Annotated in this window: 61 protein-coding genes and 1 tRNA gene (1 of these 62 cut by a window edge); 22 read left to right on the plus strand and 40 right to left on the minus strand. The window is 57.8% G+C overall.

Annotated elements, in window-relative coordinates; translation table 11 throughout:
• A partial coding sequence (locus tag LKO31_RS02425) for a hypothetical protein (RefSeq protein WP_227688491.1) occupies window positions 1-483 on the plus strand: 483 nt, incomplete at its 5' end.
• Between the two features lie 151 nt (window positions 484-634).
• Complete coding sequence (locus LKO31_RS02430) at window positions 635-1,828, plus strand: benzoate/H(+) symporter BenE family transporter (protein ID WP_227688492.1); 1,194 nt, start codon at window positions 635-637, stop codon at window positions 1,826-1,828.
• 52 nt (window positions 1,829-1,880) lie between these two features.
• Here the strand turns inward: LKO31_RS02430 and LKO31_RS02435 are convergent.
• Window positions 1,881-1,957 (minus strand) — tRNA-Arg (locus tag LKO31_RS02435).
• A 107-nt stretch (window positions 1,958-2,064) separates the two neighbouring features.
• A complete protein-coding gene (locus tag LKO31_RS02440; RefSeq protein WP_227688493.1) occupies window positions 2,065-3,060 on the minus strand; it encodes a zinc-ribbon domain-containing protein in 996 nt (331 codons plus the stop codon).
• Between the two features lie 249 nt (window positions 3,061-3,309).
• On the opposite strand from LKO31_RS02440, the gene ftsE reads away from it, so the two are divergent.
• The 4 genes from ftsE to LKO31_RS02460 are packed head-to-tail and all read left to right on the plus strand — an operon-like array spanning window position 3,310 to window position 6,241.
• A complete protein-coding gene (ftsE, locus tag LKO31_RS02445) occupies window positions 3,310-4,038 on the plus strand; it encodes a cell division ATP-binding protein FtsE (protein WP_227688494.1) in 729 nt (242 codons plus the stop codon).
• Window positions 4,039-4,054: 16 nt separating this feature from the next.
• The gene (locus LKO31_RS02450; protein WP_227688495.1) at window positions 4,055-4,966 is read left to right on the plus strand and encodes a cell division protein FtsX; all 912 of its coding nucleotides are present in this window, start codon (window positions 4,055-4,057) and stop codon (window positions 4,964-4,966) included.
• The gene (locus LKO31_RS02455; protein ID WP_227688496.1) at window positions 4,963-5,493 is read left to right on the plus strand and encodes a YdcF family protein; all 531 of its coding nucleotides are present in this window, start codon (window positions 4,963-4,965) and stop codon (window positions 5,491-5,493) included. Before LKO31_RS02450 ends, LKO31_RS02455 begins: the two co-directional genes overlap by 4 nt.
• A gap of 10 nt (window positions 5,494-5,503) precedes the next feature.
• Window positions 5,504-6,241, plus strand: a complete 738-nt coding sequence (locus LKO31_RS02460; protein ID WP_227688497.1) for a lysophospholipid acyltransferase family protein — start codon at window positions 5,504-5,506, stop codon at window positions 6,239-6,241.
• Window positions 6,242-6,298: 57 nt separating this feature from the next.
• On the opposite strand, the gene LKO31_RS02465 is transcribed toward LKO31_RS02460, so the two are convergent.
• Both LKO31_RS02465 and hisC read right to left on the minus strand, forming a co-directional pair.
• The gene (locus LKO31_RS02465) at window positions 6,299-7,210 is read right to left on the minus strand and encodes a prephenate/arogenate dehydrogenase family protein (protein ID WP_227688498.1); all 912 of its coding nucleotides are present in this window, start codon (window positions 7,208-7,210) and stop codon (window positions 6,299-6,301) included.
• 6 nt (window positions 7,211-7,216) lie between these two features.
• Window positions 7,217-8,323, minus strand: coding sequence for a histidinol-phosphate transaminase (gene hisC / locus LKO31_RS02470; RefSeq protein WP_227688499.1), 1,107 nt, complete (start codon window positions 8,321-8,323; stop codon window positions 7,217-7,219).
• A 78-nt stretch (window positions 8,324-8,401) separates the two neighbouring features.
• Here hisC and metX point away from each other — a divergent pair, with 78 nt between their 5' ends.
• A complete protein-coding gene (gene metX / locus LKO31_RS02475) occupies window positions 8,402-9,523 on the plus strand; it encodes a homoserine O-acetyltransferase MetX (RefSeq protein ID WP_227688500.1) in 1,122 nt (373 codons plus the stop codon).
• A gap of 2 nt (window positions 9,524-9,525) precedes the next feature.
• Window positions 9,526-10,116, plus strand: a complete 591-nt coding sequence (metW, locus tag LKO31_RS02480; protein ID WP_227689545.1) for a methionine biosynthesis protein MetW — start codon at window positions 9,526-9,528, stop codon at window positions 10,114-10,116.
• Between the two features lie 251 nt (window positions 10,117-10,367).
• On the opposite strand, the gene ykgO is transcribed toward metW, so the two are convergent.
• The 5 genes from ykgO to LKO31_RS02505 form a co-directional block, all read right to left on the minus strand.
• The gene (gene ykgO / locus LKO31_RS02485) at window positions 10,368-10,493 is read right to left on the minus strand and encodes a type B 50S ribosomal protein L36 (protein ID WP_003046794.1); all 126 of its coding nucleotides are present in this window, start codon (window positions 10,491-10,493) and stop codon (window positions 10,368-10,370) included.
• Between the two features lie 151 nt (window positions 10,494-10,644).
• On the minus strand, window positions 10,645-12,210 hold the full coding sequence (gene rpoN / locus LKO31_RS02490; RefSeq protein ID WP_227688501.1) for an RNA polymerase factor sigma-54: 1,566 nt from the start codon (window positions 12,208-12,210) through the stop codon (window positions 10,645-10,647).
• Between the two features lie 14 nt (window positions 12,211-12,224).
• Window positions 12,225-13,013 carry an LPS export ABC transporter ATP-binding protein gene (gene lptB / locus LKO31_RS02495; RefSeq protein WP_227688502.1) on the minus strand — a complete coding sequence of 263 codons (789 nt, stop codon included), beginning with the start codon at window positions 13,011-13,013 and terminating at the stop codon, window positions 12,225-12,227.
• A 185-nt stretch (window positions 13,014-13,198) separates the two neighbouring features.
• Window positions 13,199-14,596, minus strand: a complete 1,398-nt coding sequence (gene pgmG, locus LKO31_RS02500) for a phosphoglucomutase/phosphomannomutase PgmG (protein ID WP_227688503.1) — start codon at window positions 14,594-14,596, stop codon at window positions 13,199-13,201.
• 43 nt (window positions 14,597-14,639) lie between these two features.
• The gene (locus LKO31_RS02505; protein WP_227688504.1) at window positions 14,640-15,449 is read right to left on the minus strand and encodes a division plane positioning ATPase MipZ; all 810 of its coding nucleotides are present in this window, start codon (window positions 15,447-15,449) and stop codon (window positions 14,640-14,642) included.
• Window positions 15,450-15,532: 83 nt separating this feature from the next.
• Between LKO31_RS02505 and panC the strand changes: the two genes are divergently transcribed.
• A complete protein-coding gene (gene panC / locus LKO31_RS02510) occupies window positions 15,533-16,372 on the plus strand; it encodes a pantoate--beta-alanine ligase (RefSeq protein ID WP_227688505.1) in 840 nt (279 codons plus the stop codon).
• Window positions 16,373-16,593: 221 nt separating this feature from the next.
• Window positions 16,594-16,920 (plus strand): SEL1-like repeat protein, encoded by a 327-nt coding sequence (locus LKO31_RS02515; RefSeq protein ID WP_227688506.1) that lies wholly within the window; start codon window positions 16,594-16,596, stop codon window positions 16,918-16,920.
• A 54-nt stretch (window positions 16,921-16,974) separates the two neighbouring features.
• On the opposite strand, the gene LKO31_RS02520 is transcribed toward LKO31_RS02515, so the two are convergent.
• Genes LKO31_RS02520 through LKO31_RS02535 form a run of 4 tightly spaced genes read right to left on the minus strand, consistent with a single transcriptional unit; the run spans window position 16,975 to window position 19,541 of the window.
• A complete protein-coding gene (locus tag LKO31_RS02520; protein WP_227688507.1) occupies window positions 16,975-18,111 on the minus strand; it encodes a GNAT family N-acetyltransferase in 1,137 nt (378 codons plus the stop codon).
• Window positions 18,111-18,575, minus strand: coding sequence for a RidA family protein (locus tag LKO31_RS02525; protein WP_227688508.1), 465 nt, complete (start codon window positions 18,573-18,575; stop codon window positions 18,111-18,113). The genes LKO31_RS02520 and LKO31_RS02525 overlap by 1 nt, the downstream gene beginning before the upstream one ends.
• A gap of 10 nt (window positions 18,576-18,585) precedes the next feature.
• Window positions 18,586-19,272 carry an HAD family hydrolase gene (locus tag LKO31_RS02530; RefSeq protein ID WP_227688509.1) on the minus strand — a complete coding sequence of 229 codons (687 nt, stop codon included), beginning with the start codon at window positions 19,270-19,272 and terminating at the stop codon, window positions 18,586-18,588.
• Entirely contained in the window at window positions 19,269-19,541 is a 273-nt protein-coding gene (locus LKO31_RS02535) for a DUF3572 domain-containing protein (RefSeq protein WP_227688510.1), read from the minus strand. The genes LKO31_RS02530 and LKO31_RS02535 overlap by 4 nt, the downstream gene beginning before the upstream one ends.
• Before the next feature lie 89 nt (window positions 19,542-19,630).
• On the opposite strand from LKO31_RS02535, the gene LKO31_RS02540 reads away from it, so the two are divergent.
• Complete coding sequence (locus tag LKO31_RS02540) at window positions 19,631-19,993, plus strand: response regulator (protein WP_227688511.1); 363 nt, start codon at window positions 19,631-19,633, stop codon at window positions 19,991-19,993.
• A 184-nt stretch (window positions 19,994-20,177) separates the two neighbouring features.
• On the opposite strand, the gene rpmG is transcribed toward LKO31_RS02540, so the two are convergent.
• Together rpmG and LKO31_RS02550 are read right to left on the minus strand one after the other, a co-directional pair.
• A complete protein-coding gene (rpmG, locus tag LKO31_RS02545; protein ID WP_227688512.1) occupies window positions 20,178-20,345 on the minus strand; it encodes a 50S ribosomal protein L33 in 168 nt (55 codons plus the stop codon).
• Window positions 20,346-20,629: 284 nt separating this feature from the next.
• Entirely contained in the window at window positions 20,630-21,940 is a 1,311-nt protein-coding gene (locus LKO31_RS02550; RefSeq protein ID WP_227688513.1) for a glutamate--tRNA ligase, read from the minus strand.
• A 225-nt stretch (window positions 21,941-22,165) separates the two neighbouring features.
• On the opposite strand from LKO31_RS02550, the gene LKO31_RS02555 reads away from it, so the two are divergent.
• Window positions 22,166-24,712, plus strand: coding sequence for a TonB-dependent receptor (locus tag LKO31_RS02555; protein ID WP_227688514.1), 2,547 nt, complete (start codon window positions 22,166-22,168; stop codon window positions 24,710-24,712).
• Window positions 24,709-26,358, plus strand: coding sequence for an alkaline phosphatase D family protein (locus tag LKO31_RS02560; RefSeq protein ID WP_227688515.1), 1,650 nt, complete (start codon window positions 24,709-24,711; stop codon window positions 26,356-26,358). The genes LKO31_RS02555 and LKO31_RS02560 overlap by 4 nt, the downstream gene beginning before the upstream one ends.
• 62 nt (window positions 26,359-26,420) lie before the next feature.
• On the opposite strand, the gene LKO31_RS02565 is transcribed toward LKO31_RS02560, so the two are convergent.
• Window positions 26,421-28,088 (minus strand): NAD+ synthase, encoded by a 1,668-nt coding sequence (locus LKO31_RS02565; RefSeq protein WP_227688516.1) that lies wholly within the window; start codon window positions 28,086-28,088, stop codon window positions 26,421-26,423.
• A 217-nt stretch (window positions 28,089-28,305) separates the two neighbouring features.
• Between LKO31_RS02565 and LKO31_RS02570 the strand changes: the two genes are divergently transcribed.
• The 6 genes from LKO31_RS02570 to pheT all read left to right on the plus strand — a co-directional run bounded on the left by LKO31_RS02570 (window position 28,306) and on the right by pheT (window position 34,630).
• Window positions 28,306-29,241 carry a ribose-phosphate pyrophosphokinase gene (locus tag LKO31_RS02570; RefSeq protein WP_227688517.1) on the plus strand — a complete coding sequence of 312 codons (936 nt, stop codon included), beginning with the start codon at window positions 28,306-28,308 and terminating at the stop codon, window positions 29,239-29,241.
• A gap of 151 nt (window positions 29,242-29,392) precedes the next feature.
• Complete coding sequence (locus LKO31_RS02575) at window positions 29,393-30,175, plus strand: inositol monophosphatase family protein (protein ID WP_227688518.1); 783 nt, start codon at window positions 29,393-29,395, stop codon at window positions 30,173-30,175.
• A gap of 161 nt (window positions 30,176-30,336) precedes the next feature.
• A complete protein-coding gene (gene rpmI / locus LKO31_RS02580) occupies window positions 30,337-30,540 on the plus strand; it encodes a 50S ribosomal protein L35 (RefSeq protein ID WP_227688519.1) in 204 nt (67 codons plus the stop codon).
• Between the two features lie 13 nt (window positions 30,541-30,553).
• Complete coding sequence (gene rplT / locus LKO31_RS02585) at window positions 30,554-30,919, plus strand: 50S ribosomal protein L20 (RefSeq protein ID WP_227688520.1); 366 nt, start codon at window positions 30,554-30,556, stop codon at window positions 30,917-30,919.
• 226 nt (window positions 30,920-31,145) lie between these two features.
• Window positions 31,146-32,246 carry a phenylalanine--tRNA ligase subunit alpha gene (gene pheS / locus LKO31_RS02590; protein ID WP_227688521.1) on the plus strand — a complete coding sequence of 367 codons (1,101 nt, stop codon included), beginning with the start codon at window positions 31,146-31,148 and terminating at the stop codon, window positions 32,244-32,246.
• Window positions 32,243-34,630 carry a phenylalanine--tRNA ligase subunit beta gene (gene pheT, locus LKO31_RS02595; RefSeq protein ID WP_227688522.1) on the plus strand — a complete coding sequence of 796 codons (2,388 nt, stop codon included), beginning with the start codon at window positions 32,243-32,245 and terminating at the stop codon, window positions 34,628-34,630. Before pheS ends, pheT begins: the two co-directional genes overlap by 4 nt.
• Window positions 34,631-34,711: 81 nt before the next feature.
• Here the strand turns inward: pheT and LKO31_RS02600 are convergent, their stop codons facing one another.
• Together LKO31_RS02600 and mutS are read right to left on the minus strand one after the other, a co-directional pair.
• Entirely contained in the window at window positions 34,712-37,471 is a 2,760-nt protein-coding gene (locus LKO31_RS02600) for a [protein-PII] uridylyltransferase (RefSeq protein ID WP_227688523.1), read from the minus strand.
• Window positions 37,471-40,128 (minus strand): DNA mismatch repair protein MutS, encoded by a 2,658-nt coding sequence (gene mutS / locus LKO31_RS02605; RefSeq protein ID WP_227688524.1) that lies wholly within the window; start codon window positions 40,126-40,128, stop codon window positions 37,471-37,473. The genes LKO31_RS02600 and mutS overlap by 1 nt, the downstream gene beginning before the upstream one ends.
• Before the next feature lie 201 nt (window positions 40,129-40,329).
• Here mutS and LKO31_RS02610 point away from each other — a divergent pair, with 201 nt between their 5' ends.
• The gene (locus LKO31_RS02610; protein ID WP_227688525.1) at window positions 40,330-42,606 is read left to right on the plus strand and encodes an NADP-dependent malic enzyme; all 2,277 of its coding nucleotides are present in this window, start codon (window positions 40,330-40,332) and stop codon (window positions 42,604-42,606) included.
• Window positions 42,607-42,719: 113 nt separating this feature from the next.
• Here the strand turns inward: LKO31_RS02610 and LKO31_RS02615 are convergent, their stop codons facing one another.
• Window positions 42,720-43,196 (minus strand): outer membrane protein assembly factor BamE, encoded by a 477-nt coding sequence (locus tag LKO31_RS02615; protein ID WP_227689546.1) that lies wholly within the window; start codon window positions 43,194-43,196, stop codon window positions 42,720-42,722.
• 192 nt (window positions 43,197-43,388) lie between these two features.
• Between LKO31_RS02615 and LKO31_RS02620 the strand changes: the two genes are divergently transcribed.
• Entirely contained in the window at window positions 43,389-43,922 is a 534-nt protein-coding gene (locus LKO31_RS02620; protein ID WP_227688526.1) for a ubiquinol-cytochrome C chaperone family protein, read from the plus strand.
• Complete coding sequence (locus tag LKO31_RS02625; RefSeq protein WP_227688527.1) at window positions 43,919-44,443, plus strand: YceD family protein; 525 nt, start codon at window positions 43,919-43,921, stop codon at window positions 44,441-44,443. The genes LKO31_RS02620 and LKO31_RS02625 overlap by 4 nt, the downstream gene beginning before the upstream one ends.
• A 71-nt stretch (window positions 44,444-44,514) precedes the next feature.
• Here LKO31_RS02625 and LKO31_RS02630 read toward each other — a convergent pair whose 3' ends face one another.
• The 21 genes from LKO31_RS02630 to LKO31_RS02730 form a co-directional block, all read right to left on the minus strand.
• Window positions 44,515-45,165 carry an adenylate kinase gene (locus LKO31_RS02630; RefSeq protein ID WP_227688528.1) on the minus strand — a complete coding sequence of 217 codons (651 nt, stop codon included), beginning with the start codon at window positions 45,163-45,165 and terminating at the stop codon, window positions 44,515-44,517.
• A 43-nt stretch (window positions 45,166-45,208) separates the two neighbouring features.
• Window positions 45,209-46,582, minus strand: a complete 1,374-nt coding sequence (gene secY / locus LKO31_RS02635) for a preprotein translocase subunit SecY (RefSeq protein WP_227688529.1) — start codon at window positions 46,580-46,582, stop codon at window positions 45,209-45,211.
• A gap of 264 nt (window positions 46,583-46,846) precedes the next feature.
• Window positions 46,847-47,326 carry a 50S ribosomal protein L15 gene (rplO, locus tag LKO31_RS02640; RefSeq protein ID WP_227688530.1) on the minus strand — a complete coding sequence of 160 codons (480 nt, stop codon included), beginning with the start codon at window positions 47,324-47,326 and terminating at the stop codon, window positions 46,847-46,849.
• Window positions 47,327-47,368: 42 nt separating this feature from the next.
• Complete coding sequence (locus LKO31_RS02645; RefSeq protein WP_227688531.1) at window positions 47,369-47,575, minus strand: DUF1737 domain-containing protein; 207 nt, start codon at window positions 47,573-47,575, stop codon at window positions 47,369-47,371.
• A gap of 28 nt (window positions 47,576-47,603) precedes the next feature.
• Window positions 47,604-47,789 carry a 50S ribosomal protein L30 gene (rpmD, locus tag LKO31_RS02650; protein WP_227688532.1) on the minus strand — a complete coding sequence of 62 codons (186 nt, stop codon included), beginning with the start codon at window positions 47,787-47,789 and terminating at the stop codon, window positions 47,604-47,606.
• 4 nt (window positions 47,790-47,793) lie between these two features.
• On the minus strand, window positions 47,794-48,492 hold the full coding sequence (gene rpsE, locus LKO31_RS02655) for a 30S ribosomal protein S5 (RefSeq protein ID WP_227689547.1): 699 nt from the start codon (window positions 48,490-48,492) through the stop codon (window positions 47,794-47,796).
• Window positions 48,493-48,494: 2 nt separating this feature from the next.
• Window positions 48,495-48,848, minus strand: a complete 354-nt coding sequence (rplR, locus tag LKO31_RS02660; protein ID WP_227688533.1) for a 50S ribosomal protein L18 — start codon at window positions 48,846-48,848, stop codon at window positions 48,495-48,497.
• A gap of 3 nt (window positions 48,849-48,851) precedes the next feature.
• Window positions 48,852-49,385 carry a 50S ribosomal protein L6 gene (gene rplF / locus LKO31_RS02665; protein ID WP_227688534.1) on the minus strand — a complete coding sequence of 178 codons (534 nt, stop codon included), beginning with the start codon at window positions 49,383-49,385 and terminating at the stop codon, window positions 48,852-48,854.
• Window position 49,386: 1 nt separating this feature from the next.
• Window positions 49,387-49,791, minus strand: a complete 405-nt coding sequence (rpsH, locus tag LKO31_RS02670; RefSeq protein WP_227688535.1) for a 30S ribosomal protein S8 — start codon at window positions 49,789-49,791, stop codon at window positions 49,387-49,389.
• Between the two features lie 12 nt (window positions 49,792-49,803).
• A complete protein-coding gene (gene rpsN / locus LKO31_RS02675) occupies window positions 49,804-50,109 on the minus strand; it encodes a 30S ribosomal protein S14 (RefSeq protein WP_227688536.1) in 306 nt (101 codons plus the stop codon).
• Between the two features lie 50 nt (window positions 50,110-50,159).
• Complete coding sequence (gene rplE / locus LKO31_RS02680; protein ID WP_227688537.1) at window positions 50,160-50,738, minus strand: 50S ribosomal protein L5; 579 nt, start codon at window positions 50,736-50,738, stop codon at window positions 50,160-50,162.
• Entirely contained in the window at window positions 50,738-51,052 is a 315-nt protein-coding gene (rplX, locus tag LKO31_RS02685; RefSeq protein ID WP_227688538.1) for a 50S ribosomal protein L24, read from the minus strand. Before rplX ends, rplE begins: the two co-directional genes overlap by 1 nt.
• A 2-nt stretch (window positions 51,053-51,054) precedes the next feature.
• Entirely contained in the window at window positions 51,055-51,423 is a 369-nt protein-coding gene (gene rplN / locus LKO31_RS02690; protein ID WP_227688539.1) for a 50S ribosomal protein L14, read from the minus strand.
• Between the two features lie 69 nt (window positions 51,424-51,492).
• Window positions 51,493-51,759 (minus strand): 30S ribosomal protein S17, encoded by a 267-nt coding sequence (gene rpsQ, locus LKO31_RS02695; RefSeq protein WP_227688540.1) that lies wholly within the window; start codon window positions 51,757-51,759, stop codon window positions 51,493-51,495.
• A gap of 10 nt (window positions 51,760-51,769) precedes the next feature.
• Window positions 51,770-51,976 (minus strand): 50S ribosomal protein L29, encoded by a 207-nt coding sequence (gene rpmC / locus LKO31_RS02700; protein WP_227688541.1) that lies wholly within the window; start codon window positions 51,974-51,976, stop codon window positions 51,770-51,772.
• Window positions 51,977-51,981: 5 nt separating this feature from the next.
• Window positions 51,982-52,413, minus strand: coding sequence for a 50S ribosomal protein L16 (gene rplP, locus LKO31_RS02705; RefSeq protein WP_227688542.1), 432 nt, complete (start codon window positions 52,411-52,413; stop codon window positions 51,982-51,984).
• 14 nt (window positions 52,414-52,427) lie between these two features.
• Window positions 52,428-53,123 (minus strand): 30S ribosomal protein S3, encoded by a 696-nt coding sequence (rpsC, locus tag LKO31_RS02710; protein ID WP_227688543.1) that lies wholly within the window; start codon window positions 53,121-53,123, stop codon window positions 52,428-52,430.
• Between the two features lies 1 nt (window position 53,124).
• Entirely contained in the window at window positions 53,125-53,505 is a 381-nt protein-coding gene (rplV, locus tag LKO31_RS02715) for a 50S ribosomal protein L22 (RefSeq protein WP_227688544.1), read from the minus strand.
• Window positions 53,505-53,780, minus strand: coding sequence for a 30S ribosomal protein S19 (gene rpsS, locus LKO31_RS02720; RefSeq protein WP_227688545.1), 276 nt, complete (start codon window positions 53,778-53,780; stop codon window positions 53,505-53,507). The genes rplV and rpsS overlap by 1 nt, the downstream gene beginning before the upstream one ends.
• Window positions 53,781-53,783: 3 nt before the next feature.
• Window positions 53,784-54,620, minus strand: a complete 837-nt coding sequence (gene rplB / locus LKO31_RS02725) for a 50S ribosomal protein L2 (RefSeq protein WP_227688546.1) — start codon at window positions 54,618-54,620, stop codon at window positions 53,784-53,786.
• A 21-nt stretch (window positions 54,621-54,641) separates the two neighbouring features.
• A protein-coding gene (locus tag LKO31_RS02730) for a 50S ribosomal protein L23 (protein ID WP_227688547.1) crosses the window boundary here: on the minus strand, window positions 54,642-54,925 show its 3' portion. Its footprint extends 25 nt past the window's final position; only the last 284 of its 309 coding nucleotides appear in the window; its start codon lies beyond the right edge, outside the window — the gene reads right to left on this strand; its stop codon occupies window positions 54,642-54,644.

Genomic DNA, 54,925 nt, shown 5'->3' on the forward strand with positions numbered 1-54,925 from the left:
CGTGTAAGACATGTAGGTCAGGCTTGGCTTTTTAACCTGATTTGCTTGCACCTTAAAGCTGCAAGAACCAGGGCCGCCGCCCACATGTCCCTTCATCGACAATCACAATTTCAAAGATCCAACCAGACAATAAACCGGACAGCCTTCCATCCCTCGAAATTCTCATTCGAGAAACCATGCTATCCGTCTATGTTGGCGACCGGTCAGTGCAGCGTTGCCGCCGCGCCCCGTCCGGTGAAAACGCCTCTAAGCGGATCAGTCCGAACCGTCAACCGATTCTTTTCACTTTTGTTGCGATTGTCACAAAAAATCCCTCCGCTACAAAAACATAACATCCTCACATCCCGCCAATTACAGCGCTTTCAACACCATTTTCCCGAGCAACCGACGGTGCTGATGATTTTCGATTATCTTCGCGGATCAACGCGACCACTTTCGTTAAACGGAACCGAATATGTTCGCTTGCAGCCAAAAACACCATGAGCGGACGAATCCTCAGACGCTTTTCGCGGATTTTCCAAACAGGATTCGGAAGCGGCGTCCATCCAAGTCGTTTCTGGATAGTCGAAATATCCTTTGCTAGCCGAAGGTGCCCGCGCCATGACGCAAAGCTATTGAGAGTTGGAGACGATCTTTGATCCGCGCACTGCCCCCATTGACGGCTTGGTCGTCGGCGATCACCGCAGCCATTATCGGATTTGGCGGCACGGTGGCCCTCGTCGTACAAGCCATGAAACTGCTGGGGGCCAATGTTGCGCAAAGCGGCTCAGCCGTTACCGCCCTTTGTATCGGTATTGCCCTAGGCAGCGCTACCCTGTCATGGCGGCTGAAGATGCCTGTGGTGTTGGCGTGGTCCACGCCTGGGGCCGCTTTATTGGCGGCTAGCGCCATATCCGTATCCTGGCCCACTTTGATCGGCATATTTTTCGCGGCATCCGTCATGATGATATTGCTGGGCCTTATCCCTGCGCTGGGCCGTCTGGCCGAACATATTCCACCCGCCATTGCTTCCGCGATGCTGGCGGGTGTGCTGCTGCCCTTCTGCCTCACCCTATTCTCTATGGGAGCGTCTGACCCCTTATTGGTCGCACTGTTGCTGGTCTGCTTTGTAGCAGCACGGCAATATCTGCCATTATATGCCCTGCTCATCGTGTTGGTCACCGGCTTGCTTTTGGTATTGATTCGCGGCGAGGTGACCCTGCCCTCCCATGGCCCGCTGCTGGGGCAATTGCTTCCCGTGCTCCCATCCTTCGATATTCGCGCCGTCATCAGCTTAGCGGTACCGCTTTTCCTCGTAACTTTGGTTTCACAAAATTTACCGGGCTTGGTGGTGTTGCGCACCGCAGGATATCAGCCGCCTGCTGGTTCTTTGCTGGTCGCGACAGGCACGACATCGTTAATCATGGCACCCTTTGGGGCCTTTGCCCTGAACCTCGCCGCGATTACGGCGGCTATCTGCACCAATGAAGAAGCCCATGCCGACCCCGCCAAACGCTGGACCGTGGGGCTGATCTATGGGGGATGCTATGGTGTGCTCGCCTTATTCTCGCCCGCACTGGTGCAAATCTTTCTAGGCTTGCCGGAAACTGTCATCGCCGTTCTGACTGGTATTGCGCTGATACCGGCCCTGATCGGTGCCATGCAGGTGATGCTGGCAAGCGGCACAGAGCGCGACCCCGCCATTTTAACCTTTTTGGCCACAGGGTCCGGACTGGCTTTATGGGGACTGGGCTCGGCCTTTTGGGGCTTGGTGGTCGGATTTGGGGCGATGGGTATAGGCCATCTCATCGCTCAACATCGGGCAAAGAAAGGCGGCAACGCTGTCTAGGCAGCGGCAAATCGCTACGCGGCGATCCTAGCGCGAAAGCATATAGAGGATGTGGCGCACCCGACAGGATTCGAACCTGTGACCTTTGCCTTCGGAGGGCAACACTCTATCCAGCTGAGCTACGGGTGCGGGCCGAGGCTGGCTCTAGCAAGCAAAGCCTTGCGCAGCAATGCTCTTATCGCACCGCGCCGCAATTAGATGCAATTCGCCCACTGACGCAGAAAGCCACTGGCAAATCAGCGCGATGGCAGTTCCCAATCCACCGACAATTCGGTGGCACGGCGCGGAATGTCCAGCTTCGCTTCGCTGAAATTCACCTTGGCGTTGGGCGCAAGGGTCGCGACAGGCGGCTTGATAGTCCAACTATAGACAATCGTCCCTTGGGCATCCAACAATTGGGCCAAGATCGGCGGCACACGCTGTTCGCGATCCGTAGGGTTGATAATCACGCCCGACACCGCAAATAAAATCGTACCATCGGGCAATTCGCGATGATCTTGGTTGGGCGGCAATTCGATCACCAAATCGGTATTCTCGCTAGCCCCCATCACGCCCAAGCCCTGCGCCCAATTGGGCAGGCCAAAGATTTTCAAGCTAGCGGCCGCGGCGATGACCAACAGCAAGGCAATCACCGCCATCACGGTCCAGCGGCGCCCCACCCCATTGGACGCGCGGCGGAAAGGCAAAGGTTGATCGGCCACCAGATTTTCATCCGGCAATATGTCACCCGCCGCTGGACCAACTGCTGCGATACCGACAGGGACATCAGCCGCATTGTCCGGCTTGGTGGTCGGCGTAGCTGCTTTATCCGTCCCTGCCGCTTCGCCTGAAGCAGGCGGTGGTGGAGCCGGAACATCCGAGACAGGCACCGCCGATATCGTGGGTTCTGCGGGTGTGGGCGCAGCTTCTTCTGCCGCAGCGGCCACATCATCCGCAGAGTCACGCTTTGCCATGGATTGCTGGGGCGCCGAGGGCGCAGCCATGGACGGCACAGGCGCAGCCACGCCCTGGGGATCTGGCGCGGGCGGCGCAGTGGGCGCAGTGGGCGCAGCATCCGTGATCGCTGCACTTGCATTATCAACGCCTTGACCCGCCCCATCTTCGTCGGGCGACATGGGCGGTTGAAACCAGCTATGTTGGCAACTGGCACAGCGAACCGTGCGTCCTGATGCCGGAATGGCCGTGTTCGGCACAGCATAGCGCATATTACAAGACGGACAGGCTAGGATCATGCCCCACTCTAAACACGCTGAGTCGCGCTGTTGCAAGGGGCCTTTGTGTTTGATCGGCTGCTTATTGCCTCGCCATACTATTTGTTCACGCCCCGACACGCGTGCTGCCCCAGCCGACCCATGACCCCGCGCCCTATGCGTCATATCGCTTGTTCTTGGCCGCCAGCCGTGCAAATGCAGGGGCATGGGCGGCGAACTTAGCGCATATAAAATCCGGTGGCCTGCATCAGCCCGCAAAGCTTTTGCAGCATGACCGCGCCGCGTTCAGTCCGCGCGGGCAGCGCCATGGTGGAATTTGACGGTGTGGGCCTGCGCTATACCCCCGAAGCAGAGGTGCTGAGCGACGTCAGCTTTGCCCTGCAACCTGGCAGCTTTTATTTCCTCACAGGTCCGTCCGGCGCTGGGAAAACCTCGCTGCTGAAAATGCTATATTTGGCGCAGAAGCCCAGCCGCGGTATTGTTCGGATCTTTGGCGAAGATTTGGTGGCGATGCCGCGCCATCGCTTGCCCGGATTTCGCCGCCGCATTGGCGTGGTGTTTCAAGATTTCCGGCTGATTCCGCATTTGTCGACCCGCGACAATATTGCGCTGCCGCTGCGCATTGCTGGCGTAGCCGAAGCGGATTTGGCGGGCCCCGTGGACGAAATGCTGTCATGGATTGGGCTGCAAGAACGGGCCGAAGCCTTTCCCGCCACTTTGTCGGGCGGCGAACAGCAACGTGTGGCGATTGCCCGCGCGGTGATTGCGCGCCCACAATTACTGGTGGCGGACGAACCGACCGGTAACGTTGATCCCGACATGGCCATACGCTTGCTAGGATTGTTCGAGGCGCTGAACCGCTTGGGAACCACAGTCGTCGTCGCCACCCACGATCTTCATCTCATCAGTCAGGTGGAAAAAGCACAGATGATGCGGTTGGAAAAAGGGCGCTTGTCCGACCCAACCGGCGTGCTGCGCTTTCCGCCGACCAGCGGATGACCCCATGGTGACGCGCATGGCCATGCTTCTTCCCCATATTCCCACCCATCAGCGCCGCTTGCTGCCGGACCGCCGCTTGTCTGGCCCAACGCCGTGGATCATCGCCATTTTAATGATGCTGACATTGCTGTCCGCCGCCACAGGCTTGGCGCTCAGCCAATCGGCCAACCAACTCGGCGAAGCAATTGCGGGCCGCGTCACCGTGCAAATCACCACCGCCAACCCCGCTAAACGCGCCGAACAAGCCCATATTTTCCAACAACAAGCCGCCAAAACACCCTTTGTCTTGCACAGCCGCATGGTCGCGCCCAGCGAATTGCAAGCCACGCTCGGCCAATGGTTTGGCAGCGAAGGTGAAGCCGACCCAGCGCTCAAGGCCTTACCCCTGCCCGCCTTGGTCGATCTGGATTTGGCCGAAGGGGACCGCAGCGCACAATTGGCGCAGCTTGGAAAATTGGTGCATGGCATTGCGGATAATGCGCGCATCATTGCCCATGCGGAATGGCTGGGGCCGGTCGAACGGCTGATTCGGTCGCTGACATGGGTATCGGTGCTGATGGTCGTGCTCATCACCGCCGCCAGCGCCGCCGTGGTAATTATGACCGCCCGCGCCGCGCTCAACACCCATTTTGCGACCATTGAAATGTTGCATATGATTGGGGCGACCGACCAACAAATCAGCCGCTTATTCCAACATCGCATCGCCATTGACACCGCCTATGGCATCGCTTTGGGCAGCGTGGGTGCGGCGCTGATCTTGCTGGTCATCCGCTGGCAATGGTCGGGCATCAGTTCCGGCTTGGCGTCCACCGCAACCATTGGCGCGGGTGGCTGGCTGCTCTTGCTGGCATTGCCGCTATTGGCTATCGCTTTGGCGGCGGTTACAGCCCGTCAAACCCTGCTTGCTGCGCTAAAGAAGATGATATGATCAAACGGCTGATCTCCCTTTTGTTTCTGGCGTGGGTGCTGGGTTTTGCATGGTTCGCGCTGTTGCCGCCCATGCCCGCCCCCTTGCAAAAGACCGATGCGATTGTGGTGCTGACCGGCGGACCGGGGCGCATTGATCGAGCGTTGGACCTGTTGGAACAAAAACAAGCCGACCGTCTGCTGATCAGCGGCGTCGCCCGCGAAGTGAAGCCCCATGAATTGGCGGCAGAGTATAAACGCCCCATGGCCTTGTTCGATTGCTGTGTGGCTTTGGGTTTCGAGGCAGAGGACACACGCTCCAACGCCACCGAGGTGGTGAATTGGGTGGCCCGCCGCAATTATCGCACCGTGCGATTGGTCACCACCGACTGGCATATGCGCCGAGCCGAATTTGAATTGCGCCGCGCTATTGATAAAAATGTGACGATCATTCCCGACGCTGTGCGCAGCCAACCCAATTTCCTGACGTTATTTCGGGAATATCATAAATATTTGGCCGGTCTGGTCGGTGGACTGATCGGCGTTTAAGGACAGTTTTTTGCGTTATAGCATTGCTCTATTTCGATCGATCCTCTTTTGGATCGGCTTTGCCGTGGCCAGCTTTATTGGTTCGCTGGGCGGCGTGCTTTTTTTGAAAATCGCCCCGCCGCTGGGGCGTGGTTTCATCACTTTTTGGGCATGGTCGCACCGCATGTTGTGCTTGCTGGTGCTGGGCCAACGGGTGCGGATCATCGGCGCTATGCCCAATGAACCCGTGCTTTATGTTTTCAAACATGAATCGGCGTTTGAAACGGTCGAACAACCTTATTTGTTCGACCACCCCGCCGTATTTGCCAAACGCGAATTGTTCGACATCCCGCTGTGGGGCAGCGCGGCCCGCCAATATGGACTGATTCCGGTGGACCGCGAAGGCGGCAGCAAAACTATGCGCGCCATGCTGGCCGCCGCCAAAGCCGCCTTGGCCCAAGGCCGCCCGCTATGCCTATTTGCCGAAGGAACCCGTGTCGCGCGCGGCGAGGCCCCGCCGCTACGCGCGGGCTTTGCGGGCATATACCGAATGCTGAATGTCGCCGTGATACCCGTCGCAATCGACAGCGGCGATGCCTATCCCAACGGGAAGTGGGTCAAATGGCCTAGCACCATCACCTATTTGGTGGGCGATATGATTCCCGCGGGCCTAGACCGTGCAGAGGCCGAGGATCGGGTGTGGCGCGCCATCAACGCCCTGAACCCGCCGTCGGCCTTGGAACAAAGCCCAGCCAGCACAGCATCCTAATAAAAAAGGCGCCCCAATCGGCGCCTTTTTCTTTCTGATTCGATCGTTTCGATATGCTCAACTATGCCGCCGCCCAAAATTGGGGGCTGGGTCATCCTGACCTTCGTCGATGATCGAACGGCGAATTTTGCGAGTGCGCGTAAACCACGCCTCCAGCTTCTCGCCATCACCTTTGCGGATCGCCTGCTGAAGTCCGGTCAAATCTTCGTTGAACCGCTGCAAGGTGCCCAGCACAGCGTCTTTGTTGTTCAAGAAAATATCGCGCCACATCACAGGGTCGCTGGCCGCGATGCGGGTAAAGTCACGAAAACCACCCGCCGAATATTTAATGACTTCGCTTTCCGTCACTTCTTCCAATTCGCTGGCCGTGCCAACGATGGTATAAGCGATCAAATGCGGTAAATGGCTGGTCACCGCCAACACCAAATCATGGTGGCGTGCGTCCATTTCCTCAACCTTTGCGCCCAAGGCTTGCCAGAAAGTCGCCAATTTCTGCACAGCCTCGGCATTGTCGCCGCCGCGCGGCGTGATGATGCACCACCGCTGTTCAAACAGGCTGGCGAACCCTGCCGCAGGGCCACTATTTTCTGTGCCTGCCACGGGATGGGCCGGAATGATGACATGGTTCGGCAAAACAGAACGCAGCATGTCCGCCACACTGGCCTTGGATGACCCGACATCGGAAATAATCGCGTCATTGCGCAGGCCCGGTGCAATGGCCCGCGCAGCATCCGCCATGCGGCCAACAGGAACCGCCAAAATCACCAGATCAGCGTCCGTGACTGCGGCGGCGGCATCGTCCATCACATTGTGGCAAAAACCCAAATCCCGCGATTCGGCGCGTGCCGCATCACTGGCATCAAATCCCGTGACCCGCATATCGGGCATATATTCCCGAACGCCGCGCGCAATGGATGACCCAATCAGACCCAGCCCGATAATCGCGACCGACTTAAATTCTGATGACACGCGCCCTCAGCCTTGCAACGAAGCGCGCATCGCATCGGCAAGGCCCCGCACTTCCTCTTCGGTGCCGATGGTGATGCGCAACACTTGCGGCAGGCCTTGGCCCGGTAAATGACGCACCACATAACCTGCATCCATCAACCGCTGGAACATCATCTGGGCGGTCACGGCGCCATCAAAAATGACGAACAGGAAATTGGTCTGCGACGGCAAAATACGCAGACCATGGTTGCCCATGGCTTCCAATTCCGCCGTCAGCCACGCACGCCATTTGGCATTATGCTGGCGGCTTTGGTCCACAAAATCCTGATCGGCCAAGGCAGCAATCGCGGCTTCTTGTCCGCAGCGGGTAACGTTAAACGGCGCGCGAATCTTGTGCAGCGCCTCGATAATATCGGCGCTGCCATAGCCCCAACCAATACGTTCGGCCGCCAAACCATAGATTTTCGAAAAGGTACGTGTAACCAGCACATTGTCCGCACTGCGCGCCAAATCCAACCCGCCATCATCCATGCCTTGGTCCAGATATTCGGCATAGGCTTGGTCCAGCACCAACAAAATATCGCTGGGCAAGCCCGCGTGCAGGCGCGCAATATCTTCGCGCGGGGCAAAGGTGCCGGTGGGGTTATTGGGGTTGGCGACATAGACCACGCGGGTTTTATCGGTCACGGCGGCCAGCAACGCATCCACGTCCGTGCCATAATCCAAGTCCGCCGCCTCAACGGGAACCGCGCCGACACGCCGCGCCGCAATTTCATAAACCGCAAAACCATAGCGCACATACAGCACTTCATCCCCCGGCCCCGCATAAGCGCTGGCCGCCAGATGCAGCAATTCGTCGGACCCTGTGCCATAAATGACGCGGGTGGGGTCCAGATCATATTTCGCGGCCAAAGCGGTACGCAGCGCGGTGGCGGCAGGGTCAGGGTAACGCGCCATATCGGCCGCCGCTTCCAAGAAGGCTGCGCGCGCATGATCGCTGGTTCCCAGCGGATTTTCATTGGCCGACAGCTTGATAAGCGGACGCCCATCATCGCTGGCGCTTTTGCCCGGAACATAAGGAGCGATGCCGCTGATCCACGGCTTCGGCTGAAGAATTTTGGTCGCGTCGGTCATACTCTAGCCGTTTAGCGACTGATGCGCCGCTGTCCAGCACGTTGACAGCACAAGTTCACAAGCTTAGCCCGATGGATTATGGCCACTTTGCTGCATCATATTCAACATGATCATATTCATATTTCCGCACCATTGGCGCTGGATAGTGGGCAAAACCTGCCCGAACTGACCATCGCTTACCAAAGCTATGGCACCTTAAACGCCGATAAAAGCAATGCCATCCTGATCTGCCATGCGCTAACGGGCGACCAATATGTCGCCAGCAACCACCCCGCGACTGGCAAAGAAGGCTGGTGGGTTCGCATGGTTGGCCCCGGCAAGCCGATTGATACCGATAAATATTTCGTCATCTGTTCCAATGTTCTGGGCAGCTGCCTTGGCACCACCGGCCCCGCTAGCATCAACCCCGCCACCGGTCAGCCTTATGCCATGAGCTTTCCGGTCATCACCATCGCCGATATGGTGCGGGCGCAGGCCAAGCTGATCGACCATTTGGGCATTGACCAACTGCACGCGGTTGTCGGCGGGTCGATGGGCGGCATGCAAACCTTGGTCTGGACGGTCAATTATCCGCAGCGCCTGCGCTCGGCCATTGTTATCGCCAGCGCCGCGCGGCACAGCGCACAAAATATCGCCTTTCACGAAGTGGGCCGTCAGGCCATTATGGCCGACCCCCATTGGCAGGACGGCAATTTTTACGCCAGCGGCCTAAACCCGACCAAGGGTTTGGCCGTCGCGCGCATGGCCGCGCATATCACCTATTTGTCCGAAGAAGGTTTAACCGAGAAATTTGGCCGCCGCCTGCAAGCGCGCGATATCAAAAGCTTTGGCTTTGATGCCGATTTCCAGATCGAATCCTATCTGCGCTATCAAGGCTTGGCCTTTACCGACCGCTTCGACGCCAACGCCTATTTATATATCACCCGCGCCATGGATTATTATGATCTGGCCGAACCTTATGAAGGCCGCTTGGCGCTCGCTTTTTCAAAAGCCAAGGATGTGCGCTTTACCTTGGTCAGCTTTGATACCGACTGGCTATACCCGACATCGGAATCGCGCCGCATTGTCCAAGCCCTGCAAGGCGCGGGCGCATCCGCCAGCTTTGTCGAACTGTCGTCGCCCTTTGGCCATGACAGCTTTTTACTAGACTGCCCCCCGTTGGACCGCTTGATCGCGGGCGCATTGAACAACCGAGGATGACGATGACATTGCGCACCGATTTGGCGATTATTGCCGATGCCGTGCCCGAAGGCCGCCGCGTATTGGACGTGGGCTGCGGCGATGGCACTTTGCTCAGCGCGCTGCGCCGCAATCGCAATGTCGATGCACGCGGCTTGGAACTGGACGCCGCCAAGGTCACTGCAGCCATTGCAGCGGGCGAATCGGTGGTTCAGGGCGACGCCAATCATGATCTGGATGCCTATCCCGATGATGCCTTTGATTTTGCCATCCTGTCACAAACGCTGCAAACCACCGAGCGCCCCGATTTGGTGATCGAACAATTGCTGCGAATCGCGCCCCGTGCCTTTGTCAGCTTTCCCAACTTCGCGCATTGGCGCGTGCGCTGGTCGTTGATGCGAAATGGCCGGATGCCGGTCACGCGCCTGATTCCGGTGGCATGGTATGAAACGCCCAATATTCACCACCTGACCATCAGCGATTTTCGTCACTTGATGGTTGAACGTAATATTCGCGTCGAAAATGCGTGGTTTTTAAGCGGAGGCCGCTTGATCAGCGATAGCGCCGCCAATTGGCGCGCGGAACATGCCATTTATCAAATTGCACGTTCCTAAATTGGGATGATCCGCAAATAAAAATGATTGGGATGATCCGCAAATAAAAATGGCGACCCCGTGCCGCCATTTTTATATCATGTGCCCATTGCGGCAGCCTGTATCGCCAATCCGGCTGTTAAGGCTGCCCAGGCCACCATCCATGCTCTTGGGGCTTATCCGCCGCACATACGAAAACACCGCCGGAAACATCCGACGGCGTCACGCACAATCGCAACTTGCGCAACGGGGCGAAACCGCCCCGACAGGGATTAACCCTGGCGCGCCTTGAAGCGACGGTTGGTCTTGTTAATCACATAGGTGCGACCACGACGACGGATAACGCGGTTATCCCGGTGGCGGTCCTTCAGCGACTTCAGGCTGTTGCGAATCTTCATTGTCTTTGTCCGTAAACATTGGGCGTGGATACGCGAAGGCGCGCACCTATGGCTTCCACAGGGAAAAGTCAACCGGCAACCAAAGTTTCCGCCTATTTTCCGCCATTTCAGCTTGCAAGGAGCGCTTCGACACGCCCCATAGCAAGAAAGTTCATCCTGCCAAAGCCTTTTGCCGTCTTCTTTGCACAGAAGAGCCAAAACCCATGGCTTCGCGGTATTTTACCACCGTTCGGCGGGCGATATCAAAGCCTTCTTCGGCCAATTTCTTGGCAATTACCTCGTCCGAGAGAATCGCTTTTGCGCCTTCCCCCTCAATCAAGGCGCGAATCCGGCTTTTCACAGCCTCGGCGGACACCGCGCCATCACCGTCGCTGGCGGATATCCCACTAGAAAAGAAATATTTCAGTTCAAATAAGCCGCGCGGACAACTTATATATTTATGGCTGGTCACACGGCTGACGGTCGATTCGTGCATAGAAATTGCGTCGGCCACCTGCCGCAGCGTCAACGGCTTCATCTGTGACACACCGTGCAGGAAAAACCCTTCCTGCTGCTTCACAATTTCGCTGGTCACTTTCATGATCGTGCGCTGTCGCTGGTCCAGCGCCCGCACCAACCAATTGGCCCCCGCCAATTGTTCGGACAGCCAAGACCGATTCTTCTTGCCCGCCCCTAGGCTTAATTGCTGATAATAGCGGCGGTTCACCAACACGCGCGGCAAGGTAGCGCTGTTCATCTCGACAACCCAACCTCCCGATATCTGCCGTACAAATATATCCGGCACCACCATTTGCGCCGTGCCGCCGCCAAATCGCAGGCCGGGCTTGGGATCATATCCGCGCAATTCACGGATCATATCGGCCAAATCTTCGTCATCGACGCCGCAGATGCGCTTTAGCTGGGCAAAGGCTCCCTTGGCGACCAAATCCAAATTGGCGATCATCACGGCCATGCACGGGTCATAACGGTCCGCCTCGCGCGCCTGAAGCGCGATACATTCCCGCAAGTCCCGTGCGCCAACCCCTATGGGGTCAAAGCTTTGCACAGCGCCCAGCACGCGCTGCACATCATCCATGCTGACGCCCAGCATCTCGGCCACTTCGCTAGGCTCGCCGCGCCAATATCCAGCCTCGTCAATCAGGGCGATGATTTGCTGGGCGATGAGTTGATCACCGGATGACAAGACTTCGCCCGCCTGCGCTAACAAATGGCTGTGCAGGCTTTGTTCGGTCGCTGCGAAGCTGTCGAAATCCAGCCCATCGGCGTCGGCGGCGCTGGCGGCACCAACGCCGATCGTGTCGCTTGCACTGTCATGATGAAATTGATCAGCCGTAAAATCGACGTCCAATTCCTCTGAGAGGCCGCCCGCGCTGTCCATCGCCCTGTCGGCCATCGGGACGTCAAGCGACGCGGCTTCATTATAGTTTTGCTGTTCGTCGCTTTCGTCACTTGCGCCATAATCGGGATCATCGCCGCCCTCTGCGCCGCCAAAATCGCGTACATCGAAATCAGGGCCTTCGCGGTCGACCTCATCCGGCGCGCTATAATCTATATCCCCGCTACCAGCCTCCAGCAACGGGTTGGCGTCCAGCGCCTCTGCCAGATAGGATTCCAATTCCAAATTGGATAAGGCCAGCAATTTGATCGCCTGCTGCAATTGCGGCGTCATAACCAGCGATTGCGACTGGCGTAAATCGAGGCGCGGACCCAAGGCCATGGCGCGCTACCCCATTACAGGGAAAAGCCCTCACCCAGATACAGGCGGCGAACCTCGGGGTCAGCGACCAATTCTTCGGGCGACCCTGCCAACAGCACCTTGCCGTCATAAATAATGCAGGCGCGGTCGACTAGGTCGAGCGTTTCGCGCACATTATGGTCGGTGATCAGCACGCCAATGCCGCGCTTTTTCAAATCGCCCACCAATTCGCGAATATCGCCAATGCTGATCGGGTCGATACCGGCAAAAGGTTCGTCCAGCAGCATGATCGACGGATTGGCCGCCAAAGCCCGCGCAATTTCGGCGCGGCGGCGTTCACCCCCCGACAATGCCATAGACGCCGATGCGCGCAGCCGCGTCAGGCCAAATTCGTCCAGCAATTCGTCCAAGCGCGCCTTGCGGGCATTCTTGTCCGGTTCGGCCAATTCCAGCACCGCTTCGATATTTTGTTCCACGGTCATACCGCGAAAAATGCTGGTTTCCTGCGGCAAATAACCAAGGCCCAAAATGGCGCGGCGATACATGGGCAGCGCCGTAATGTCCGACCCGTCCAACATGATGCGGCCCGCATCCGGCTTCACCAGACCCATGATCGAATAAAAACAGGTGGTCTTGCCAGCCCCATTTGGCCCCAACAGGCCAACCGCCTCGCCCTTGCCAACCGACAAAGATACGTCCGATAAAACGACCCGCTTGTCATAGCTTTTGGCGATGGACACCACCGCCAAACCATTGCCAGCAGCGGCATCTTCTTGGACATGGGCCACATGTTCGGCCACGCCATGGTCTGATTCACGTGGCATAGGGGGCTTCTTCCTTCGTCGCTGGGGGGTCCGCGATACATGAAAATCCCGCCGCAGGTCAATCTGGCAGGATTATTGCATCATTCTTCCTATGCCATAGCCATGGCGTGCTGGGCAGCAAGCTTCATTGTCTGGGACGCGTGCGACCATCGCTCCAAACGCACCAAAACTACGCCCGCTATCGCTTAATGCGCCGCCTGCGGTCCGCGCACCACGCCCGACAGGGCCAATTGCGCGTCAATAGCCGCCAGCAAACGGTCCAAACCGGCCTGATCATGCGATTCCGCCCGCGCCACCAGCACATCTTGGGTATTGGACGCCCTCAGCAGCCACCAGCCATCTTCGTTCAGCACCCGCGCACCATCCGTGCGGTCGACCGTCGCACCGCTGTCGCCAAGACGGGCCAGCACTTCGTCGATCACCGCGAATTTCCGGCTTTCGTCCACTTGAAAGCGCATTTCGGGCGTGTTGACCCATTCGGCCATCTGGGACCGCATATCGGTGACACTGGTCCCCAGCAAGGTCGCCGCTTCCATCAAACGCACCGCAGCATAGGGCGCGTCGTCATAGCCATAATAACGATCCGCGAAAAAGATATGGCCGCTCATTTCGCCGGCCAAAGGACTGCCAGTTTCTTTCATCTTGGCTTTGATCAGGCTGTGCCCAGTTTTCCACATCAGCGGCTGTCCGCCGAGTTCTTTGACGCGGTCAAATAAGGCTTGGCTGGCCTTCACATCGGCAATCACCGTCGCCCCGCCATGGCCTTGCAGCACCGCTGCCGCATAGATTTGCAGCAATTGGTCGCCCCAAATCACACGGCCCTGCCCGTCAATGGCGCCGATTCGGTCGCCATCTCCATCGAAAGCGACACCAAAATCGAGGCTTCTTTCGGCGACAAGCTTGCGCAGATCCGCCAGATTCGCCTCATCAGTGGGATCGGGATGGTGGTTGGGAAAATGTCCGTCAACATCGGTGAACAGCAAATGATGCTCCCCCGGCAAACGCTGGGTCAATTTTTCGATCACTGGCCCAGCGGCCCCATTGCCCGCGTCCCAAGCCATGCGGAAAGGACGCCCATCTACACCGAAACCGCTGAAATCTTGGACCAACCGATCCACATAAGCGTCGACGATATCCAAATGCTGCGCGCTTCCCTGACCGCTGTCCCAATCCCCAGCCGCCGCCATCTGTCCCAATTGGATAATGTCCGCGCCAAAAAATGGTCGGCCCTGAAACACCATTTTGAAGCCATTATAATTGGCGGGGTTGTGGCTGCCGGTTATTTCTATACCGCCATCCACTGGCTGGGTTGATGCCGCATAATATAGCATGGGTGTTGGCCCCATACCAATGCGCAGGGCATTCACACCCGCATCCATGATGCCCGACACCAGCGCTTCTTCCAGCATCGGCGATGACAAACGGCCGTCATATCCCACCGCAATGGATGAACCGCCTGCTCGCCCGATCAGGGTCGCAAAGCTGCGGCCAATCGCATAGGCGTCCTGCGCGGTCAGATTGTCATCCACTATGCCGCGAATGTCATATTCGCGCAAAATAGTCGGGTGGAAACTATGGGTCATTTTGGCTCTCTCAGCTTTGGCAGGTCTGGCAATGGGGCTGGGTTCAAGATGCGCGAACAGCATCCCGATCACCGGCTATTTTATCCCGTTCCGGCAAATTTAGACCCGCCATCGCTTCGCGCAATTCCTGCCGCGCCACCACATGGCCCATGCCCATGCCGCCCAAATGGTCTTTGTCCAGCAAAGTCAGGCCAGCGGGGAATAGTTCACGGTAAATCACGCGTTCCCCAAGACCCGGAATCACACGAAAACCGACGCGGCGTGACAATTGTTGCAAGGCCTCGCCCACCCGCACCATATTTTTCGCTTCAATATGTTGCAGGCGGTTGCGCAGCACGATCCAATCCACTTGCCGCCCATCATTTTTCGCCCGCGTCTTGCGCGTGTCCCAAATCAGTTCGGAATAAAAGCTGGGCCGCGTGACCTGAAATGTTTCGGGATGCACCTGCCCGATCAAGTCAAAGTCAATGAAACTGTCGTTCATCGGCGTAATCAGCGTATCGGCGGTGGTCGCAATATGGCGGGCAAACATGTCGTCACGGCCCGGTGTGTCGGCAATAAAATAATCGGCGCCATCGACCATCGACGCCACATGGGCATCCAATTCTTCCAAAGTCGATCCTTGAAACACCTCGAAACGCGGCATCGGCAGATCTAGACCGCGCCGACGCGCTGTTTCCACACGATTTTCCAAATAGCGATAGAAGGTCCGCTGACGCGGATCCATGTCCAATCCCGCCACGCGATAGCCTTGCGCGGCCAAAGCCACCGCAAAATGTACGGCACAGGTCGATTTTCCTGTTCCGCCTTTTTCATTCGCGAATATAATCCGGTGAGGCGCTTGTGCTGTCATGACCGTTGCGATTTTCCTGTTGGCGCGGCATGGCATCCGCATAGTGGTGCATAAGCGCCGCCAATATCGGAGGCAGAGCTAGGGTGCAAATCATCCGTGATATCGCCGCCCTTCGTCACGCCATTAGCGCGATGAGACAAGGCGGCAAGACAATAGCGTTGGTCCCAACCATGGGCGCGCTACACGAAGGGCATATGTCCTTGGTGAAAAAGGCTAAAACCTTGGCCGACCATGTGGTGGTGTCGATTTTCGTCAACCCCACACAATTTGGCCCCAATGAAGATTTCGACGCCTATCCCCGCGACGAACAAAAAGATGGCGCGATGCTGGCCGAAGCCGCCGTGTCTATATTGTGGGCACCGGACGTCAGCGTCATGTATCCCCCTGGCCATGTCACCCATGTCGAGGTGGCCGAGTTGGGCGCTGATTTCTGCGGCGCGGCCCGGCCCGGCCATTTTGATGGTGTCGCCACCGTCGTATCCAAATTGCTGAATCAAGTGCGGCCTGACATCGCGATTTTCGGCGAAAAAGATTGGCAGCAACTGGCGATCATCCGCCAATTTGTGCGCGATTTGGATTTCCCCGTCGACATTATCGGGGCACCTATCGCCCGCGCTGCCGACGGTTTGGCCCTGTCATCGCGCAACGCCTATTTAACCCCGCAACAGCGCAGCGACGCGGTCCATTTGTCTGAGGCATTGAATCGCGCCGCCCAAGCGATTGCGGCGGGTGAAAATGTCGCGTCAGTGCTGGCCAAGGCCGAACAAGCGATTATCGCTGGCGGCTTTGATAGTGTCGATTATCTGGCCCTGACGAACAAGGACACGCTGGCCCGTCTGGACCAATATAGCGGCCCCGCCCGTTTGCTGGCCGCCGCGCGCATGGGCAAAACCCGCCTGCTCGACAATCTGGCCGTCGGCTAAGGCCACCCATACCCCAGCTTCCGACGCGGCGTCCGCTCATTGTGAGCGCGACTCGGAAACTGGGCCAAGCTTTGACACCGCCCCGCTGCAATGGGCGCAAGATATTATAACCATAACGATTACTTACCCCCCGCCGTATCGCGTTTAACAGTAAATTTACCAAATTCCCGCGACCATCGCCTTCTAAACATGTCACCAACAGATAGGGGGGAGGGTATCGGATGACCCATATTGCAACACAGGCGGACCCCAGAATCCGCACAGCCATTCATGCCGCGCAGCACGGCGATCTTCATGCCTGCTTCGATTTGGGCGTCGCTTATTCGACAGGGGCCAATGGAATGCCGCTGGATTTGGTACAGGCCCATAAATGGTTCAACCTTGCCGCGATCCAAGGCAGCAGCGAAGGCCAATATTGCCGCGCCGAAATCGCCCGCGAAATGTCCCGCGCCGATATTGCCGAAGCCCAGCGTCAGGCCCGCGCTTGGCTGTCCGTCCCCGCGCAAAATGGGAATGAGGCTGCTCTAGCCCCTGCCATGCAGCATTGACGGGCGCACCGCACAGTCCAAAACGACTCGCCGCTTGGCCCTAGGATAAAGGCCCTAGCCGTGCCGAAACGGCAAATGGCCCGACAAATATTGCATTTCCGCTTCTTCTGCGCGCGACTCATGCGCCAAGAATTCGGCCACCGCCGCGCGGAAACTGGGGTTTGGCAAATAATGGGCCGACCAAGTCGCCATGGGCGCATAGCCACGCGCCAATTTATGCCCGCCCTGCGCCCCTGCCTCGACCCGCGTCAAACCGCGTGCAATCGCCACATCGATGGCGCGGTAATAACAAAGTTCGAAATGCAAATAGGGGATGTCCATAACACAGCCCCAATAACGGCCATATAGGGCATCGCTGCCCAGAAAATGCATCGCCCCTGCCACAGGCTGATCATCTTGATAGGCCAGCATCAAGATGATCTGATCGGCCATAACAGCCCCCATCAAATCAAAGGCCGCACGGGTTAAATAAGGCGTGCCCCATTTGCGCGCGCCCGTGTCTTGATAAAAGGCCCACATGGCGTCCCAGTGGTCGGGCCGAATATGTGCGCCCGTCACCTCTTCTATTCGCAATCCTTCAAGCGCCCGCGCGCGTTCTTTGCGCAATTGCTTGCGCTTTTGTGACGTCAAGCCGCCCAGAAAATCCTCAAAACTGCCATAGCCCTGGTTGTGAAAATGAAATTGAATGTCGCGCCGGATCAGCCAACCTGCCTGTTCAAACAGCGGAATCTGCCCCGCCTCAACAAAGGTCGCATGGGCGGAGCTCAGCTCATTTTGCTGCACCACGGCTTCGGCAGCGCGAATCAGCAACAGCGCCGCTTCATCGTCCACCGCCAACAGCCTTGGTCCGGGCACAGGGGTAAAGGGCGATGCGATTTGCAGCTTGGGATAATAGGACCCGCCCGCCCGATGCCATGCATCGGCCCAGCCATGATCGAACACATATTCGCCTTGGCTGTGCGATTTTAAATAAGCGGGCGCAGCGGCCAACAAAGCCCCATCCGCGCCGCGCACCGTCAAAGGGGCCGGTTGCCATCCAGTGCCCTCACCAACACTGCCCGACTGTTCCAACAAATGTAGAAAAGCATGGCTGACAAAGGGGTTGCCCCCATCATGCAGCGCATCCCATTGCTGTGGGTCCAGCGCGGACAGGCCGGTTTCCAAGGCTATGGTCCGGCCCATATCCGTCATCAGGCGGGGCGCACCGCCAAAATGGCGTCAATTTCCACCGCCGCGCCCAGCGGCAACACCGCCACGCCCACAGCGGCGCGGGCATGACGGCCCGCATCACCGAACAGCATTTCAAACAATTCCGACGCGCCATTGGCCACCTTGGCTTGGTCGGTGAAGTGCGGCGCGCTGTTCACAAAGCAGCCCAGCTTCACGACCTTTTCGACCCGCGAAAAATCACCATCCAGCGCGTTGCCAATTTGGGCCAGCAACATCAACGCACAGCGGCGCGCCGCGTCATAGCCGCCCGCAATATCGACATTCACGCCCAAACGGCCCGTCACCACCTGCCCATTGTCAAAGGGTAATTGGCCGCTGATATACAGCATTCCGCCATGCTCGACATAGGGTACATAAGCCGCGACAGGGGCCGCTGCGGCTGGCAGTTCCAGACCCAGTTCGGCAAGCTTCGCTTCGATCGACATATTCTTTCCTTTAGGCAGGTTGCGGCGCTGGGGCCGGCTGATTGTCCTTCATACGGGCCAATATCCACTCGCACGCGGCTGTCCAGTCATCAATCCGTACATGGGCGGCGCGCGATGGCCGCACCTTGTCGGCGATCAAAGGTTCGCCTACCATATGCAAGCGCCACACATCCGGCGCTTCGTCCCGCACGCTGTGGTGGTGATTGGCCAAATCATCGACAAAGACCGCCATCGATGGTTGATATTTTGCCATGATGTCGCGCACCGGCCCACCCTTGCCGCCACGGCTGCCAATCACGGGGGCGTCAATGCCAACGGCCGCCAATTGACGCGCGCGGGCGGCTTGATGCTCTGGCCCAACATTGGTCAAAATGATGATATCCGCGACCTTGGATATTGCCTGTATCGCCTCTATCGCGCCGGATATCGGCAATTGGCGCGCCATTTCATGCGCGAAAAAGGCATCGAGCAAAGGCCAAACTTCGGCTGCTTCCAAGGGCGTGCCGCATTCTTTACGCTTCAAGGCGTTGGCAAAGCTGGTGTCCTCCATTTGGAACATCACACCATGGGCTTCGTCCACCCACTGGGCAAAAGGCACCACCATGTGCATCAACACTTCGTCACAATCTGTGATCAGCAACGGCCTTGCTGCGCCCCTGTTCACCACATCCCTATTCGCTGTGTCCGTCATTGTCATTCCGTCCATCCTTCCGCTTGCTCCAAACGGCGCGCTGCCGCGCCAAAGCTTTGGGCGGAAATGCCCGTTGCATCGGCACAAGCGATTAAATCATCCTCATGCCCCGCCAAAAATTGCAATATAGCGCCCATCACCGCTGGTTCACCCAAGGATGCGCGTAGGGCATCGGGGGTTAAACCCGTCATACCCAGCAATCGTTCACGCCTTGGTTCATCGGACAATATCCACGCCAGCGCCTGAAGCGCCAATATCTGGTCATCATCCCGCACCAACTGACATCCTTATTCCGTCAAACAATTGTATCCGGCCAAGGATTCGCCTAAACAGTGCGCGGACGCAAGCGGGGAAAGCCGAAATCATGGACAAGGCCATTTTGGTCGTTGAGGATAATGAGCTGAACTTGCGCTTGTTCTGCGACTTGCTGAACGCGCCTGGTTTTCAGGCCCACCCCGTCCGCGATGGTCGGGATGCGGTTGATATCGCCCGTAAAGTTAGCCCCGCGTTAATCATCATGGATATTCAGTTGCCGCATGTCAGCGGCCTTGATTTGATCCGCGAACTAAAAATGGACCATGGTCTGCGGTCCGTTCCGATCATGGCGGTAACCGCTTATGCAGGCAAAGGCGACGAAGAACAAATCCGCGCCGCTGGCGCAGAAGCCTATGTCTCGAAACCGATATCGGTCATCAAATTCATCGAAACCGTCGGCAAATTCGCCTGACCCAAGAGTTGTGATGTAGGCGCCCGCGTCGGCATCATTCACCAATTCATGCTCGGCGATATGTTCGAACCGCACAAAGCAAAAGGGCGGCCCATTGGACCGCCCCGATATTTCAGATGACCCGTGGGTCATTCCAAAATTAAGCCATTTCAAACCACATGAATTTTCATCATGTGGGAAGGGATCACTTGATCTTGGCTTCTTTGAATTCAACATGCTTGCGCACGACGGGGTCGTATTTGCGCTGCAGCATCTTTTCCGTCATCGTGCGTGGGTTCTTCTTGGTGACGTAGAAAAAGCCCGTGTCAGCGGTGCTCACCAGCTTGATCTTGACGGTTGTCGGCTTGGCCATGGCCCTGTTCCTCGAAAAATCTGCACATCTGCTAGGCTATCCAGCAAATGCGGCGGGACTGGTGGCCCCGGCGGTTTGTGAAAATAAATATAGGGCAGCGCGTGATGCGCACGGCCCTATTCAATCGGCGGTCATCTGGCGGGATTCGCACATTATGTCAAGGGCAAGCCAGCCGGTCGCGGTGCATTTCCATGAAAATAGCATGAAATGCTGCAAAATCCCGTCCAGCCACCCCAGACATCGCCCCAACTAGGCCCCAAATGGATTCCAAATGGGGCCAAGAATCAGCGATGAGCCAAGCGCTGGGCGACCTGATCCTTGTCGATCAGTGGCAATAATTCCCCCATATCCGGCCCATGGTCCAGCCCCGTCACGGCGCGGCGCAGCGGCAGAAACAGCGCGCGGCCCTTGGCCCCGCTGGCGTCCTTGGCGGCGCTGGTCAGGCTTTTCCAAGCCTGATAGTCCCATTCCACCGACGCAATCGCCGCCGCCGCCGCATCCAATACCGCAAGCGACTCAGACTCTGGTGCGGGCGGCGTAAACGGACCTTCAAAAATTGGGGTCCAATCTGCCGCTTCGGACAAAGCGTTCAAATTCGGGCGAATCGCATTCCAACGCGCTTCGGTAATGCTGGCGGGCAAACGGTCGGCCACATCGGCATAGCTGCGCTGGTGCAATATTTTTTGGTTGACCAATTCCAGCTCCGCTTCGTCAAAGCGGGCGGGTGCACGGCCAAAGCGGGCAAAGTCGATGGTCGCCACCAAAGCTTCTACGTCCGTCGACGGCTCCACCGGATCGCTGGTGCCCAAACGCGCCAGCAGCGACACAATCGCCATCGGTTCAATACCAGATTCGCGCAGCGCGCCCATGCCCAGCGAACCCAGACGCTTGGACAGCTTGCCTTCGGTGCCAACCAGCAGCGCCTCATGCGCGAATTGCGGCGGAACCGCACCCAAGGCTTCAAACATTTGCGCCTGCGCTGCGGTATTCGACACATGGTCTTCGCCGCGCACCACATGGGTGATGCCCATATCAATATCGTCGATCACCGATGGCAACAGATACAGCCAGCTGCCATCTGCACGGCGGATCACAGGGTCCGACATCGTCTTGGGGTCAAAGCTTTGGTCACCGCGCACCATGTCGGTCCATGTGATCGGCGCATCATAGCTCAGCTTGAATCGCCAGTGCGGGGCAACGCCTCCGGGCACCGGAGCATCGGGGTCTTTGCGTTCATAAATCGGCGGCAAACCACGCGATGCCAGCACCTTGCGGCGAATATCCAATTCTTCGGGCGTTTCATAGCAGGGGTAAACCCGTCCGGCCGCCTTCAGCTTTTCAAATTCACGTTCATACAGGTCGAAACGGGCCGACTGTCGTTCTTCGCCATCATAGTTCAGGCCCAACCACGCCAGATCGGCGCGAATAGAGGTCACATGTTCCTCTTTGCTGCGCTCCAAATCCGTATCGTCGATACGCAGCAGGAAACGCCCGCCATGCTTTCGAGCCCACATCCAATTGTGCAGGGCGGTGCGAACATTACCGACATGCAGGGTGCCGGTGGGCGAAGGAGCAAAACGTGTTACGACTGTCATATCTGCGCCTATAAACTTTTTTCCGATAAAGGCGAGTGGTGCATTGTGCATCTTAAGCGCCGCCCTGCATGCGCCACAGCACCAAAGGCGACCTCTGGCTCGGGGTGCTAAAAATATCACAGCATCCAGCAAAAGAATTTACTGCTGCCGTTCCGGCGATACTTTTGTCACCGGCCCGTCATTCTTGCTTCATAAGGAAGCCATGATTTGACAGGGGACAATATCATGACATTCCGCACAGTCGCGCTGGCAACGGCCAGCTTTTCGGCCATGATCGCTGTTCAAGCCCAAGCGCAGAACGCATCAGCCCAAACGGACAACACACAAAACGACATCATCGTCACGGCGCAGTTGCGCGAGCAAGACGCGATTGAGGTTCCGATCACGCTAACCACGCTCAGCAGCGAAGAATTGGAACGCTTTGGCCTGAATGAGTTGGACAAATTGTCGCGCTTTGTGCCGGGCTTTGTCGTGCAGAACCAATCGCCCAACAATCCCGGCTTTGTCATGCGCGGGATTACGTCCGACAGCGGAACGGCCACCGCCGAACCGCGTGTCTCTGTCTATCAAGACGGCATTTCCATTTCCAAATCACGCGGCAGCTATGTCGAATTATTCGATATGGAACGGGTGGAAATTGCCAAGGGCCCGCAATCGACCCTTTATGGTCGCGGCGCATTGATCGGCGCGGTCAATCTGATTCAGAATAAGGCCAACCCCAATAAGCGCGAAGGGGCAGCGTCTTTTTCCTATGGCAATTATAACGCCATCACCAGCGAAGCGATGGTCAACCTGCCAATTGGCGAGGCCAGCGCCATTCGTGTGGCGGGGCGGCTGCGCACCCGCGATGGCTATACCGAAAATCTGCTGGGCGGCGAAGATTTCAACTCGGCGGACACCCGTGCCATTCGCGGGGCCTTTCATACCGAAACAGGCGGCCTGACCTTTGACCTGATCGGCAATTATCAAAAGGACCGTCCTGCTGGCACAGCATTTAAGTCCATCGCCTTCACCCCCACCGACCCCGTCACTGGCGCCGTGGTGGGAACGCGGGGCCGCAACAGCGGGGCCGCCCTGTCGACGGGCGCGCGCTTCGAAGATGACAAGGCCCTTGGCCTCAACCGCAAGGTCTGGGGCGTTACCGGCCTAGCAAAATGGGAATTGAATGATCGGGTCGCGCTGACATCCAACACCGCCTATCGCAAATTTAACGCGCTGGAAATTTTCGACGCAGACGGCATCTCGCTGCCGCTGCTCAGCGCCGCCGAAGACGCCCGCGGCAAGCAATTCACCCAAGAATTGCGCCTGTCCTATTCCGATGGTCCGATTAACGCCTTTGTCGGTGCCAGCTATTTTTATGAAAATGGATCGCAGCGCACGCCATCGCAATTTGACGAACGCATGGCTTTGGCACGCTTTGCAGGGGCGTTGCATGGCGGCGGCCTCATCCCCGGCCGTCCCGCAACCGACCCTGCACCTGCCGCCTTTTTCGACAATAGCGCCTTCACCGCCGCCCTGTTGCAAGGCGTGGCTGGCAGCTATGGCTATGCTCTGGATCCCGTCGTCGCCAATGGCATCGCGGCCAATTTGAAATCCAGCCATTTGGAAACCGCCACCAACGCGTCGCGCACCCGCGCCTATGACATTTTTGGCGATATTAGCATTGCCTTGTCCGATCAGTTCGAAATCGGTGCCGGCCTGCGTTACACCCATGACGACAAGCGCACGCGCTATTCGTCGCAAAGCTTAAATGGTCGTTCGATCTTGGGCGGATTTTTGGGGGCAATGGGCTTAGCCTCGCCGCAGCGCGAGCAATTGCTGGGCGGCCTTGCCGTCCCCGGTGCGGCCAACATTCCGCCATCGCTGGCCTATCCCGTGCCGATCTTCGGTCTGGCCCAGCAACCCACCAACAATAATGGCGATGTGGACGAAGCGGAACTGAGCAGCGGCGGCTTTAGCTGGCGTTTGACCGCCCGTTATATGCCCAGCGACGACAGCAGCATCTATGCCACTTACTCACGCGGCCGCCGTCCCGAACTATTGTCGGTGCGCGGGCCGGCTGTTCCCTTTGGCGACAGCATCTTCGCCGTGCTGCCCGCTGAAACAGTCGACAGCTATGAAATTGGGGCCAAGACCGCCTTTGCCAATCGCACCATCTTTGTGGACGGCGCGATTTTCTATTATCAATATGATAATTTCCAAACCGTCATTCAGGACGGCACGCAATTTATCACGACCAATGCGGGCAAAGCGTCCAGCTATGGCTTTGAGGGACAGGTTCGCTGGGTGCCCAGCGATATGTTCAGCCTGTTCGCGACCTATGGCTATAATCATGGGCGGTTCAAAACGGGTGTGCGCGATGGCAATCACTTCCGCCTGAATCCGGACCATAGCGCCGCTATTGGGGCCATATTGTCCGTGCCCGCTGGCAAGGGCCGATTCAGCTTCTCACCCAGCTTGTCGGTGCAATCGAAAATCTTCTTTGACGATGACAATGATCGCAGCGACTTGCAGCAACCACCAGCCGCTTTGGTCGCCGACAATATCGTCGACGAACTGCAATCGGGCTATGCCTTGCTGAACGCCCGCTTGGGCTATGAAGACGCGGACGGCCAATGGCGCGTCGAATTTTTTGCCGACAATATATTGAACAAAAAATATATTATGGATGCCGGCAATACGGGTGACGGCATTGGCATGCCCACCTTCATCGCGGGCACACCGCGCCTTTATGGTGTGTCGGCCAGCTTCCGCTTTGGCGGCGCACGATGACCGTCAATCGGCGGGCTGCGCTGGGGCTAATCGGCTCTGGCGCGGTATTGCCATCGGTCATCGCCCACGCTGCTCCCACCAAAGGGGCGCAATTCCTGCATGGGGTGGCCAGCGGCGACCCCAGCGCACAGGGTGCAATTTTGTGGACACGGGTCACGCCCGCCAACCCGCAGCATAGCGCCGCCATCCCCCTGCGTTGGCATGTCGCAGAAAGCGCGCAGGGCAGACCAGTGGAAAGCGGCGATGCCGAGGCGCGCCCTGCCCGCGATTTCACCGTCAAGGTGGAACCAAGGCGTCTGCGGGCAGGCCGCGACTATCATTATTGGTTTGAACTGGCCGATGGCACCCGTTCCCCCACCGGACGTTTCCGCACTTTGCCGCGCGGTAAAACCAGCGATGCGGTGCTGGCCGTCGCGTCCTGCCAATTATATTGTGGCGGATTTTTCAACGCTTGGGACCATATCGCCACGCTAGACCGTGTGGATGCCGTCATTCACTTGGGCGACTATATTTATGAATATGGCGCCGATGGTTATGGCGGCGACATTGGCGCGAAATTGGGACGGGTCGTGGAGCCGACCCATGAAATCGTCACCTTAGCCGATTATCGCACCCGCCACGCGCAATATAAGCGCGACTCAATGCTGCAAGCCGCCCATGCCCGCGCGGCCTTCATTTGCGTGTGGGACGATCATGAAACCGCCAATGACGCATGGCTGCATGGCGCGGAAAATCACCAAAGCGAAACAGAGGGCAGCTGGGCCGACCGCAAAGCCGCCGCCATGCAGGCCTATTTTGAATGGATGCCCATTCGCGATGGTCACCCCGACCATCCATGGGACAGCATCAATCGCCATTTCAACTTTGGCGACTTGGCCACGCTGGCGATGGTCGAAACACGGCTGCTGGCGCGCAGCGAGTCGGCTGGCTTCAAAGGCGATGCACCAGTTGGTGAACAAATCCCCACGGTGCTGGCCACCCGCAACGACCCGCAACGCGAATTGCTGGGGCCACAGCAGCAACGATGGTTGGAACAGATTCTTACCCAATCCACTGCCTCTGGCACGCCGTGGCAAGTGATTGGCAATCAAATCGTCATGGCCCGCGTCAACGGCCCCGATTTGGTAAAATTATTGGGCGCAGAAAAAGCCGCTGCCGCGCTGGCCGCTGTTCCCGAAACTTTCCGCGATATTGTGGCCGATACACAGGCCGGATATCGGGCGGGCCTGCCCTTTAATCTGGATGCGTGGGACGGATATCCCGCCGCCCGTGAACGGCTTTACGCCGCCTTTGCCCGTGCGAAATCGGTGCCCTTGGTGCTGGCGGGCGACAGCCATGCATTTTGGGCGAACAACCTCAGCAATGAGGCCGGCGATTATGTTGGCATGGAATTGGCCACATCGGCGATCACCAGCCCATCGATTGGCGATGCGCTGGGCGATTTACCCATTGATCAAATGCTCATCGCATCTAGCAAAGATGTGAAATTCTGCGACCAGAGGGCCAAAGGCTATATTTTGTTGACTCTGTCGCCCACCAAAGCGGTGGCGGATTTCATGGCGATGTCGACCATTTATTCCCCCGACTATCAGGCCCGCAGCATCAAACGCGTGGAAATTCAGGCGGGCGACAAGCAACTGGCCTGAACAAAAAAGCCCTGCACCGTTCCAGTCGGGCAGGGCTTTTGACTTTGTGCAATGGGCGCGGCTTAGGCCGTGCGGAATCCGTGGGTGATTGGGTAACGGCGGTCGCGGCCAAAGTTGCGCGTGCTCAGCTTCACCCCGGGCGGTGCTTGGCGGCGCTTATATTCGGCAATCGCCAACAAACGTTCAATTCGCGCCACGCTGCCGCGATCAAAGCCATAGCGGGCGACAACATCATCGACGCTCGCTTCTTCTTCCACCAGCATGTGCAGCATTCGGTCCAAATCGTCATAGGGCGGCAGGCTGTCGTCATCGCGCTGGTCGGGGCGCAGTTCGGCACTGGGGGGTTTATCGATAATATTCACCGGCATCACCGGCGCAACCTGATTGCGGCTGAGGCGCGGCACATGACTATTGCGCCAACGCGACAGGGCAAAGACCGTTGTTTTATAAGCGTCCTTCAACGGATTATAGCCACCCGCCATATCACCATAAATGGTCGCATAGCCCACGCTCAACTCGCTCTTATTGCCCGTGGTCATCAACATTGGGCCGAATTTGTTGCTCAGCCCCATCAGCGTCACGCCGCGAATCCGCGACTGGATATTTTCCTCTGTGCTATCCACCGCCCTGCCTGCAAAGCTGGGGGCCAGCATCTGATCAAAGGCCGCAGCGGCGGGCGCGATGCTGATCGTGTCCAGACGGCATCCGATCATTTCGGCACAGCCCCGTGCATCGTCCAAACTTTCATCGCTGGTATATTGGCTGGGCAGCATGACGCACCAGACCTTGTCCGGCCCCAAAGCATCGGCCGCCACAGCCGCGCAAATCGCCGAGTCGATGCCGCCCGACAAACCCAACACCACGCCCGGAAAGCCATTGCGCTCGACATAATCGCGCAGCGCCACGACCATGGCGTGATAAATATCGCTGGGGTGGGCTTCCCATTCCGCAATCACGCCCGCATCGACATCCCAGCTGCCATCCGCTTGCTTGGTCCAGCGCGTCACCCGCTCTTCATGGTCCCAATCGACCAAACGATGGCGCAATTCGCCCTTGGCCGACAGCACAAAGGAACAGCCATCAAAGACCAGCTCATCCTGCCCGCCAATGCGGTTCAGAAATGCCAGTGGCAGGCCCGTTTCCGCCACGCGCCGCGCAAAAACATCGGTCAGGCGGCGGTCATCCTTCTCAATTTCAAACGGGCTGCCGTTGACCGACAGCAGAATCTCTGCGCCCTGCGCCTTCAGGTGTCCGCAAACGTCAGGGAACCAACCATCCTCGCAAATCGGCAAGCCCAGCTTTACCCCGCGCCATTCCACCACGTCCGGCAAGGGTCCAGCCGCGAACAACCGCTTTTCATCAAAGGTGCCATAGTTGGGCAATTCATGCTTGCGGCGTACCGCCACCACTTTGCCGCCGTCCAGCAAGGCCACCATATTATATAATTTGCCGTCCACCCGCTCGACAGAACCCACCAACATCGCGGGCCCGCCGTCCGCCGTCTCCGCCGCCAGCTCCGCCATATATTGCGCCGCGCGTTCAATCAGCGCCGGTTTCTGGACCAAATCCTCGGGAGGATATCCGATCAGTTGCAATTCGGGATAAACGATCAAATCGGCGTCTTGGTGCGCCGCCCGCACTTGGCGCATCGCGTCGGCATTGGCGGCCAAATGGCCAATATTTTGCGTCATCTGCGCAAAAATGATGGTGAGCGTATCGGCTGTTGTCATAGCCGCTATCCATAAGCAGCCCGATGCCCCGCCGCAATGCCGCGCGCAGCCCGCGACCCGACCCACTAAGGAATATTCCAACAAAAGTGCGGAATCCGCTTTCAATCTGACCCAAAAGCGCCCCTAAAGACAACAAAACAAACTTCACCCTTCCCCTTAGGCGCTAGGGTGTCTAAGGGGCGCGCAACCTCACCTCGGCGAAAGGGCTTACCACCCCATGAAACTGATTTCCGGCAACAGCAACCTGCCGCTCGCCCGCGCTATCGCGGAATATCTGGAAATTCCTCTGGCCGAAGCAAGCGTGCGCCGCTTTGCTGACGAAGAGGTGTTCGTGGAAATCCACGAAAATGTACGCGGTGAGGATGTGTTTGTCATCCAACCGACGAACTTTCCAGCCAATGACAATCTGATGGAATTGCTGATCGTAACGGACGCCTTGCGTCGTTCGTCGGCCAAGCGCATCACGGCTGTTGTGCCCTATTTCGGCTATGCCCGCCAAGACCGTAAGCCCGGTCCGCGCACGCCCATCTCGGCCAAGCTGGTCGCGAACCTGATCACCACGTCAGGCGCTGACCGCGTACTGGCGATTGACCTGCACGCTGGCCAGATTCAGGGCTTCTTCGACATCCCGACCGACAATCTCTATGCCGCGCCGGTCATGAGCGCGGACATTCAGGCGCGTTTTGGTGACAAGAATCTGATGGTCGTATCGCCCGACGTTGGCGGCGTGGTGCGCGCCCGTGCGCTGGCCAAGCGCCTTGATAACGCCCCACTGGCGATTGTCGACAAGCGCCGCGAACGCGCTGGCGAAAGCGAAGTGATGAACATCATTGGTGATGTCACAGGCCGCTTCTGCATTCTGATCGACGATATCGTCGACTCGGCAGGCACATTGTGCAACGCGGCGGCTGCCCTTAAAGCAGCGGGTGCCGAAGGCGTTGTGGCCTATTGCACCCACGGCGTATTGTCGGGCGGCGCGGTCGCCCGTGTGGACGCCAGCGCGCTGACCGAATTGGTCATCACCGACAGCATCCAACCCACCGATGCCGTCTTGGCCAGCGACAAGGTTCGCGCGCTGACCATCGCCCCGCTGCTGGGTGAAGCGATCAAGCGTATTGCCGACGAAACCAGCGTTTCCTCGCTGTTCGACTAAGCAACGCGCACTAAATTTTCAAAGGGGCTGCCAAGCGATTGGTGGCCCTTTTTCTATTCTAACTTTGGCAACGCCCTGTCTATAGGCCGCACAGACATGGTCACTCTTTCTAGGGCTGGCCCATTGCGCCTAGCTGGGCTAGCGACAGGCCATGTCACTTGAATCCGATCTTCGCCTCGCCAATCGGCTTGCCGATGCCGCCGCCGAGGCTATCCGCCCGCTCTTCCGCGCCGAATTTTCCTATGAAAGCAAAGGCGACGCATCCCCTGTCACCGAAGCCGACCGCGCCGCCGAAGCCGCGATGCGCCGGATTTTGGACAGCGAATTGCCAGCCGATGGCATCATCGGCGAAGAATATGGCACGGAACGCCCCGACGCCTCGCGCCAATGGGTGCTCGACCCCATCGACGGCACGGTCAGCTTCATGGCGGGCCGCCCGATTTTCGGCACGCTGATCGCACTGTTGCAAGATGGCTGGCCCGTCATCGGCATCATCAACCAACCGATCAGCGGCGAACGCTGGGTCGGCGCGCTGGGCAAACCAACGACCTTCAACGGCAAAATCGCCAAGACTCGCCGCTGCCGCGAACTCAAGGATGCCAGCCTCGCCAGCAGCGGCCCGCAATATTTCAGCGATCATGAAGGCGAGCATTTCATGAATCTCGCCTCCAAAACCGCGCACAAGCGCATGTTGTTCGGCGGCGATTGCTATAATTATGGCCTGCTGGCCAGCGGCCATATCGATCTGGTCGTCGAATCCGGCCTGAAACTTTATGATTACGCCGCCCATGTCTCCATCGTCGAAGGCGCGGGCGGCCAAATGTGCGATTGGAATGGCGACCCGCTACACGCCAACAGCGAAGGCCATGTCATCGCGCTGGGCGACCCCGCCCGCCTCGATGATGTGATTGAAGCTTTGGCCTGCGATCATTAATCATCAAAACCCGCACCGGAAACGCCCTATCTTGGCGGGATCACTTGCATTTCCGAACGAATCCCGCTACTCGCGCGCCTTCCGCACGATAAGTTGCTGACCTGCCTGGCTGTAAGGGCTGCCAGGGCCGGTCGATATCGTCGCAGTTTAAGGAGACGAAAATGCCCAAGCTTAAGACCAAGAGCGGTGTGAAGAAGCGCTTCAAATTCACCGCTTCGGGCAAGGTGAAGCACGGCGTAGCCGGCAAGCGTCACCGCCTGATCAGCCATAACGCAAAGTATATCCGTCAGAACCGCGGCACCAGCGTGCTGAGCGAAGCGGATACAGCACATGTGCGCCTCTGGGCGCCTTATGGCCTGAAGTAAGGAGCGCTAGACTATGTCACGTATTAAACGCGGTCCTACCACGCGCGCCAAGCATAATCGTATTCTGAAGCAGGCAAAAGGCTATTATGGCCGCCGCAAGAATACGATCCGCGTAGCACGTCAAGCCGTTGAAAAAGCCGGTCAATACGCATATCGCGACCGTAAGGTTAAGAAGCGTACCTTCCGCGCTTTGTGGATTCAGCGTATCAACGCTGCTGTTCGCGCAGAAGGCCTGACCTATTCGCAGTTCATGCACGGCGTGAAGCTGGCTGGCATTCAACTCGACCGCAAAGTTATGGCTGATCTGGCCATGAACGAAGGCGGCGTGTTTACGGCCATCATCGCTCAGGCGAAGGCTGCTCTGCCAGAAGCTGCATAAGTCTAACGACTGAACGCAGGTTAAGATTTTGGGCGGTCCTTCGGGATCGCCCTTTTTCTTTGGGCAAATGGCCGATCCGCCGCCCAAAGCCCGCCTTCGGGGTTGACCCATGCCGCCCCATCGGTGAAAGCAAAATCCACGGCAAAGCGCCCCTTGGGGTGCGCGATGCCACTGGATGCACGATAAAGTCGGCCCGCAGCCCGTGTGGCCGTGAGGACAAAAGATCATGAGCGATATTGAGGCCATGAAGGCCCAGCTGGTCGGCGATATTGCCGCCGCTGCCGATCTGGACACGCTAGAGGGGCTTCGCGTTGCGACGCTGGGCAAAGCTGGCAGCGTGACCGCCCTTTTGAAGACCATGGGCAGTCTGTCCACCGAGGAACGCAAAACGCGCGGTCCCGAAATTCACGGCCTGCGCGAGGCGGTGACCGCCGCTCTGGCTGACAAGAAAGCCAGTTTGGAAGCCGCCGCGCTGGACGCGAAGCTCGCTACCGAAACGCTGGACATGACCCTGCCTGCATCGGCCCGCGCCGCTGGTAGCATCCACCCCGTTTCCCAAGTGATGGACGAAGTAGCCGAAATCTTTGCGGATTTGGGCTTTGCCGTCGCCACTGGCCCCGAAATCGAAGATGATTGGCGTAACTTCACCGCGCTGAACATTCCGGAAACCCATCCGGCGCGTGCGATGCACGATACTTTCTATTTCCCCGAAGACCGCAATGGTGCGGACGGCAATCGCATGTTGCTGCGTACCCACACCTCGCCGGTGCAGGTCCGCACGATGATGAGCGAAACGCCGCCCATCCGCATCATCGCACCAGGCCGTGTGTATCGCAGCGACAGCGACGCCACCCACACGCCGATGTTCCACCAAGTCGAAGGGTTAGTGATCGATCGCGGCATCCATATGGGCCATTTGAAATGGACCTTGGAAACCTTCCTCAAGGCTTTCTTTGAGCGCGACGATATCGTGCTGCGCCTGCGCCCCAGCTATTTCCCCTTCACCGAACCTTCGGCGGAAGTGGACGTTGGCTATAAACAAGAAAAGGGCCGCCGCGTTGTGGGCGGCAATGGCGATGCCGAAGGCCATGCGTGGATGGAATTGCTCGGCAGCGGCATGGTCAATCGCCATGTGATCGCCAATTGCGGCCTCGATCCCGATGAATATCAAGGCTTTGCCTTCGGTATCGGCATCGACCGTATCGCCATGCTGAAATATGGCATGGACGATCTGCGCGCCTTCTTTGACGGCGATTTGCGCTGGGCCGCTCATTATGGCTTCAACCCGCTGTCTGTCCCCACGCTGAGCGGAGGGATTTCCGCATGAAGATTACCCTTGATTGGCTGAAAAGCCATCTCGACACCAACGCCACGGCTGACGAAGTCGCCGCCACCCTGAACCGCATTGGTTTGGAAGTGGAAGGCATTGAAAACCCCGCTGAAAAGCTGAAGGGTTTCCGCGTTGCTAAGATTTTGACCGCCGATCCGCACCCACAGGCCGATAAGCTGCAAGTGCTGACCGTCGACACCGGCAATGGCGCAGCGCCACTGCAAGTCGTCTGCGGTGCGCCCAATGCGCGGGCTGGCCTTGTGGGCGTGCTGGGCACGGCGGGCGCGGTGGTTCCCGCCAATGGCATGGAATTGAAGGTCGCGGCGGTTCGCGGCGTCGAATCCAATGGCATGATGTGCTCCAGCCGTGAGCTGGAACTGGGCGACGACCATGACGGCATCATCGAACTGCCCGAAGGCGCGCCAATTGGCCAAGATTTCGCCGAATATGCAGGCCGTAACGATCCCGTCATCGACATTTCGATCACACCAAACCGTCAAGATTGCATGGGCGTGCGCGGTATCGCCCGCGATCTCGCCGCCGCAGGCCTTGGCACGCTGAAGCCGCTGGACGTGCCCAGCATCGAAGGCGCAGGCGAACCCGCCGTCGATTTCCGCACGGACGACACCGAAGGCTGCCCCGCTTTTTATGGCCGCACCATCAGCGGCGTCAGCAATAGCGCCGCCGCCCCCGAATGGATGCTCCGCCGATTGGAAGCCGTTGGCCAGCGCAGCATCTCGGCCTTGGTGGACATCACCAACTATGTGATGCTGGACCTTGGCCGCCCAAGCCATGTTTATGACAGCGCCAAGCTGTCGGGCACGGTCGTTGCTCGCCGTGCCAAGGATGGCGAAACCGTCACCGCGCTCAACGAAAAACTATATGCGCTGACCAGCGACATGACCGTGATCGCGGACGACAAGGGCGTTCACGATATTGCGGGCATCATGGGCGGCTTGGAATCGGGTTGCAGCGAAGGCACCACCGACGTGCTGCTGGAAATCGCTTATTTCACGCCCGAAAAAATCGCGGTCACCGGTCAAAAATTGGGCCTATCGAGCGATGCGCGTGGACGCTTTGAACGCGGGGTAGACCCCGCCTTCCTCGATGACGCAACCGCGATCATCACCGACTATATCTTGAAAATCTGCGGCGGCACGGCTTCGACCGTGAAGCGCAGCGGCGCGGCTCCGGTGGCGGATAAGGTCATTTCCTATGACCCGAATCTGTCGGCCACGCTCGGCGGCATTGCGGTAGAACCCGCCCGCCAGCGCGCAATTCTGGAATCGCTCGGCTTTGGCGTCACCGAAGGGGATATCTGGCAAATCGCCGTACCAAGCTGGCGCCGCGATATGGATGCCGCGCCTGACGTGGTGGAAGAAGTCACCCGCATCGTCGGCTTCGATAATATCGAATCGGTTCCCCTGCCCCGAGCAGATGGCGTGGCCAAGCCCACCGCGACGGCAGAACAGATGCTGGAACGCCGCCTGCGCCGCGGCGCGGCAGCGGCTGGTTTCAACGAAGCCGTCACATGGTCGTTCATCAGCGAAAAGGAAGCAGAGCCTTTCGGCGGTGGCCATTGGACGCTGGCCAACCCGATCAGCGAAGATCTGAAAGTGATGCGCCCCACTTTGCTAGCAGGCCTACTGTCGGCAGCGCAGCGCAACCAAGCACGCGGTGCAACCAGCATCCGCCTGTTCGAAATCGGTCGCCGCTATTTGGTCGATGCCGAGCGCCCCACTTTGTGCGTGGTAATGGCAGGCGATAAGCGCGCGCGGGATTGGCAAAATGGCAAGGCCGCGCCCTTTGACGCGTTCGATGCCAAAGCCGCAGCCGTGGAATTGCTGGAAGCCGCAGGCGCGCCTGCTGATCGTCTGCAAGTGATGGACGCTGTGACCGAGGGCCAGATTTGGCACCCCGGCCAATCGGCAACCCTGCGCCTTGGCCCCAAAGCCGTGCTGGCCGAATTTGGCGCGCTGCACCCCTCGCTGACCAAAGCGTTCGACGTGGATGGCCCCGTCATGGCGGTGCAAATCTTCCTCGACGCTATCCCCGCCAAGCGCGCCAGCGGCCCTGCCCGTGCGGCCTATACCCCGCCCGCGCTGCAAGCCGTGCGCCGTGACTTTGCCTTTTTGGCCCCCGAAGGCCTGTCTGCCGCCAATCTGGTGCGCATCATCAAGGGCGCGGACAAGGCGAACATCACCGATGCGCGCTTGTTCGACCGCTTCGCTGGTCAAGGCGTCCCCGAAGGCCAAGTCAGCCTTGCGGTGGAAGTCACCCTTCAACCGAAGGACAAGAGCTTCACCGATGCAGAGCTGAAAGCAGTGGCCGATAAAGTCGTCGCCGCCGCCGCCAAGGCGGGCGCATCATTGCGCGGCTAAACACCCGCCAACGCAGAAAAAAGCCCCGCTGTCCGATTCTGGCCAGCGGGGCTTTTTTTTTATATCAATCGACCAAGCGGGTCAGGCCACGACACTCTCCGCGTTCGGCATCCGTGCGGCCTCTAGCAAGCGCTTTTCAATCGATTTTACACGGCTAGCGCTGTCGATTTTATCGCCGATCAAGTCCGTCACATAAAATGTATCGACCGCCCGCTCGCCATAGGTGGCGACATGTGCGCTGTGCACCGTCACCTTGGATTGAAACAGCGCATAGGCCAATTGATTCAGCAAGGCTGGGCGGTCCTGCGCATTGACTTCAATCACCGTGAATCGATTGGATGCTTTGTTATCAATGATGACATTGGGGGCCACCGCAAAAGCATCCGCCCGCATCCGGGGCAGCGCGCGTGCTTCCAATTTGGGCAGCAATTTCTGTTTATTGGCCAGCGCGTCCTGTATCGCCCGTATCAGACGCTCGATCTGGCTGGCTTCGTCAAAGGGGCGACCCAGCGGGTCTTGCACCAAGAAATTATCCAGCGCCAACCCATCGCGCGTGGTGTGAATCCGCGCATCGATAATATTGCCGCCCGCCAAATGAATGCCGCCAGCGATCCGGTAAAACAGCCCCGCATGGTCTGTGGCCAGCACCATCACCAAGGTCGCGCCGCGATCTTCGTCGGGCACGGCGGCTATATGCAAAGGCGCCCCTTGGCTGTTGTGAATGTGAATCAAATTGGCGGCGATCACCTCAATCGGTTCGGCAATCCAATAGGATTCGGGCAGGCGCTTTGCGATATTGGAAAATTCGGCTTCCTCCATCGCCAACAAGGCGCGGGCATCCTCTTTCTTGGCCGAAATACGGGCTTCACGCCCGCGCTGCTTGTGGCCCAAGCGCAAAACCTCTTCGGCGGCGTCATATAGGGTGGACAAAAGCTGGCGTTTCCAGCTGTTCCACACTCCAGGCCCGACGGCGCGAATATCCACCACGGTCAGCACCAGCAACAAACGCAGACGTTCCGGCGATTGCACCACTTGGGCGAAATCGAGGATGGTTTTGAAATCAGCCAAATCGCGTTTGAAGGCCGTGGCTGACATCAGCAAATGATGACGCACCAACCAGCTGACCGTCTCCGTCTCCGCATCGGTCAAACCCAAACGCGGGCATACGCGCAGCGCCAATTCCGCGCCCAACACACTATGGTCGCCGCCGCGCCCCTTGGCGATATCGTGCAGCAAAACCGCCACATATAAGGTCCGGCGCGATCGAATTTGCGCCATGATCGCGGTGGACAGCGGATGGTCGTCCTTCAACCGCTCCCCTTCGATATCCGACAATAGACCAATGGCCTGAATTGTATGCTCATCCACCGTATAATGGTGATACATGTCAAATTGCATCTGGGCGACAACCCGCCCAAAATCAGGAATGAAACGCCCGAAAACCGCCGCTTCATTCATCCAGCGCAGCACGGTTTCGGGGTCGCGTGGTGACGTCAAGACATCCAGAAACAAAGCATTGGCACGCGGGATTTTCCGCACCGCTTTGGCGTCAATCAGCTTGGCGTCCAGCCGCGCTTGGCGCATCGCCTGCGGGTGAATTTCCAACCCATATTTATCGGCCAACGCAAAAATCTCGATCAAGCGGACCGGATCTTCTTGGAAAAAATGCTCATTCGGCAGGCTGATTCGCCCACGTTCCAGAACAAAACCGTTCATCTTGCCGGGGCGGCGGCGCAGCGTCGGCAAATAGCGCCTGCCGCGCTGGGCCATTTGATCGTCCAAATGCGCCAAAAATGTGCCCGTCAAATCGCCCACACTTTTGGCGTGAATGAAATAAAGCTTCATAAAGCGTTCGACGGCGCTGATCCCCGGACGCGCCTTGAAATTCATCCGTTCAGCGATTTCGCGTTGAAAATCAAAGGTCAACCGATCTTCGGCGCGGCCCGCTATGATGTGCAAATGGCACCGCACCGCCAACAAGAAATTCTCCGCCCGCGAAAATTGCCGCAATTCCCGCGCCGTCAACAATCCGGCATCAACCAATTCTGGCACAGTCCGCACACGGTGGATGAATTTGCCAATCCAAAACAGCGTATGCAGGTCGCGCAGCCCGCCCTTGCCCTCTTTGACGTTGGGTTCAACAACATAGCGCGAATCGCCCATACGCTTGTGCCGCTCGTCACGTTCAGTCAGTTTGTCGGCCACAAAGGCGCGGCTGTTGCCCGCCACAATCTCCGCCGTAAAGCGCGCTTTGGCTTCGTCATACAGGGCACGGTCGCCCCATATGAACCGCATTTCCAACAAGGCCGTGCGAATGGTCAGATCATCCTTGGCAGCGCGCAGCATTTCATCCAACGTCCGGCTGCTATGACCGACCTTCAGGCCCAAATCCCACAGCGTATAAAGCTGGGCCTCGATCACTTGTTCCGCCCAACTGGTGCGCTTGAACGGCGTCAAAAAGCCAATATCCACATCGCTGTGCGGGGCCATATCGCCGCGGCCATAGCCGCCGACAGCAATCAAGCTGATCCGTTCCCCCGCCGATGGATTGGCAAGCGGGTAGAGATAACCAAGGGTAAAATCATAAGATAGGCGCACAATTTGATCGACCAAAAAGGCCGTCGCATTGGCCACCATCCGCCCCGATGACGGATGCGCGATCAAGCGCGCAGCAATTTCGGCCCGCCCCTGCTCCAAGGCCGATTTTAGCAACGCCACCATTTCGCGCCGCCGCTTGCCATTGTCGGCGTGATTGGCGGCAATCTCCTCCAGCTTGGCACTAATGTCGCGGCGATCGATAATCTCGCGTCGATGGTCCACATGGCTGAAGAAGGCGCTCATCACTGCTCCGCTATCAAAGATTTCAACATATACAGGGCTTCCAGCGCTTCTCTGGGGGCCAATTGGTCGGGGTCGATTTGCCCCAAGGCGTCGCGCAGAGGGTCCAGCGGTGCCCTCGGTTCTTCGGCCATGACAGCGGCGAACAACGGCAAATCATCCAGCCCCGCCGCCAGTCCGCCCGTGGCCTCGCGCCCGGCTTCCAGCTTTTTTAGCACAGATTCGGCGCGGCGTACCACCGGCGCGGGAACCCCCGCCAAGCGCGCCACCGCCAAGCCATAGCTGCGGTCCGCCGGCCCATCGGCCAATTCGTGCAGCAACAGCAAATCGCCCTTCCATTCTCTCGCGCGCACATGATGCAGCGACAGGCTGTCCAATGTTTCCGACAATCGCGTCAGCTCATGATAATGGGTCGCGAACAAACAGCGGCACTGGTTCACTTCATGCACAGCCTCGACGACCGACCATGCCAGCGCCAAGCCGTCATAGGTGGATGTGCCGCGCCCCACTTCGTCCAAAATCACAAAGCTGTTGGGCGTGGCCTGGGCCAAAATCGCGGCCGTTTCGACCATTTCGACCATGAAAGTCGACCGACCCCGCGCCAGATTGTCGGAAGCCCCGACACGGCTGAACAAGCGGTCCACCAGCCCCAAGGTCGCCGATGCGGCGGGCACAAAGCCGCCCGCTTGGGCCAGCACCACAATCAGCGCATTTTGCCGCAAAAATGTCGACTTACCGCCCATATTCGGCCCCGTCACCAACCACAGTCGGTCTTGGGGGCTGAGCGACAGATCATTGGGCACAAAACGCTCACCGCTTTTTGCCAAAGCCGCTTCGACCACCGGATGACGACCGCCCACCACATCCAAGCAAGCATATTCGGCAAATTCAGGCCGCGCCCAATTGTGGCTCATCGCATGGTCCGCCAATGCGGCGGCGACGTCGATACGGGCCAAGACATCACAGCTTAGCGCAATGGCTTCGCGCCGTGCGGCGGCGGCGGCGACCAAGCTTTCCAAATGCGCCGCCTCGGCGGCCAAGGCATGGACCCCCGCCTGCGTCACGCGGCTAGCGGCTTCGTGCAAATCGCTGCTGTTAAACCGCACCACGCCCGCCAAAGTCTGGCGATGGGTAAATCCTGTATCGGGCGCCATTAAGGCGTCGCCATATTTGGCGGGCACCTCGACATGATAACCCAGCACCCCATTATGTTTGATCTTTAACGCCGATATACCCGTGCGTTCGCGATATTCGGCCTCCAGCGCGGCAATGGCTTTGCGGCCATCTTTGGCGGTTTCGCGCAGCGCATCCAAGGCCGGATCATAGGTTTCCGCAATATAACCGCCCTGCGCGGCATCGACTGGCGGTGACATCACCAACGCCCGGCTCAATTCATCAACCAGCGCGCCATGACCATCCAGCGCAGGCAACAGCCGTTCCAACAATGGCGGTAAATCACCCCGTTGGCCCATGCGTTCGCGCAAAATTCGGGCGCCCGCCAACGCGTCGCGCAATTGGCCCAAGTCGCGCGGACCACCGCGTCCCGCCACCAAACGACCCAAAGCCCGTCCCGCATCCGGCAGAGCGCGGAGTTCGGCACGAATATTTTGCCGCCAAATCGCATCGCGGGCGAAGGCATCGACCATATCCAACCGGTCGACAATCAACGCTTTATTGGTCAAGGGACTGGCCAAATCGTCGGCCAGCAAACGCGCCCCTGCGGCCGTCACCGTGCGGTCGATGGTCGCCAGCAAGCTGCCGTCCCGCGTCCCCGCCATGGTGCGGACCAATTCCAAACTTTCCCGAGTCGCGGCATCAATGGCCATCAAATCGCTGGCTTGATGGCGCACGGGCGGCTGCAAAAATGTCGGCCCGCCCGTTCCAACATGGTCCAAATAAGCGACAATCGCGCCCATCGCGCTGATTTCATGGCGGGTAAAATTACCAAACCCGTCCAGCGTTTGCACGCCGAACAGGGCCTCCAGCCGCTTTTGGCCTTGGTTACTGGAAAATTCCGATGCTGGCCGATGCACGATTTGGCGCGCCGACGACATCGGCAGGTCGGTCAAATTCTCGCTAATGAGCAATTCCGATGGGGCCAGCCGCGCCAATTGCGCATCAAGCTGGCTGCGCGGAACCGCCACCACTTCAAAACGGCCTGTCGAAATATCCGCCGCCGCCACCGCGACATCATCGCTGCCCGCCACATGAGCCAAAGCCGCCAAACGGTTGGCGCTGCGCCCTTCGAGCAAGGATTCTTCGGTCAGGGTTCCGGCGGTCACAAAGCGCACAATATCCCGCGCAACCAAGGCTTTGGACCCGCCGCGTGCCTTGGCCTCGGCGGGGGTTTCCACTTGTTCGGCAATCGCCACACGGTGTCCGGCCTTGATCAGCCGCGCCAAATAATTTTCGGCGCTATGTACGGGCACGCCGCACATCGGCACCGGTTCGCCATTTTGTTCTCCGCGCGATGTCAGAGCGATATCCAGCGTCGATGCCGCCGCCTTGGCGTCATCGAAAAATAGCTCAAAAAAATCGCCCATCCGGTAAAAGAGGAGGCAATCGGGCGCTTTCTCTTTCAGCGTCCAATATTGGGCCATCATGGGCGTGGGACCAGCAGCCGACTTGGCTTTTGCGGTGTCAGAAGATTTTGCGGACATTATGCCTTGCTTAGTGATTGCCAGCCCCTTGGCAAGGCAGAGCATGCGGCCAAGGGCCGAGTGTCTGACTTAATGTTAAAAAAAACGAAAAAAAAGCAATTGAATGCGGCCTTTTCTCATATTGAAAGGTTACATTTTCGGCGGATCAGGCTACGGAAAACTCGGCGAGCAATATTGACTATCTCTTGAGAGGAAAATTTGATGGACAGTGGCAGCAAGGTGCAGTTTCCAGATCGTGAAGCCCTGCTCTACCACAATCATGGACGTCCCGGTAAAATCGAAATTATTGCGTCCAAGCCGATGGCGACGCAGCGGGACCTCAGCCTCGCTTACTCCCCCGGCGTGGCCGCGCCCGTAAAGGCCATCGCGGAAGATCCGGCGGCAGCCTATGATTATACCGCCAAGGGCAATTTGGTGGCCGTAATTTCGAACGGAACAGCGATTTTGGGTCTCGGCAATTTGGGCGCACTGGCATCCAAACCCGTGATGGAAGGCAAGGCTGTGCTGTTCAAGCGCTTTGCCGACGTCGACAGCATCGACCTCGAAGTCAAAACCGAAGATCCCGAAGCCTTTATTAATGCCGTCGAACTGCTGGAACCCAGCTTTGGTGGTATCAACCTCGAAGATATTGCTGCGCCCAACTGCTTCATCATCGAAGCCGCGCTGAAAGAAAAAATGAACATTCCGGTGTTCCATGACGATCAGCATGGCACCGCGATCATCACCGCCGCCGGTTTGATCAATGCCTGTCATCTGACGGGCCGCGATCTGTCGACCGTCAAGGTTGTGGTCAACGGCGCTGGCGCCGCTGCCATCGCCTGCACTGCCTTGATCAAGGCCATGGGCGTGCGTCATGAAAATGTGATCATGTGCGACCGCAAGGGCACCATTTATCAGGGGCGCACCGAAGGGATGGACCAGTGGAAATCGGCCCATGCCGTTCCCACCGAAGCCCGCGACCTGACCGAAGCCTTGGTGGGTGCCGACGTGTTTCTGGGCTTGTCCGCCGCTGGCGCGCTGAAACCCGAAATGGTGAAGGATATGGCCCCTGCGCCGATCATCTTTGCCATGGCGAATCCCGACCCAGAAATTTCGCCGCCGGACGCTCGCGCCGCGCGCCCCGACGCCATCATCGCCACGGGCCGTTCGGACTATCCGAACCAAGTGAATAATGTGCTGTGCTTCCCCTTCATTTTCCGTGGTGCGCTCGACGTCCGCGCGACCGCCATTAACGAAGAAATGAAGATCGCCGCCGCTTATGCCATCGCCGATCTGGCGCGCCAGCAAGTGCCCGAAGAAGTGGCACTGGCTTATGGTGGCCGCGCTTCCAGCTTTGGTCCGGAATATATTATTCCGTCGCCATTCGACCCGCGCTTGATGGAAATTGTTCCCGCTGCCGTCGCCAAAGCCGCTAGCGAAAGCGGCGTCGCACAAGCACCGATCACGGACATGGACGCCTATCGCACGACGCTGCGTTCGCGCCTCAACCCAACCACCTCGGTGTTGACGCTGGCCTATGAATCCGCGCGGAAAAATCCCAAGCGCGTTGTGTTCGCCGAAGGCGAAGAAGAAGTGGTGCTGCGCGCCGCCATTCAATTCCGTGACGGCGGCTATGGCATTCCGGTGCTGGTGGGCCGCGATGGCCTGCGCGACAAGTTGCGCGACATGGGCGTCGCCGACCCCGAAAGCTTTGAAGTTCATAACAGCGTCAATTCGCCGCATGTCCCCCAAATGGTCGACATGCTCTATGAACGCTTGCAGCGCCGTGGCTATTTACGCCGCGACTGCGAACGTATGGTCAACCGCGACCGCAACATCTTCGGTTCGCTTTTGCTGAAAATGGGTCTGGGTGACGCCATGATCACCGGCACCACTCGCACCTATTCGCAAACGATGCGCGAAGTGCGCCGTGTGATTGATTATGCCGAGGGTAAAACCCCGTTCGGCACCCATATTTTGGTGGGCCAAAATCAAACCATCTTCATGGCAGACACCACGGTCAATGAACGCCCGTCGGCGACGCAATTGGCTGACATCGCGGAACGCACCGCCCAAGTGGCGCGCCGCATGGGCCATGAACCCCGCGTGGCTTTTCTGTCCTATTCGACCTTTGGCAACCCCGAGGGAAGCTGGTTGGAAAATATCCGCGAGGCTGTGCATATTCTGGACGAGCGTAAGCCCGAATTTGAATATGAAGGCGAAATGGCACCCGACGTGGCGCTGAACAGCAAGGTTATGAAAAAATATCCTTTCTGCCGCCTGTCTGGCCCGGCCAATGTGCTGGTCATGCCCGGCCTGCAATCGGCCAATTTGTCAGCCAAGCTGCTGCGCGAATTGGGCGGCGGCGCGGTCATTGGTCCGGTTCTGGTGGGTATGGAACATCCGGTTCAGGTTGCCACCATGGGCTCGCCCGCATCCGACCTTGTTACCCTGGCCGTTTTGGCGGCTGGCGGCATTGCGCAAGAACTGCACGACTAAGCATATAAAAATGGGCGGCTGTGCCTTGGCACGCCGCCCTCCTTCTTGTTGCTAGGACATAAAAAAAGGCCGCTCTGATGGGCGGCCTTTTTTATCTGATCGGTAATGGGCGCTTATTGGCCCGTCATACCCGGCGCACCAACGGCACCAATATTGCCAAAAATATCTTCGAAGAAGCTGCGTTCACGGCCCAATGTCGGGGTCTTGCCGCCATAGGGATTCAAACGGCTGACCGTTTCCATGCCCGTGCGATCCACCGCCGCGACATTGCCATTGGCATCAAAACGAACGCGCAGCACCTGCTGCGAAATCGGGCGCGGGCTGGCAAAGGCCAATTGGCGCGTTTCGCGCGACAGATAAAAATATTCATTATTGCTGAACTGACCAACAAAAGTTGGGCGTCCTAGCGTGCGCTCCACCGATTCGCGGTTGTCGATTCCGGGGGTGATCGCGGACGTCAACACCGTATCAGCCACATAGCCTTGGCGCCCTTTTAATTGGGTGCAGCCGCTCAGCACCAACGCAGCCGTCAAACCCGCCACAACCAAGCGCGTGCTTTTCACGGAAAGAACCGAAATCGAAAATCGCATCATCATTCTCCATAGCGCCGTTCACGATAGCAAAAGCCACCTTGGGCGCTGGCTTATGGTCTCATAACCGCAAGCAGTAACGCGGCACAAGCGGCTTTGCGTTGCGAAATTGACCGGATGGGCCCCAATGGACGAATCAGGTCGTGCCCACGCCTCTTTTCGCTCAACCATTTTCGGGATAAGCGTGGCGGCATGTTTTCGCTGCGATCACTTTTCCGCCCCAAGCCAGACGCCAATCAGGCGCTGCGCCCCTTATATGACGCCATTGTTGCGGCTGGACGGCAGCCGCACTGGTATTTGGCTGGCGAGGTTCCAGACACGCTGGATGGCCGATTTGACATGATCAGCCTGATCTTTGCACTGGTATCAAACCGCATGGCCCAAGACGAAGCGCAAGCCTTGGCCGGTGTCCATCTGACCGAAATTTTTGTCACCGACATGGACGGCCAACTTCGCCAAATCGGTTTTGGTGATATGGTGGTTGGCAAACAAGTGGGCCGCATGATGAGCGCGCTTGGGGGACGTTTGGGCGCGTATCAAAGCGATGCCAACAGTCCTGAATTTCGCAGCGCCCTGATCCGCAATATTTGGCGCGGTCAGACACCGCCCGACAGTGCTTTGGACCATGTGGCGGCGCAAGCCGCACAGATCCAAGCTGCGCTGGCCGCTACGGCCCCCGCAGACCTTGTTGATATGACCCATATTCCCGGAAGCCAAAACGCATGACCCCCGAATTTTCGCACAGCCTGACCGTCGCCGAAATTGGCCAAGGGCGCAGCATCGACCTGACAGCGGATGAGCAACAGCGCGCCTCCATCAGCCAGCGACTGCACCTGATTGATGTTCGGCAATTCAGCCTGTCAGCCAAGCTCAGCAGCATTGCCGGTGGTATTAAGGCCGTCGGTCATATTGACGCCGAAGTCGTGCAGCGCTGCGCCGCTACGGATCTGGCGGTGCCTGCCAAAATTTCCGAAGAATTTGACCTGCGCTTCTTAACCGATATCGAGCCTGACACGGCACCCGAAGACGAGGAAATCGAAATCAACAGCGATGATTGCGACATTTTACCGCTGGAACATGGACGCGTTGATATTGCCGAAGCCGCCGTTCAGACCTTATCACTGGCCCTCGATCCCTTTCCCCGTCACCCCGACGCGGACCGCATCTTACGCGAAAAGGGCGTGTTGAACGAAGACCAAACGGGTCCCTTTGCGGCCCTCGCCCAGCTCCGCGCTAAAAAGGACTAAAGCCTCCAAAGCCCCAAGAATCAAAAAGGGCGCGCTGTGCTGCACAGCGCGCCCTTTTTGATTCTTGGGGCTTAAGCGATAATCGCTTCAATCCCGCTGCTAACTTCGTCAATCGCAGCCATGCCATCCACGGCCTTTACAATGCCGCGCGCTTCATAAATCGGCAAAATCGGCGCGGTCTTGGCGCGATATTCGGCCATGCGATTGCGGACGGTTTCTTCATTATCGTCGGGACGACGCTTAAATTCTGTTCCGCCGCATTGGTCACAGACATTTTCAACCTGCGGCAGCTTGTAACGGTCATGATAACCGGAACCGCATGTCGCGCAGGAAAAACGGCCTGTGATACGATCCACTAACGCATCTTCGTCGACCTTCAGTTCGATCACATGATCCAACTTGCGTCCACGAGCGGCCAAAATTTCGTCCAACGAAATGGCTTGGGCTTCGGTTCGGGGATAGCCGTCGAAAATCACCGATACTGAATCGCCCAGTTCGTCCAAACGCTCGCCGATCAAGCCGGAAACGATTTCGTCCGACACCAATCCGCCGGCATCCATCACGGCCTTAGCTTGCAAACCCGTGGGTGTTCCGGCCTTAACCGCAGCGCGCAACATATCGCCGGTCGACAGTTGAACCATCTGATGTTCCGAAACCAGACGCTCTGCCTGCGTGCCCTTGCCGGCTCCCGGCGGTCCCAACAAAATAATATTCAGCGTCATTTGATACCCTGTTCCTGCCCCCAAAAAAGCGGGTGAGCCGGCCTTAACGGCGCGGCGCACCACCCTTCAACTTCGCTTTCTTAATCAAGTCACCATATTGGTGCGCCAACATATGGCTTTGGATCTGCGTCACTGTGTCGATGGTGACGTTCACCACGATCAACAGGCTGGTCCCGCCAAGCGCAAAGGGCAGCCCCGATGACGCGATAAAAGATTCCGGTACCAAACAAATGGCGACCATATATGCCGCGCCAATCACGGTGATGCGCGTCAGCACATAATCGAGATAATTGGCGGTATTCTTGCCCGGGCGAATGCCCGGAATGAAGCCATTTTGACGCTTCAGATTATCTGCCGTTTCTTCGGGGTTGAAGACAACCGCAACATAAAAAAAGCAAAAGAAGATAATGCCGATGGCATAAAGCGCCATGTACAGCGGCTGACCATGCGCCAGATATTGGTTGAGCGTGATCAGGAAGTTCGATCCAGCCGAATCGCCCGTCATGCCGCTGCCCATCATTTGGGTGATGGTCACTGGCATCAGCAATAAGGATGATGCAAAGATCGGCGGAATCACACCAGCGGTGTTGACCTTCAATGGCAAATGGCTGCGTTCAGCTTGCATCACCCCGCGCTGTGTCGCACGCTTGGGATATTGCACCAAAACGCGGCGCTGCGCACGCTCGACAAAGGCGATCAAGGCGATCAAACCAATGGCGCCAACCAGTACCAGCAACACCGTGCCGCCGCCCATCGACCCTTCACGGACTTGGGCGAACATCTGGCTAAAGCTGCGTGGCAATTGCGCCAAAATACCGGCCATGATGATCAAGGATACACCATTACCAATACCACGGCTGGTGATTTGCTCGCCCAGCCACATCAGGAACAAGGTGCCGCCGATGATGCTGATCACCGCGCCAATACGGAAGAACATGCCAGGGTCAACAACCGCCGCAATATTCTGGCTGGCGCCCAAGGTTTCCAGACCAACAGCCAAGAAATATCCCTGAATGGCGGTCAGGCCCACTGTGCCATAGCGCGTATATTGATTGAGCTTCTTACGGCCGCTTTCACCCTCTTTTTTCAGGGCAGCAAGGCTAGGCGACAAAGCCGATGCCAACTGCACCACAATCGAAGCGGTGATATAGGGCATGACGCCAAGCGCGATGATGCTCATGCGCTCAAGGCTGCCGCCCGAAAATGTGTTAAAAATGTCCAAAACGCCGCCCGAAGCCGCCGTGCTGTACAAGCGCGACAGCGCCACAGGGTCAACACCCGGCAGCGGAACAAAGGACAGGAAGCGGAACACGATCAACGCACCCAGTGTAAACCAGATACGATTTTTCAGTTCGGTTGCTTGTCCGAATTTTGAAAAGTTCAGATTAGATGCAAGCTGGTCGGCGCGAGAGGCCATGATATCTTTCCTCAGTGGCGGACCGCGCCCCCGCGATCCGGCGCCTATGTGCGTTCACTGCCAAGGAAGCGCAAGGGGAAAGGCCCAATTTGATGCGCAAGATTTAATCAAATCGCGCAGCAATGTCAGTTTTGCATCAACAGATCGGGTTATCCGGTCCGTCAGACTTAAATCCTTGCCGCTATTCTCAGCGGCTGGGCTGCGATAGGCAAGCCCAAAAATCAAAGCCGCGCACAAGATTATCTCTTGTGCGCGGCTTTGAAATTACTCAGCTGCAGCGACGGCTGGCAGTTCAACCTTGCCACCGGCCTTTTCAACGGCTTCAACGGCGCCCTTCGAGGCACCAGCAACGTTGAACGAAACCTTGGCGGTCAATTCGCCCTTGGCGAGCAGACGAACACCGTCCTTACCGCCACGTGCCACACCAGCAGCCTTAAGGGCAGCATGATCAACAACAGCCGAAGCATCCAGCTTCTTTTCGTCGATCAGCTTTTGCACCTGACCCAGATTCACAATCGCGAAATCTTTGGCGAAGATGTTGTTAAAGCCACGCTTCGGGATACGCATGTGGAGGGGCATCTGACCGCCTTCGAAGCCGTTGATTGCAACGCCCGAACGCGCCTTCGCACCCTTTTGACCGCGACCTGCGGTCTTGCCCTTGCCCGAACCGATACCACGGCCAACGCGCATACGCCCCTTGCGGGCGCCATTATTGTCGCGGAGTTCGTTGAGTTTAATCGTCATAATATGCACTCGCTTTCGCTGTTGTCGCGCACCAGATCAAAATTAATCCGGCTCTATTTCGCTTGATGGCACAAACCCTGTGTAAGGGCCGGCCTTTTCCATCACAATGGCTTGGGCGCAATAAGCGCGTCCATCGACCGTCGTAATAGAAGGACTGCCGTGAAGCTGCCATCCTCTGTTTAACAGCCCTTCAACTCGCGCACAAAATGCGCTGTCATCAGGACCGGTCAACAAACGATAAAGCTTCACGGCAGTTTTTCCTTTGATGAAAGAGGGCTTAGCCCTCGATCACTTTGACCAGATGCGGAAGCTTGCGGATCATTCCGCGCACTTCCGGCGTGTCCAGCAGTTCAACTTCGCGGTGCATTTTGTTCAGTCCAAGACCGACCAAAGTGGCGCGTTGATCCTTAGGACGACGGATTGGCGAACCAATCTGACGGATCTTGATCTTCTTTTCAGCCATTTGCTTACTCCGTCACTGCCGCAGCTTCGGCCTCTGCCACGCGATCGGATGCACCGCCACGCTTGATGAGGTCCGAAACCTTCTTGCCACGACGCTGAGCAACCGACTTGGGGCTGGTCTGTTCACGCAGGGCTTCGAAAGTTGCACGGATCATGTTGTAGGGGTTCGAGGTGCCGACCGACTTGGTCACCACGTCAGCAACGCCCAATGATTCGAACACAGCACGCATCGGACCACCAGCGATGATACCGGTACCAGCAGGGGCCGAACGAACGGTCACATTGCCTGCACCGAACACGCCGCGACCATCATGGTGCAGAGTGCGGCCATCGCGCAGCGGAACGCGAACCATTGCTTTTTTCGCGGCAGCAGTTGCCTTCGAAATTGCTTCTGGCACTTCGCGAGCCTTGCCATGGCCAAAGCCTACGCGGCCCTTGCCGTCACCGACAACCACCAGAGCAGCAAAGCCGAAGCGCTTACCACCCTTAACGGTTTTCGATACGCGGTTGATGTGAACCAACTTTTCGATCAGTTCTTCACCACCGTCTTCGTCGCGCTGGTTGCCACGACGGTCATCACGACGACCGCGGTTACCACCGCCGCCATCACGACCACCACCACGACCACCACGGCCACGACGAGGAGCGTTTTCAGTTGTGGCTGCTTCAGGAGCGCCTTCGACGTTCTTTACTTCGTCTGCCATCATCAGAACTCCAGTCCGCCTTCGCGTGCCGCGTCGGCCAGCGCTTTGATGCGCCCGTGGAAAAGGAAACCGCCACGGTCGAACACGACTTGCGTAACGCCAGCTGCTTTCGCAGCTTCTGCGACACGCTTGCCGACTTCAGCAGCAGCGGCTGCGGTGGCACCGGTCGAACCGCGCACATTCTTGTCCAAGGTCGAAGCTGCGGCCAGGGTCAGACCCTGCGCATCGTCGATAACTTGGGCGTAGATGTGACGGCCCGAACGATGAACCGACAGACGCGGACGTCCAGCGGCACGAAGACGAAGCGCGGTACGAACGCGCTGACGACGTTTTTGAAAAGGTGTAAGATGTGCCATGGCTTACTTCTTCTTGCCTTCTTTGCGGAAGATGTACTCGCCGCGATACTTGATGCCCTTGCCCTTATAGGGCTCAGGCTTACGCCAGCGACGAATTTCGGCCGCAAGTTGGCCGACCTTCTGCTTGTCAGCACCGCTGATTTCGATCGTCGTATTGTCAGGCGTTTTGACTTCGAGGTCATCCGGCACAACAAATTCGACATCATGGCTATAGCCAAGCTGAAGCTTCAGATTCTTGCCCGAAACATTGGCACGATAACCAACGCCCGAGATTTCCAGAACCTTGGAGAAGCCCGAGGTCACACCCGTGATCAGGTTTTGCACCAGCGTACGCTGCATGCCCCAAAATGCACGAGCTTGCTTGCCATCATTGGCAGGCTGCACCGAAATCGAACCATCATTCACTTCATAAGTGATCAGGTCGGACAGCGGCATCGACAAAGTGCCCTTGGGGCCTTTTACCGAAAGCTGGCCAGCATCGATCGTGGCGGTAACACCGCCAGGGATCGCGACTGCTTTTTTACCGATGCGAGACATATTAGAACACCTCCGCCAGCACTTCGCCACCGACATTATGTTCGCGTGCTTCGGCGTCCGAAAGAACACCGCGCGGAGTCGAGACGATGGTGATGCCCAAGCCGTTGCGGACAATCGGCAGTTCTTTCGAACCCGAATAGACGCGGCGGCCAGGTTTCGAAACGCGAGCCACGTGGCGGATTGCCGGCTGGCCTTCGAAATATTTCAGCTCAATGCGGATTCCCTTGTGCTGACCCTTCGAGCCCAAAGCTTCTTCCGTATAACCACGGATATAACCTTCGCGCTGCAGCACATCGAGAACACGGACACGCAGGGTCGAAGCTGGCGTAAGAACGCTGTCCTTCTTCGCCTGCTGGCCGTTACGGATACGGGTGAGCATATCACCCAGAGGATCGGTCATTGCCATTTTGCGTCTTCCTTACCAGCTCGACTTCACAACGCCCGGGATCAGGCCTTTGTTGGCCAGATCGCGAAGTTGGATACGGCAAAGCCGGAACTTACGATAATAAGCGCGCGGACGACCAGTCAGCTCGCAACGGTTGCGAATGCGGGTCGGGTTCCCGTTACGGGGAACTTCCGCCATCTTCAGACGCGCAATGAGACGTTCCGTTTCGTCGAGCGACTTGTCGGCTGCAATAGCCTTCAACTTCGCATAGCGGTTGGCATATTTCTTGACCAACAGCTTGCGACGCTCGTTCTTATTAACCGAACTCAGTTTCGCCATGACTTAAGTTCTCTTTCCTTGTTCCAGGTCGAACTTGAACTCCATGGAGTTCAAGCTGCTTCTTTTTCTTGGGCTTCGATCGGGAAGGGGAAACCGAACAGCTTCAGCAGTTCGCGTGCCTCTTCGTCGGTACGAGCCGTCGTGGTGACGATCACATCCATGCCGCGCACTTCAGCAATGCGGTCATAGTTGATTTCTGGGAAGATGATCTGTTCCTTGAGGCCCATGGCATAGTTGCCGCGACCATCAAAGCTCTTTGCCGACACGCCGCGGAAGTCGCGGATGCGGGGCATTGCAATGGTGATCAGGCGATCAAGGAATTCATACATACGTTCACGGCGCAAGGTGACCTTGCAACCAATCGGCATGCCTTCACGCAGCTTAAAGCCAGCGATCGACTTCTTCGCACGGGTGATGACTGGCTTTTGACCAGCAATCAGTTCCATTTCCGAAGCCGCTACGTCGACCTTTTTCTTGTCCTGAACCGCGTCGCCCACGCCCATGTTGAGCGTGATCTTCGCGATCTTTGGAACTTCCATACGGTTCTTATAACCGAATTTTTCGGTCATCGCTGCGACGATCTTCTCGTCGTACAGCGTGCGCATGCGAGGGGTGTAGAGATCAGCCATTAGATGGTCTCCCCGGACTTCACGGCCACACGGACCTTCTTGCCGTCCTTGGTCTCAAAGCGAACGCGCGTTGCCTTGCCCGACTTGGGGTCAGCAACAGCAACCTTCGACGCATGAAGCGGTGCTTCGGTGCGTTCCAGGCCGCCCTGCGGGTTCTGCTGGGTGGGCTTCTTATGACGGGTGATCACATTCACACCCGCCACAACGACCTTGCCTTCTTTCGGCAAAGCTTGGGTTACTTCACCCGTCTTGCCCTTGTCCTTGCCGGACAGAACAACAACGGTGTCACCCTTTTTAATCTTGGCCATACCCATGATTAGAGGACCTCCGGCGCCAGGCTGATGATCTTCATATAGCCCTTGCCGCGAAGTTCGCGAACAACTGGGCCGAAGATACGGGTGCCGATGGGCTCTTCGTTCTTGTTAACCAGAACGGCAGCGTTACCGTCGAAACGGATAACCGAACCGTCAGCGCGGCGAACGTCTTTCGCGGTGCGAACGATGACGGCACGATGCACGTCACCCTTCTTCACCTTGCCACGCGGCTGAGCTTCTTTGATGGATACGACGATAACGTCGCCCACGCCGGCAGTGCGACGCTTCGAGCCACCCAGCACCTTAATGCACTGGACGCGCTTAGCGCCGCTGTTGTCAGCGACATCCAATTGTGACTGCATCTGAATCATCGATGCATTTCCTTCTTCCTTGGCCTACCGGGCCACCCCGGCGGTTCCGTGAAAATTCAGTCGAAGATATTAAGCTTCGGTCGCGGCCGCTTTAGTGGAAACTTCGACTTTGTCGAGTACCTTCCACGTCTTCAGCTTCGAAATCGGCTTCGTTTCCTCAATGCGGACGGTTTCACCAGCCTTGAAGCTGTTGTCCTCATCATGGGCGTGGTACTTCTTCGAGCGGCGGATGATCTTGCCATAGAGCGGGTGCTTAACCTTACGCTCTACCTTCACAACCACGGTCTTATCGCCCTTATCGGACACCACCGTGCCGGTCAAAATGCGCTTCGGCATGATAGTCTCCTTACTGTGCAGCAGCCGCGCGACGGCGCGACGACTGAACGGTCTTTACGCGGGCGATTGCACGGCGGACTTCTTTCACCCGCGATGCTTTTTCCAGCTGACCCGTAGCGGCCTGGAAGCGCAAGTTAAATGCCTCGCGCTTCAGTTCACCGAGTTGTTCGGCGAGTTGGTCGTCGGTCTTCTGGTTCAGATCTTCGGTCTTAGCCATTGTCCTTAACCCTCCAGGTGCGTGGTGTCGCCCAGACGGGCCACAACCTTGGTCTTGATCGGAAGCTTCATCGCTGCGCGTTCGAAAGCGAGTGCAGCCACAGGGCCGGGTACGCCGTCGAGTTCGAACAGGATGCGGCCCGGTTTAACGCGAGCAGCCCAAAATTCCGGCGCGCCCTTACCTTTACCCATACGGACTTCGGCTGGCTTCGACGAAACTGGCAGATCTGGGAATACGCGGATCCACAGACGGCCCTGACGCTTGATCGCACGCGTAATCGCACGACGAGCTGCTTCGATCTGACGCGCAGTGATACGCTCAGGTTCCAAGGCCTTCAGGCCATAAGAACCGTGGTTCAGATCCGTACCGCCCTTGGCATTACCGTGGATACGGCCTTTAAATGCCTTGCGGAACTTGGTTTTCTTCGGTTGCAACATGACAGTCTATCCTATCAACGCGCAGGACGCACACCCGAGGTCTGTGCTTCAAGCATCAGACGATCGGTTGCCATCGGGTCATGACCGAGGATCTCACCCTTGAAGATCCATACCTTCATACCGCACACGCCATAGGCAGTGTGGGCTTCGGCTTCGGCATAGTCGACGTTTGCGCGCAGCGTATGCAAAGGCACGCGACCTTCACGATACCATTCAGTACGAGCGATTTCTGCACCACCAAGACGGCCTGCGCAGTTGATTCGAATGCCTTCGGCACCCAAACGCATCGCCGATTGAACGGCACGCTTCATAGCACGACGGAAGGCCACGCGGCGTTCCAGCTGATCAGCAATGCCCTGAGCGACGAGCTTCGCATCGACTTCCGGCTTGCGGATTTCGACGATGTTCAGCGACACTTCGCTACCGGTCAATTTGCTGAGCGCCTTGCGCAGCTTTTCGATGTCAGCGCCCTTCTTGCCGATGATGACGCCTGGACGAGCGGCATAGATCGACACGCGGCAAAGCTTTGCCGGACGTTCGATGACAACTTTCGAAACAGCAGCTTGGGGAACAGTTTTGAACACAAACTTGCGGATCTTAAGATCTTCCACAAGCATGCGGCCATAGTCTGCGCCTTCGGCGAACCAGCGGCTGTCCCAGGTGCGGTTGACCTGCAGGCGCAGGCCGATCGGATTGCTCTTCTGGCCCATATTACGCCTCTTCCTGCTTTTCCTGCACCACAATACGGATGCGGCTAAACGGCTTTACGATGCGGGTCGACTTGCCACGACCACGTGCGTGCCAACGCTTCATCGAGAAGGATTTGCCAACGCTGGCTTCCGACACGATCAGGCTGTCTACGTCGAGGTTATGGTTGTTTTCCGCGTTGGCGATGGCCGAAGCCAACACCTTGCGAACGTCAACAGCCATGGCCTTCTTCGAGAAGGACAGGATGTTGAGCGCGTCTTCAACCTTGTGGCCGCGGATCAACGCAGCGACCAAGTTCAGCTTCTGAGCCGAACCACGGATCTGCGTGCCAACGGACAATGCTTCATTGTCCGCTACGCGGCGCGGGTTTTGTGCCTTACCCATTAGCGCTTGCCCTTCTTGTCAGCCGCGTGACCGGGGAAGAAGCGCGTTGGCGCAAATTCACCCAGTTTCATGCCAACCATATCTTCATTCACCGACACGGGCACAAATTTGCGACCGTTATAGACGTTGAAGGTCAGACCGACGAACTGCGGTAGGATAGTGGAGCGACGCGACCAGGTTTTGATCGGCGAGCTGTTGCCGCCGTCCTGAGCCGTTTCTGCTTTCTTGAGGAGATGAAGGTCGACAAACGGACCCTTCCAGACTGAACGAGCCATGTCTTACCTCTTCTTCTTCGCGTGACGCGACCGGATGATCATCTTGTCGGTCGACTTGTTATGGCGCGTACGAGCACCCTTCGTCGGCTTGCCCCATGGGGTTACCGGATGACGGCCACCCGAGGTACGGCCTTCACCACCACCATGCGGGTGATCGACAGGGTTCTTTGCAACACCGCGAGTGAGCGGACGGATGCCGTTCCAACGGTTACGACCAGCCTTTGCAAGGTTCTGGTTCGCTTTGTCGGGGTTCGACACAGCGCCGACAGTGCCCATGCATTCGCCACGGATGTAACGTTGTTCACCCGAGCCAAGACGCACGATCACCAGACCACGGTCACGACCGACAACCTGAGCATAGGTACCAGCCGAACGTGCGATCTGGCCACCCTTGCCGGGCTTCATTTCGATGTTGTGAACAATGGTACCCACTGGCATTTGCGACAATTCCATCGCGTTGCCGGGCTTCACGTCGGTTTTCTTGTCAGCAATCACACGATCGCCAACAGCCAAACGCTGAGGTGCCAAGATGTACGCAACTTCACCGTCTTCATATTTAATGAGCGCGATGAAAGCCGTGCGGTTGGGGTCATATTCCAAACGCTCAACAGTTGCAGGTACGCCCCACTTGCGACGCTTGAAATCGACGATGCGATAGCGCTGCTTGTGACCACCACCGATACCACGCGAGGTCACATGACCCTTGTTGTTACGGCCGCCGGTCTTGCTCTTACCTTCGGTCAGAGCCTTTACGGGCTTGCCCTTCCACAGGTTCGAACGGTCGATCAAGATCAGACCGCGTTGACCTGGGCTGGTCGGATTATAGGATTTAAGTGCCATTTTTCTTGCCTTTCCCTACGATCAGACGCCCGTGGTGACGTCGATCGACTGGCCTTCAGCCAGACGAACAATCGCCTTCTTCACGTCGCTACGAGTGTAGGGCTTGCCCTTCCAGCGCTTGGTCTTGCCTTTGGTGACCAGCGTGTTGACGCTGAGAACCTTGACATCGAACAGCGCCTCAACGGCGGCCTTGATTGCCGGCTTGGTTGCGCTGTCGGCAACACGAAACACGACGGCGTTATTTTCGCTCATCAGCGTCGACTTTTCAGTGATCACCGGCGAGAGAACCACGTCATAATGACGGG

It is taken from the genome of Sphingopyxis yananensis, assembly GCF_020687785.1.
Classification (GTDB): Bacteria; Pseudomonadota; Alphaproteobacteria; order Sphingomonadales; family Sphingomonadaceae; genus Sphingopyxis; species Sphingopyxis yananensis.

What these genes read in the sequence shown, in the direction of transcription:
- rplO (WP_227688530.1), bottom strand. Translation starts at nt 47,326, where the DNA reads ATGACGATTAAACTCAACGAACTCCGCGACAATAATGGCGCCCGCAAG.
- LKO31_RS02600 (WP_227688523.1), bottom strand. Translation starts at nt 37,471, where the DNA reads ATGAGCGCCTTCTTCAGCCATGTGGACCATCGACGCGAGATTATCGAT.
- LKO31_RS02575 (WP_227688518.1), top strand. Translation starts at nt 29,393, where the DNA reads ATGTCACTTGAATCCGATCTTCGCCTCGCCAATCGGCTTGCCGATGCC.
- rplV (WP_227688544.1), bottom strand. Translation starts at nt 53,505, where the DNA reads ATGGGTAAGGCACAAAACCCGCGCCGCGTAGCGGACAATGAAGCATTG.
- LKO31_RS02440 (WP_227688493.1), bottom strand. Translation starts at nt 3,060, where the DNA reads ATGATCCTAGCCTGTCCGTCTTGTAATATGCGCTATGCTGTGCCGAAC.
- rpsN (WP_227688536.1), bottom strand. Translation starts at nt 50,109, where the DNA reads ATGGCGAAACTGAGTTCGGTTAATAAGAACGAGCGTCGCAAGCTGTTG.
- pheS (WP_227688521.1), top strand. Translation starts at nt 31,146, where the DNA reads ATGAGCGATATTGAGGCCATGAAGGCCCAGCTGGTCGGCGATATTGCC.
- rpsS (WP_227688545.1), bottom strand. Translation starts at nt 53,780, where the DNA reads ATGGCTCGTTCAGTCTGGAAGGGTCCGTTTGTCGACCTTCATCTCCTC.
- LKO31_RS02620 (WP_227688526.1), top strand. Translation starts at nt 43,389, where the DNA reads ATGTTTTCGCTGCGATCACTTTTCCGCCCCAAGCCAGACGCCAATCAG.
- LKO31_RS02615 (WP_227689546.1), bottom strand. Translation starts at nt 43,196, where the DNA reads ATGCGATTTTCGATTTCGGTTCTTTCCGTGAAAAGCACGCGCTTGGTT.
- rpsC (WP_227688543.1), bottom strand. Translation starts at nt 53,123, where the DNA reads ATGGGCCAGAAGAGCAATCCGATCGGCCTGCGCCTGCAGGTCAACCGC.
- lptB (WP_227688502.1), bottom strand. Translation starts at nt 13,013, where the DNA reads ATGCCACGTGAATCAGACCATGGCGTGGCCGAACATGTGGCCCATGTC.
- hisC (WP_227688499.1), bottom strand. Translation starts at nt 8,323, where the DNA reads ATGACCGACGCGACCAAAATTCTTCAGCCGAAGCCGTGGATCAGCGGC.
- LKO31_RS02515 (WP_227688506.1), top strand. Translation starts at nt 16,594, where the DNA reads ATGACCCATATTGCAACACAGGCGGACCCCAGAATCCGCACAGCCATT.
- rpmG (WP_227688512.1), bottom strand. Translation starts at nt 20,345, where the DNA reads ATGGCCAAGCCGACAACCGTCAAGATCAAGCTGGTGAGCACCGCTGAC.
- LKO31_RS02630 (WP_227688528.1), bottom strand. Translation starts at nt 45,165, where the DNA reads ATGACGCTGAATATTATTTTGTTGGGACCGCCGGGAGCCGGCAAGGGC.
- ykgO (WP_003046794.1), bottom strand. Translation starts at nt 10,493, where the DNA reads ATGAAGATTCGCAACAGCCTGAAGTCGCTGAAGGACCGCCACCGGGAT.
- secY (WP_227688529.1), bottom strand. Translation starts at nt 46,582, where the DNA reads ATGGCCTCTCGCGCCGACCAGCTTGCATCTAATCTGAACTTTTCAAAA.
- rplR (WP_227688533.1), bottom strand. Translation starts at nt 48,848, where the DNA reads ATGGCACATCTTACACCTTTTCAAAAACGTCGTCAGCGCGTTCGTACC.
- rpoN (WP_227688501.1), bottom strand. Translation starts at nt 12,210, where the DNA reads ATGGCCTTGGGTCCGCGCCTCGATTTACGCCAGTCGCAATCGCTGGTT.
- rplP (WP_227688542.1), bottom strand. Translation starts at nt 52,413, where the DNA reads ATGTTGCAACCGAAGAAAACCAAGTTCCGCAAGGCATTTAAAGGCCGT.
- LKO31_RS02560 (WP_227688515.1), top strand. Translation starts at nt 24,709, where the DNA reads ATGACCGTCAATCGGCGGGCTGCGCTGGGGCTAATCGGCTCTGGCGCG.
- LKO31_RS02540 (WP_227688511.1), top strand. Translation starts at nt 19,631, where the DNA reads ATGGACAAGGCCATTTTGGTCGTTGAGGATAATGAGCTGAACTTGCGC.
- rpmC (WP_227688541.1), bottom strand. Translation starts at nt 51,976, where the DNA reads ATGGCTAAGACCGAAGATCTGAACCAGAAGACCGACGACCAACTCGCC.
- ftsE (WP_227688494.1), top strand. Translation starts at nt 3,310, where the DNA reads ATGACCGCGCCGCGTTCAGTCCGCGCGGGCAGCGCCATGGTGGAATTT.
- mutS (WP_227688524.1), bottom strand. Translation starts at nt 40,128, where the DNA reads ATGTCCGCAAAATCTTCTGACACCGCAAAAGCCAAGTCGGCTGCTGGT.
- metX (WP_227688500.1), top strand. Translation starts at nt 8,402, where the DNA reads ATGGCCACTTTGCTGCATCATATTCAACATGATCATATTCATATTTCC.
- rpmD (WP_227688532.1), bottom strand. Translation starts at nt 47,789, where the DNA reads ATGGCTGAAAAGAAGATCAAGATCCGTCAGATTGGTTCGCCAATCCGT.
- LKO31_RS02625 (WP_227688527.1), top strand. Translation starts at nt 43,919, where the DNA reads ATGACCCCCGAATTTTCGCACAGCCTGACCGTCGCCGAAATTGGCCAA.
- LKO31_RS02520 (WP_227688507.1), bottom strand. Translation starts at nt 18,111, where the DNA reads ATGACGGATATGGGCCGGACCATAGCCTTGGAAACCGGCCTGTCCGCG.
- rplX (WP_227688538.1), bottom strand. Translation starts at nt 51,052, where the DNA reads ATGGGTATGGCCAAGATTAAAAAGGGTGACACCGTTGTTGTTCTGTCC.
- LKO31_RS02450 (WP_227688495.1), top strand. Translation starts at nt 4,055, where the DNA reads ATGGCCATGCTTCTTCCCCATATTCCCACCCATCAGCGCCGCTTGCTG.
- LKO31_RS02455 (WP_227688496.1), top strand. Translation starts at nt 4,963, where the DNA reads ATGATCAAACGGCTGATCTCCCTTTTGTTTCTGGCGTGGGTGCTGGGT.
- metW (WP_227689545.1), top strand. Translation starts at nt 9,526, where the DNA reads ATGACATTGCGCACCGATTTGGCGATTATTGCCGATGCCGTGCCCGAA.
- LKO31_RS02610 (WP_227688525.1), top strand. Translation starts at nt 40,330, where the DNA reads ATGGACAGTGGCAGCAAGGTGCAGTTTCCAGATCGTGAAGCCCTGCTC.
- rplE (WP_227688537.1), bottom strand. Translation starts at nt 50,738, where the DNA reads ATGGCTGATCTCTACACCCCTCGCATGCGCACGCTGTACGACGAGAAG.
- rplB (WP_227688546.1), bottom strand. Translation starts at nt 54,620, where the DNA reads ATGGCACTTAAATCCTATAATCCGACCAGCCCAGGTCAACGCGGTCTG.
- LKO31_RS02565 (WP_227688516.1), bottom strand. Translation starts at nt 28,088, where the DNA reads ATGACAACAGCCGATACGCTCACCATCATTTTTGCGCAGATGACGCAA.
- rpsQ (WP_227688540.1), bottom strand. Translation starts at nt 51,759, where the DNA reads ATGCCGAAGCGCATTTTGACCGGCACGGTGGTGTCCGATAAGGGCGAT.
- rpsE (WP_227689547.1), bottom strand. Translation starts at nt 48,492, where the DNA reads ATGGCAGACGAAGTAAAGAACGTCGAAGGCGCTCCTGAAGCAGCCACA.
- pgmG (WP_227688503.1), bottom strand. Translation starts at nt 14,596, where the DNA reads ATGACCCATAGTTTCCACCCGACTATTTTGCGCGAATATGACATTCGC.
- pheT (WP_227688522.1), top strand. Translation starts at nt 32,243, where the DNA reads ATGAAGATTACCCTTGATTGGCTGAAAAGCCATCTCGACACCAACGCC.
- rplT (WP_227688520.1), top strand. Translation starts at nt 30,554, where the DNA reads ATGTCACGTATTAAACGCGGTCCTACCACGCGCGCCAAGCATAATCGT.
- rpsH (WP_227688535.1), bottom strand. Translation starts at nt 49,791, where the DNA reads ATGGCAATGACCGATCCTCTGGGTGATATGCTCACCCGTATCCGTAAC.
- LKO31_RS02555 (WP_227688514.1), top strand. Translation starts at nt 22,166, where the DNA reads ATGACATTCCGCACAGTCGCGCTGGCAACGGCCAGCTTTTCGGCCATG.
- LKO31_RS02550 (WP_227688513.1), bottom strand. Translation starts at nt 21,940, where the DNA reads ATGACAGTCGTAACACGTTTTGCTCCTTCGCCCACCGGCACCCTGCAT.
- rpmI (WP_227688519.1), top strand. Translation starts at nt 30,337, where the DNA reads ATGCCCAAGCTTAAGACCAAGAGCGGTGTGAAGAAGCGCTTCAAATTC.
- LKO31_RS02525 (WP_227688508.1), bottom strand. Translation starts at nt 18,575, where the DNA reads ATGTCGATCGAAGCGAAGCTTGCCGAACTGGGTCTGGAACTGCCAGCC.
- rplN (WP_227688539.1), bottom strand. Translation starts at nt 51,423, where the DNA reads ATGATTCAGATGCAGTCACAATTGGATGTCGCTGACAACAGCGGCGCT.
- LKO31_RS02570 (WP_227688517.1), top strand. Translation starts at nt 28,306, where the DNA reads ATGAAACTGATTTCCGGCAACAGCAACCTGCCGCTCGCCCGCGCTATC.
- LKO31_RS02505 (WP_227688504.1), bottom strand. Translation starts at nt 15,449, where the DNA reads ATGACAGCACAAGCGCCTCACCGGATTATATTCGCGAATGAAAAAGGC.
- rplF (WP_227688534.1), bottom strand. Translation starts at nt 49,385, where the DNA reads ATGTCTCGCATCGGTAAAAAAGCAGTCGCGATCCCTGGCGGTGTTACC.
- LKO31_RS02530 (WP_227688509.1), bottom strand. Translation starts at nt 19,272, where the DNA reads ATGACAATGACGGACACAGCGAATAGGGATGTGGTGAACAGGGGCGCA.